This window comes from Variovorax sp. dw_308 (assembly GCF_019207085.1).
Classification (GTDB): Bacteria; Pseudomonadota; Gammaproteobacteria; order Burkholderiales; family Burkholderiaceae_C; genus Variovorax.
Genome location: NZ_JAATOM010000033.1, coordinates 1 through 51,476, shown reverse-complemented (window position 1 = coordinate 51,476; position 51,476 = coordinate 1). Strand labels below are relative to the sequence as shown.

The 51,476-nt window shown below is 61.1% G+C and carries 43 protein-coding genes; 19 read left to right on the top strand and 24 right to left on the bottom strand.

Annotation, left to right across the window (positions count from 1 at the left end; genetic code table 11):
• Positions 1–246 precede the first annotated feature (246 nt).
• Positions 247–1,662, top strand: coding sequence for a DUF1254 domain-containing protein (locus HCU76_RS33290; RefSeq protein ID WP_218511682.1), 1,416 nt, complete (start codon positions 247–249; stop codon positions 1,660–1,662).
• A gap of 294 nt (positions 1,663–1,956) precedes the next feature.
• Here HCU76_RS33290 and HCU76_RS33285 read toward each other — a convergent pair whose 3' ends face one another.
• A complete protein-coding gene (locus HCU76_RS33285) occupies positions 1,957–2,367 on the bottom strand; it encodes a DUF4440 domain-containing protein (RefSeq protein WP_218511681.1) in 411 nt (136 codons plus the stop codon).
• 58 nt (positions 2,368–2,425) lie between these two features.
• Positions 2,426–2,839 carry a DUF2541 family protein gene (locus HCU76_RS33280; protein WP_218511680.1) on the bottom strand — a complete coding sequence of 138 codons (414 nt, stop codon included), beginning with the start codon at positions 2,837–2,839 and terminating at the stop codon, positions 2,426–2,428.
• Positions 2,840–3,277: 438 nt separating this feature from the next.
• Between HCU76_RS33280 and HCU76_RS33275 the strand changes: the two genes are divergently transcribed.
• Complete coding sequence (locus HCU76_RS33275; protein WP_218511679.1) at positions 3,278–3,793, top strand: TIGR02281 family clan AA aspartic protease; 516 nt, start codon at positions 3,278–3,280, stop codon at positions 3,791–3,793.
• A gap of 403 nt (positions 3,794–4,196) precedes the next feature.
• Positions 4,197–4,628 carry a hypothetical protein gene (locus HCU76_RS33270; RefSeq protein WP_218511678.1) on the top strand — a complete coding sequence of 144 codons (432 nt, stop codon included), beginning with the start codon at positions 4,197–4,199 and terminating at the stop codon, positions 4,626–4,628.
• Positions 4,629–5,073: 445 nt separating this feature from the next.
• Here the strand turns inward: HCU76_RS33270 and HCU76_RS33265 are convergent, their stop codons facing one another.
• Genes HCU76_RS33265 through HCU76_RS33250 form a run of 4 tightly spaced genes read right to left on the bottom strand, consistent with a single transcriptional unit; the run spans position 5,074 to position 9,343 of the window.
• On the bottom strand, positions 5,074–5,523 hold the full coding sequence (locus HCU76_RS33265; RefSeq protein WP_218511677.1) for a MarR family transcriptional regulator: 450 nt from the start codon (positions 5,521–5,523) through the stop codon (positions 5,074–5,076).
• Positions 5,524–5,576: 53 nt separating this feature from the next.
• Positions 5,577–6,377 (bottom strand): SDR family NAD(P)-dependent oxidoreductase, encoded by an 801-nt coding sequence (locus HCU76_RS33260; RefSeq protein ID WP_218511676.1) that lies wholly within the window; start codon positions 6,375–6,377, stop codon positions 5,577–5,579.
• A gap of 36 nt (positions 6,378–6,413) precedes the next feature.
• A complete protein-coding gene (locus HCU76_RS33255) occupies positions 6,414–8,306 on the bottom strand; it encodes a TRAP transporter large permease subunit (protein WP_218511675.1) in 1,893 nt (630 codons plus the stop codon).
• A gap of 2 nt (positions 8,307–8,308) precedes the next feature.
• Complete coding sequence (locus tag HCU76_RS33250; RefSeq protein ID WP_218511674.1) at positions 8,309–9,343, bottom strand: TRAP transporter substrate-binding protein; 1,035 nt, start codon at positions 9,341–9,343, stop codon at positions 8,309–8,311.
• A 111-nt stretch (positions 9,344–9,454) separates the two neighbouring features.
• Between HCU76_RS33250 and HCU76_RS33245 the strand changes: the two genes are divergently transcribed.
• Positions 9,455–10,252 (top strand): cupin domain-containing protein, encoded by a 798-nt coding sequence (locus tag HCU76_RS33245; protein WP_218511673.1) that lies wholly within the window; start codon positions 9,455–9,457, stop codon positions 10,250–10,252.
• 677 nt (positions 10,253–10,929) lie between these two features.
• Here HCU76_RS33245 and HCU76_RS33240 read toward each other — a convergent pair.
• The 6 genes from HCU76_RS33240 to HCU76_RS33215 form a co-directional block, all read right to left on the bottom strand.
• A complete protein-coding gene (locus HCU76_RS33240; protein WP_218511672.1) occupies positions 10,930–11,382 on the bottom strand; it encodes a Zn-ribbon domain-containing OB-fold protein in 453 nt (150 codons plus the stop codon).
• Positions 11,376–12,416, bottom strand: a complete 1,041-nt coding sequence (locus HCU76_RS33235; protein WP_218511671.1) for a phosphotransferase — start codon at positions 12,414–12,416, stop codon at positions 11,376–11,378. Before HCU76_RS33235 ends, HCU76_RS33240 begins: the two co-directional genes overlap by 7 nt.
• 106 nt (positions 12,417–12,522) lie before the next feature.
• Complete coding sequence (locus HCU76_RS33230; RefSeq protein WP_218511670.1) at positions 12,523–13,689, bottom strand: acyl-CoA dehydrogenase family protein; 1,167 nt, start codon at positions 13,687–13,689, stop codon at positions 12,523–12,525.
• Between the two features lie 58 nt (positions 13,690–13,747).
• Positions 13,748–14,626 carry a MaoC/PaaZ C-terminal domain-containing protein gene (locus HCU76_RS33225; protein WP_218511669.1) on the bottom strand — a complete coding sequence of 293 codons (879 nt, stop codon included), beginning with the start codon at positions 14,624–14,626 and terminating at the stop codon, positions 13,748–13,750.
• A gap of 49 nt (positions 14,627–14,675) precedes the next feature.
• The gene (locus HCU76_RS33220) at positions 14,676–15,818 is read right to left on the bottom strand and encodes a thiolase family protein (RefSeq protein ID WP_218511668.1); all 1,143 of its coding nucleotides are present in this window, start codon (positions 15,816–15,818) and stop codon (positions 14,676–14,678) included.
• Between the two features lie 34 nt (positions 15,819–15,852).
• Positions 15,853–17,214, bottom strand: a complete 1,362-nt coding sequence (locus HCU76_RS33215; RefSeq protein ID WP_218511667.1) for an acetyl/propionyl/methylcrotonyl-CoA carboxylase subunit alpha — start codon at positions 17,212–17,214, stop codon at positions 15,853–15,855.
• Positions 17,215–17,344: 130 nt separating this feature from the next.
• On the opposite strand from HCU76_RS33215, the gene HCU76_RS33210 reads away from it, so the two are divergent.
• Genes HCU76_RS33210 through HCU76_RS33195 form a run of 4 tightly spaced genes read left to right on the top strand, consistent with a single transcriptional unit; the run spans position 17,345 to position 21,534 of the window.
• Positions 17,345–17,569 (top strand): acetyl-CoA carboxylase biotin carboxyl carrier protein subunit, encoded by a 225-nt coding sequence (locus HCU76_RS33210; protein ID WP_218511666.1) that lies wholly within the window; start codon positions 17,345–17,347, stop codon positions 17,567–17,569.
• Between the two features lie 37 nt (positions 17,570–17,606).
• Positions 17,607–18,698, top strand: a complete 1,092-nt coding sequence (locus HCU76_RS33205; protein WP_256354656.1) for an alcohol dehydrogenase — start codon at positions 17,607–17,609, stop codon at positions 18,696–18,698.
• Positions 18,695–20,254: a 3,4-dehydroadipyl-CoA semialdehyde dehydrogenase gene (locus HCU76_RS33200; RefSeq protein ID WP_218511665.1), complete on the top strand. Its 1,560-nt coding sequence runs from the start codon at positions 18,695–18,697 to the stop codon at positions 20,252–20,254. Before HCU76_RS33205 ends, HCU76_RS33200 begins: the two co-directional genes overlap by 4 nt.
• Before the next feature lie 44 nt (positions 20,255–20,298).
• Positions 20,299–21,534, top strand: coding sequence for an ABC transporter substrate-binding protein (locus HCU76_RS33195; protein WP_218511664.1), 1,236 nt, complete (start codon positions 20,299–20,301; stop codon positions 21,532–21,534).
• A 28-nt stretch (positions 21,535–21,562) separates the two neighbouring features.
• Here the strand turns inward: HCU76_RS33195 and HCU76_RS33190 are convergent, their stop codons facing one another.
• Positions 21,563–22,198, bottom strand: a complete 636-nt coding sequence (locus HCU76_RS33190) for a TetR/AcrR family transcriptional regulator (protein WP_218511663.1) — start codon at positions 22,196–22,198, stop codon at positions 21,563–21,565.
• A 152-nt stretch (positions 22,199–22,350) separates the two neighbouring features.
• On the opposite strand from HCU76_RS33190, the gene HCU76_RS33185 reads away from it, so the two are divergent.
• From HCU76_RS33185 to HCU76_RS33160, 6 genes are all read left to right on the top strand, one after another.
• The gene (locus HCU76_RS33185) at positions 22,351–23,952 is read left to right on the top strand and encodes an acyl-CoA carboxylase subunit beta (protein ID WP_218511662.1); all 1,602 of its coding nucleotides are present in this window, start codon (positions 22,351–22,353) and stop codon (positions 23,950–23,952) included.
• A 61-nt stretch (positions 23,953–24,013) separates the two neighbouring features.
• Entirely contained in the window at positions 24,014–25,648 is a 1,635-nt protein-coding gene (locus tag HCU76_RS33180) for an AMP-binding protein (RefSeq protein WP_218511661.1), read from the top strand.
• 4 nt (positions 25,649–25,652) lie between these two features.
• Positions 25,653–26,435, top strand: coding sequence for an ABC transporter ATP-binding protein (locus tag HCU76_RS33175; protein WP_218511660.1), 783 nt, complete (start codon positions 25,653–25,655; stop codon positions 26,433–26,435).
• Positions 26,428–27,147, top strand: coding sequence for an ABC transporter ATP-binding protein (locus tag HCU76_RS33170; RefSeq protein ID WP_256354655.1), 720 nt, complete (start codon positions 26,428–26,430; stop codon positions 27,145–27,147). Before HCU76_RS33175 ends, HCU76_RS33170 begins: the two co-directional genes overlap by 8 nt.
• A 44-nt stretch (positions 27,148–27,191) precedes the next feature.
• Entirely contained in the window at positions 27,192–28,079 is an 888-nt protein-coding gene (locus HCU76_RS33165) for a branched-chain amino acid ABC transporter permease (RefSeq protein ID WP_218511659.1), read from the top strand.
• A gap of 2 nt (positions 28,080–28,081) precedes the next feature.
• Positions 28,082–29,095 carry a branched-chain amino acid ABC transporter permease gene (locus HCU76_RS33160; RefSeq protein WP_218511658.1) on the top strand — a complete coding sequence of 338 codons (1,014 nt, stop codon included), beginning with the start codon at positions 28,082–28,084 and terminating at the stop codon, positions 29,093–29,095.
• Between the two features lie 121 nt (positions 29,096–29,216).
• On the opposite strand, the gene HCU76_RS33155 is transcribed toward HCU76_RS33160, so the two are convergent.
• Complete coding sequence (locus HCU76_RS33155; protein ID WP_256354654.1) at positions 29,217–29,825, bottom strand: AraC family transcriptional regulator; 609 nt, start codon at positions 29,823–29,825, stop codon at positions 29,217–29,219.
• A gap of 127 nt (positions 29,826–29,952) precedes the next feature.
• Between HCU76_RS33155 and HCU76_RS33150 the strand changes: the two genes are divergently transcribed.
• Positions 29,953–31,068 carry an IS5 family transposase gene (locus tag HCU76_RS33150; RefSeq protein ID WP_218511657.1) on the top strand — a complete coding sequence of 372 codons (1,116 nt, stop codon included), beginning with the start codon at positions 29,953–29,955 and terminating at the stop codon, positions 31,066–31,068.
• Positions 31,069–31,613: 545 nt separating this feature from the next.
• Complete coding sequence (locus tag HCU76_RS33145; RefSeq protein WP_218511656.1) at positions 31,614–33,641, top strand: alpha/beta hydrolase domain-containing protein; 2,028 nt, start codon at positions 31,614–31,616, stop codon at positions 33,639–33,641.
• A gap of 561 nt (positions 33,642–34,202) precedes the next feature.
• On the opposite strand, the gene HCU76_RS33140 is transcribed toward HCU76_RS33145, so the two are convergent.
• Positions 34,203–34,472, bottom strand: coding sequence for a high-potential iron-sulfur protein (locus HCU76_RS33140; RefSeq protein WP_371319944.1), 270 nt, complete (start codon positions 34,470–34,472; stop codon positions 34,203–34,205).
• A gap of 479 nt (positions 34,473–34,951) precedes the next feature.
• Between HCU76_RS33140 and HCU76_RS33135 the strand changes: the two genes are divergently transcribed.
• Together HCU76_RS33135 and HCU76_RS33130 are read left to right on the top strand one after the other, a co-directional pair.
• Positions 34,952–35,608, top strand: a complete 657-nt coding sequence (locus tag HCU76_RS33135) for an antitoxin Xre/MbcA/ParS toxin-binding domain-containing protein (protein WP_218511654.1) — start codon at positions 34,952–34,954, stop codon at positions 35,606–35,608.
• On the top strand, positions 35,605–36,120 hold the full coding sequence (locus tag HCU76_RS33130; protein ID WP_218511653.1) for an RES family NAD+ phosphorylase: 516 nt from the start codon (positions 35,605–35,607) through the stop codon (positions 36,118–36,120). Before HCU76_RS33135 ends, HCU76_RS33130 begins: the two co-directional genes overlap by 4 nt.
• Before the next feature lie 447 nt (positions 36,121–36,567).
• Here HCU76_RS33130 and HCU76_RS33125 read toward each other — a convergent pair whose 3' ends face one another.
• The 9 genes from HCU76_RS33125 to HCU76_RS33085 all read right to left on the bottom strand — a co-directional run bounded on the left by HCU76_RS33125 (position 36,568) and on the right by HCU76_RS33085 (position 46,663).
• Complete coding sequence (locus HCU76_RS33125; protein WP_218511652.1) at positions 36,568–37,272, bottom strand: SOS response-associated peptidase; 705 nt, start codon at positions 37,270–37,272, stop codon at positions 36,568–36,570.
• A gap of 604 nt (positions 37,273–37,876) precedes the next feature.
• Positions 37,877–41,008: a type I restriction endonuclease subunit R gene (locus tag HCU76_RS33120; protein WP_218511651.1), complete on the bottom strand. Its 3,132-nt coding sequence runs from the start codon at positions 41,006–41,008 to the stop codon at positions 37,877–37,879.
• Positions 41,009–41,032: 24 nt separating this feature from the next.
• Positions 41,033–41,176 (bottom strand): hypothetical protein, encoded by a 144-nt coding sequence (locus HCU76_RS33115; protein WP_218511650.1) that lies wholly within the window; start codon positions 41,174–41,176, stop codon positions 41,033–41,035.
• Entirely contained in the window at positions 41,176–41,364 is a 189-nt protein-coding gene (locus HCU76_RS37390) for a hypothetical protein (RefSeq protein ID WP_218511649.1), read from the bottom strand. Before HCU76_RS37390 ends, HCU76_RS33115 begins: the two co-directional genes overlap by 1 nt.
• Positions 41,328–41,552, bottom strand: coding sequence for a hypothetical protein (locus HCU76_RS33105; RefSeq protein ID WP_218511648.1), 225 nt, complete (start codon positions 41,550–41,552; stop codon positions 41,328–41,330). Before HCU76_RS33105 ends, HCU76_RS37390 begins: the two co-directional genes overlap by 37 nt.
• Positions 41,553–41,556: 4 nt before the next feature.
• Positions 41,557–42,762, bottom strand: a complete 1,206-nt coding sequence (locus tag HCU76_RS33100) for an AAA family ATPase (protein WP_218511647.1) — start codon at positions 42,760–42,762, stop codon at positions 41,557–41,559.
• Between the two features lies 1 nt (position 42,763).
• On the bottom strand, positions 42,764–43,993 hold the full coding sequence (locus HCU76_RS33095; protein WP_218511646.1) for a restriction endonuclease subunit S: 1,230 nt from the start codon (positions 43,991–43,993) through the stop codon (positions 42,764–42,766).
• The gene (locus HCU76_RS33090) at positions 43,990–45,546 is read right to left on the bottom strand and encodes a type I restriction-modification system subunit M (protein ID WP_218511645.1); all 1,557 of its coding nucleotides are present in this window, start codon (positions 45,544–45,546) and stop codon (positions 43,990–43,992) included. Before HCU76_RS33090 ends, HCU76_RS33095 begins: the two co-directional genes overlap by 4 nt.
• A gap of 493 nt (positions 45,547–46,039) precedes the next feature.
• Entirely contained in the window at positions 46,040–46,663 is a 624-nt protein-coding gene (locus tag HCU76_RS33085; protein ID WP_218511644.1) for a tyrosine-type recombinase/integrase, read from the bottom strand.
• Positions 46,664–47,320: 657 nt separating this feature from the next.
• On the opposite strand from HCU76_RS33085, the gene HCU76_RS33080 reads away from it, so the two are divergent.
• Positions 47,321–51,322 carry an AAA family ATPase gene (locus tag HCU76_RS33080; protein ID WP_218511643.1) on the top strand — a complete coding sequence of 1,334 codons (4,002 nt, stop codon included), beginning with the start codon at positions 47,321–47,323 and terminating at the stop codon, positions 51,320–51,322.
• The last annotated feature ends 154 nt before the right edge of the window (positions 51,323–51,476 follow it).

Below are 51,476 nucleotides of genomic sequence, written 5' to 3'. Positions count from 1 at the left end.
ACCCAATCCCCTCGTTCAGGAAGACTGCGGAACTCCACCCGGCGCGCAAGTACGGGCTGAGCGAGGACACGAGGCGACCAGACAACCGCCCCGAGCGACCGCAACTGGGATCCCTGACGAACTCACAGTCGCGGCCAGAAGCCGACCTACGCGCCCCTAGATGTTGCAGCGCACATTCGCCATACTGTTTGCCATCCTCTCCAGTGATCAGTGGTCGCCTTTCATCTTTTTGGAGCGCCTATGGCAATGCGAAAGAACCTTATCGTCGCTGCACTCTTTTCAGCCGGGCTGCTGGTCGGTTGGAACGCGATGGCCGCGAGCAAGCTCACGCCCGCTGAAGCCAAAGAGATCGCTCGGGCCGGCTACATATTTGGCCTGCCCCTGGTTTACATAGGCGTGCAGGCTGACTTGCAGACCAACGTCTCTGCGCCGAAGGGTGTGCAGGCCCCGTACAACCAGTTCGTCAACTATCGTGAGTTTCCCGACGCCAAGAACAACAAGATCGTCGGCATGAACCTGGACACGCTGTACTCGCTGGCCAACCTTGATCTCAGCGCCGAACCGGTCGTCCTGGTGGTGCCGCCGATGGAAGGCAAGCGTTGGTGGCTCATGCAGGTCATCGACGCATGGAACGATGTGCCCGCCGCTCCCGGATGGCGCACGCACGGTGACAAGGGCGGCAATTTCGCGCTCGTCGGGCCCAATTTCAAAGGCACGTTGCCTGCCGGATTGGAGCGGGTCCCCGTTGACACGAGCCTCGCCCTGATCGGTGGGCGCACGTACACCGGAGGGAAAGCGGACCTCAGTGCAGTGCATGCCATCCAGGATCAATATCGACTGATTCCGCTCTCTCAGTGGAAGGGTGCTGCAACGACCTACACGCCGCCGGCCAGCGTGCCCGTCAAGCCGGGCGTGGACGCCGCGACGCCTGTGACGACACAGGTTACCGGCATGTCGGCAGATCAGTTCTTCGGACGACTTTCCGAACTGCTCGTCAACAATCCTGCACGCGAGGCCGACGCGCCGATCATGCGGCGGCTTGCCAAGATCGGCGTGATGCCTGGCGCGAAGTTCACCGCGGCCGGCTTCGATGATGAGACGCGCAAGGCGATCGACCAAGGCATGGCCGCCGCCCGCGATGACGTCCGCGCCGAGGAAGCGAAGATGGGCGAGATCGTCAACGGCTGGCAGATTGCCCGCGATCTCGGCCGCTACAAAACGAAGTACCTTTATCGCGCGGCTTGGACCTACTTCGGCGTGGGTGGCAACCGCGTCGAGGATGCCATCTACCCGTTGGCGCTCGTGGACAGCGAGAAGAAGCCGCTGAACGGCGCGAACAGGTACGTGCTGCATTTCGCCAAGGATCAGATTCCGCCCGCGGACGCCTTCTGGTCACTCACCATGTACGACAAGGACTCCTACCTTGTGGACAACCCCATCGGCCGCTATGCGTTGGGCGACCGCAGCAACTTGAAGCTGGGCGACGACGGCTCGCTCACGATCTACATTCAGAATGACTCGCCCGGACCGGAAAAGGAAAGAAACTGGTTGCCGAGTCCAAAGGATGCGGGCTTCAAGATGGCGCTCCGTTTGTACGTGCCGAAGAAGCAGGTGGCGGATGGCAAGTGGGCGCCCCCAGCTGTGCAAAAAGCTGGAACGTAAACTGCGGCGTTGGCGAGCAAGGCGATCGGCTGCTTTGGGCCCTAGGGCGACGATTGGTCGCGCGACCTTGCGCGAAGTTTCAGGCCGAGGCCGATCGTTCGCATGGCGGTGGTTCCGCAGCTCCGTTCGCGCCGAATCCGCAATCACCGAACGCGCCAAGTTGACGCAGCCGCCGCTCAGGTATTTCAGGTAATCGCACCACGGGGCTGTATCCGGTCGCTGCTCGACAGCGGCCCCTGTCACCATCGAAACACCTCAAATTTGCTGCGGCCGCTCGGCTGCCAAATGCGATGGCTATGCGGTGGCTGCGCGTGGCACATGGAACGTAGAAACCAGAATCTGCCAGCCGGAATCCACGCGGACAAGGTTATAAGACTGGCGCCACTTGCGAATGAAACTGCCGTCGTGGCGCAACATCACCCAGTCCAACGTCGCCAGGGCACAGCGCCCGCCGATTGGGCTGACCTGAAGCTCCTCAAATCGCCCGCCAGCGTAGCCGTCCTTTTGATAGTTGTCGGCCACACCCTGGAAGAAACTGGCAAGCTCCTGACGGGATTGAAGGGCGTGAATCGAACCGTCGCCGCGCATCGTGACAGCCGGTATGTGGAACAGTGCAGCGATCCGCTGACCGTCTATCGCGTCGAAGGCATCTTGATACCTTACAAGGAACGCGCGAACGTCCGACATCAGTTCCGGGTCTGTCATTGGGCTGGGATTCGCCGACGGGAGCGTCTTTGGTCCTCTGGTCGGCGTCACGGCCCGATCAGTCCAATCCCCAGACCTTGAGGTTGGCCGTTGGCTTGTCACCCAGGATCTTGTAGGTGACTGTCACACCGGTAAGACGTCCCTTGCGTCCCGGCGCATCCGCCGCAGCAGTTTGTCCGCCTGCCTTCATGACCCCAACATCCTTCAACGTATCATCTTTTCGGTTGTCCCAGTTGAGGACGATCTGCGAGATCTGCACATCAGCGCCTTCGGCAGAAAGCTTCACCTGCTTGACGTCCTTGTCCCATCGACCTCCTGCGCTCTTGATGTTCACGCTGGGATCGGCGGACTTGATCGTCTGCTCGCCCAACACGAACCATTGATCGGCCGCTGCTGCGGTGCCGATGGCGCCCATGAGGGTGGCGGAGGCGAGAACAATAGAGGCGGTCAATGTGTGGATCTTCGTCTTCATGGAGCATCCCTTCTGATCCCGGCAGTGCAGGATCCGGTGTTACATCCCCTGCTGACACTCAAGCATCTGGCTTCCGGGAAGCGGGAAGCGGGAAGCGGCGAGCCACATCTGACACGCCGGACGGGGAAAGAGCCAGCGTGAAAAAATTCTCTGCCCATCGCGATTGCGAGTATTGACGTTTGTCAGTTCACCCGCGAAACGGGGTGAAACATCGGCCAGCTTGACGGGGTTAGGTGAGATGCCTCTTCCTTGTCTGAGCGCGACTGGAATAACCATGGATCACACGTCTGTAATTGCCAGGATTGCACTATTGATCTCTCAGGTCTCACCAGCTGCAATCAGTCTGGACGCGCATACGCTGGTGATGCCCAATTCAGCGCACTTCAGCAGTCTGATGCCGGCCCGGGCAAACACATCGGACCGGCCCGACAACGCGGTATGAAGTACTTGCTGTTTGCCGTCACGCTGCTGAGCGCCGCGTCAGCCTGCGCGCAAAGTCGGGTCTGGAAGTGCGATCGCGAATACACCCGCACCGCGCCGATTGCCCGGCAGAGAGGGTGCATGTTGCAGGAGACTGGGGCGTCCTCTGCCATGCCGTCGGTGATGACCATTCCAGACGGTCACTTTCGCCTGAGAGGCTTCATCAACAACCAGCCGGCAATGTTCCTGGTCGACACCGGTGCGACCTATATCTCCGTCTCCGACGATTTTGCGCGCCGTGCCAATCTGAAAGGCGGGAGCCTCGTGAAATTCAATACGGCAAACGGGCCCCGTGCCGGCCGCTTGGTCAAAGGTGTCACCGTAATTGTGGGATCGTTTTCTGTCGCGTCTGCAACCGTAGCGGTAGGCACTGCCGGACAGGGCAGCGAAGTTCTGCTGGGGCAGAACTTTTTGCGGAACTTCGACGTCACGATGAACGATCGGCAGGTAGTGATTCGGACCAGAACGCAGTAGTCGATGCGGCTGCCAAACGTGCCCCGATGTTGCACCGTGATCACTGCTCACGGCAGGTGCAGTCGCCTGAAAGCAGCCGATCCGACCTGCTGCTGTACTGCAGCGCAGTCGGTTGTCTTGCCCGGGCCGGTCTTGACAGCGGTGGGCGACCCCGGCACGCGCAAGCAGGGCCCCTTCTCGAACTGTTAGCCGGGTCGCTTGAACCTGGCCATGCACGCGCACCGGCGTGCCCCACCAAAGCATGCCGGCTCGCTTGGGCTTGGCGCGACGATGATGTCGAAGTGCTCGTGCATAAGGTCGAAGCCGCTACCTCCGAGGATTTCGTCTGCTCGGTGTCGAGGGCCCTCGGTCTGGGGGACTGGCTGGGCCGCCGATGCCTCCACAATGCCGGCGCCGCAGAGCCTTGGAGGATTACGATGGCAGCATGCAAAGTGGAAGTTTCAAGCACAACTCTGCTTTCAACGCGCCGAGCCTCGCAACGAGGCTGGCGTTCGCGACTCTGGTTCCTCTGGCTTGTGCCGGAGCGCAAACCATTGCGCCTCTGGACAGCTTGCAGCAGGAAGCCGACTACCGCGTGATCGCCGCGCGCTGCGGCACGCCCGCGTTCGAGAAGGCGTTTGGCCGTCAATCGAAGGCTGCTGTGGTCGCCGGATTGGTATCGCCCAATCGAGATGCTGCCGCCGTCGAGAAGTCAATCACCGCGCTCCGGCGAAGTCCCCTTACGCTGGTGGCGAGCTCATCCGATTGTCCCGCGCAGCTCGCGCAACTGGAGGTCGTCAGAAAGCAGCGCAACGGTCTTGTGCAGCGCTCGCCAAGGTCTGTGCCGAGGCCATAGCACGGATAGAAAGCAATTTTGATCAGATGCCCATGAGTAGGGCGCCTTGTTGAGACTTCGCTCCGAGGCCGTTCGTTTAGCAGCGACCACTGCCTGGCAGGTCTGCAGCGGTTGCGGTCTTTGCAGGTCGCTCGACGAACTCACGCTATGAGGCCGAATCCTGTCGTTCCTCGGCGAAGAATTCCCCAGTCTCAACGACCGGTCCGAAGGTATTGCAGTCGTAGCCCGGCTGCATCCCTCGGCCACCCCGGTACCGAAGTGTCGGACGACTGCTTTCATAGATGGCGCGGCGCATAAATTCCCGTAACACTTGCACGACCGTCTGCCGTATCCGGCACTACCTTTTGTCCGGACCTCGAGGCCGCGTAAGCCCTCGCGTGCTCAGCGGCGAACAGGATACGCATTTTACCCGCCTCGCCTCACGGTCAAACGCGATTGCAACGGGCTAAGCTGGGTTTCGCAGCTGAGCAAGGATTCGATCCAGGGTCGATCCAAGGCTTTGCAACTCGCTGGCTGTCAAGTCTCCTGCCATGTCCTGCTGCCGCTCGCGTGCTTGCTTGAGCACGGCCCGGTAGGTGGACCGGCCAGTGCTCGTCATTCGATTGATCCAGTGACGCTTGTCGAGTGGATCGCGAATGCGGTCCACTCGTCCATTTCGATGCAGGCGATCGAGCGCGCGGCTTACCGTCATCGTGTCAAGGCCGGTCAACTCCGCAACGGCGATATTCGACAGGGCGCCTTTGGCGTCGAGCACGACCAGCGCGCGCCATTCGGGAAGCGACAGGGCGTGGGTGGGGCCGATGGTCTCCATGAAGGGTCTGGCGAGCAGGCTGGCTGCCACCAGCAGCTTGAAGGTGGGCGAGTCGATGAAGGCGTCCTCGGGGACTTGTGCCACGGATGGCTTGCTCGAGCGAGGATTCATGATTCGCGGACGTGTGGCACTCGTGTTTACTGCGGCATCCCGAGGCTGCAACTCTGCCCGCCGTCGACCGGAAGGCACACCCCGTTGATGAACGAGGCCTCGTCGGAGGCCAGGAAGACCGCAGCATAGGCGATGTCCCAGGCCGTGCCCATCCTGCCCGTCGGGATGGCACGGTTGCGCGCCTCGCGCATTTCCTCGACCGACTTGTATTGCGCTGCAATCTGCTTGTAGATCAGCGGCGTGTCAATGGCGCCCGGCAGGATGGCGTTCGCGCGGATGCCGTCGCGTGCGTACTGCAGGGCAATCGCCACCGTGGCCTGGTTGACTGCCGCCTTGGACGCGTAGTACGCAAAATATGGGTAGCCCGACCAGCGGATCGAAGCGAGCGACGAGATGTTGATGATGACGCCACTGCCTTGTGCCTGCATCTGCGGGATGATCGCGCGCGTGGTCCGGTAGACGCTGCCCACATTGATGTCGAGCGAGCGCTGCCATGCTGCTTCGTCGAGGTCGGGCGGGCCGCCCATCGTCGTCACGCCAACGTTGTTGTGCAGGACGTCTATCCGACCGTGCGTGGCCAGCGTCTTGTCGACCGTCGCGACAACCGATGCCGAATCGGTGACGTCGGCGGTCACCGCGAGCGCCTGGAAGCCCTCGAATGCGATCGCTGCGACCGTTTCGGCTACCGCAGCGGCGTCGAGATCGATTGCCACGACGCGCGCGCCTTCACGTGCGTACGCGACCGCCGCGGCCTTGCCGTTGCCCCAGCCCGGCCCCGACGAGCCCGCTCCGAACACCATCACTACCTTGCCTTCAAGACGCTGCATCGTCGATGCTCCAAAGTTGTTTTGCGGCGCCCGTGGCTAGCGCGTCGGCAGGAAGCCGATCGAGAACCACGGGAATATCGCGATGACCAGCAATCCGAAGAGCAGCGCGATCAGGTACGCGAGGATCGGACGAACGCCTTCTTCCGGGTTGACGCTGCCGATCGCGCAAGCCGTGTAATAGCCGATCCCGAGGGGCGGCGCGAACAGGCCGATGCCCATCGCCAGGATCGCCACCATCGCGTAGTGCACGTCGTGAATGCCGAGCGTGCGGGCGATCGGAAAGAGAAGCGGCCCGAACAGGACGATGGCCGGTATGCCTTCGAGAACGCTCCCCAGGACAATGAAGAGGAAGATCGAGACGACCATGAAGCCGGTCGCGCCGCCGGGCAGGTGGCTCATGAACTGCGTCAGGTCGCGGGCGAAGCCGGATTGCGTCAGCGCCCAGGCCATCGCCGTGGCCATGCCGATGATTAGGATGATCGCCCCGGTGAGCGAGGCGGTGTCGACAAGCAGCCCTGGCAGGCGACGCCACTCGAACTTGCGGTAGACGACGAGGCCGACGATCGCCGTGTAGAGGATGCCGATCGTCGACACCTCGGTCGCCGTGGCGACGCCCTCGACGACGGCAGCGCGAATGATGAAGGGGAGGGCGATTGCCGGCGCGGCGATCACGATGCCCCAGGCGATTGCCTTCACGCCGTGGCGCTTGACGTCGCTGGTGTCTTCGCCGCGGGCACGCCACCAGACGACGACACCGAGCGCCAGCCCCATGACGATTGCCGGCACGATGCCGCCTGCGAACAGTGCCGAGATCGAAACGCTGGCGGTCGCGCCGACAGTGATCAGCACGAGGCTGGGCGGGATCGTCTCTGACATCGCGCCCGATGCCGAGAGCAATGCCGCGAGTTCACCTGGTTTTGCGCCGCGTCGCTTCATCTCGGGAAAGAGCGAGGGGGCAATGGCCGCCATGTCGGCGGCCTTCGATCCGGAGATTCCCGAGACCAGAAACATCGCGCCGAGCAGTACATACGACATGCCACCGCGCGCCCGGCCGAGGAGCCCCGCGAGGGCGTTGAGCATCGCCACCGCCATGCCGGTCAACTCGAGTAACAGGCCAAGGAAGATGAACAGCGGCGCTGAAAGCAAGATCAGGTGCGACATGCCTTCGTCCATGCGACCGACGATGATGCTGATCGGTGTGCGCGTGCTGAATGCGACGTAGGCGAGCGTCGCCAGGCCGAACGAGAACGCGATCGGTACGCCACACAGGATCAGAACCCCAAGCACCAGACCGAAATAGAGAAGGAGGTTCCAGTTGCCAATGCTCTTCAACAGCGGGCCGGCGGCGTAGAAGCAACCGGCCGCCAGCACGCACGCCATGACGATCCACACGACGCCCTTGAGGTCGCGCAGGCGGCTGAGCTGCATCAGCACAACAATCATCAGCAGGCCCAGGCCGACCGGGATGGCCGCAGCGCGCCACGCCGACGAGATGCCGAGGGCTGGCGTGGTGACCATCGCCTCATCGGCCGCGTAATCCCACCCGGCGTGCAGCAGCACGGCCGCGAGGGCCATGCAGGCGACCGCCGCCAGGATATTGAGCCGATCGCGAACGCGACCCGACGCATGCGTGATCAACGAGGTCATCCGCATGTGCGCGCCGCGGCGCGTTGCAATTACCGCGCCGAGCATCGACAGCCACAGGAACAGGATCGATGCGAGTTCGTCGTTCCAGGTGATCGGCGAGTGGAAGAGGTAGCGCGCGATCACGCCCGCGCTGAGAAGGACGATCTCGAGCGCTACCAGCAGGGCGGCGGCGCCTTCGATTGCCGTGCCGAGCAGTTGGTCGAGCCAGCGAATCGCTGCAGGGCCGGTACCAGCGGGCGCTTGCTCCGGCCCGGCGTCGCTGACGGCGTGCGCGCCGTGCATGGTCAGCCCATCTTCCCGACCGAGGCCTCGAGCGTGTCCCAGGCCTCCTTGCCGAGCTTGGTCTTCCACTCCTGATAGAAGCCGTTGGCGCGCAGCTTGTCGCGAAACGCCGCCTGGTCGACCGTATTGAACTTCATGCCGGCCTTCTCGAGGTCGGCACGCGCGGTCACCGTGAGCCGCTCGACGTCGGCGCGCTGCGCAACCGCCGACAGATCGAAGTTGCGCGAGACGATCTGCTGGATGTCCGCCGGCAACTTCTCGAACGATCGCTTGTTGGCGAGCAGCCAGTAGCCGTCCCACATGTGGCTGGTGAGGGCGCAGAACTTCTGCACCTCGTACAGCTTGGTGAACTGGATCGCGACCAGGCCGTTCTCCTGGCCGTCGACGATGCCGGTCTGAAGCGCCGAGTACATCTCCGGTGGCGCGATCCCGGTGGGCGACGCGTCGAGTGCCTTGAACATCGAGGTCCACAGCGGGCTGACCGGAACGCGCATCTTCAGCCCCTTCAAGTCATCGACCGACTTGATCGGCTGCTTTGAGGTGGTCATGTGGCGAAAGCCGTTGTCCCAGATCTTTGGCATCGCCAGCAGGTTGGCCTTGGCCAGCTCACCGCGCACGTAGGCGCCGAGCTTGCCGTCGAGCGCCTGCCAGACGGAAGGGTAGTCCTTGAACGCGAAACCCATCCCGGTGATCGCTGCCGTCGGCACGAGCGTTGAAGCGACCAGGCCGGAGACGGTGAGGAAATCGATGCCACCGGCACGCAGTTGACTGATCAAGTCGGAGTCGGCGCCGAGCTGGTTGGCCGGGAATATCTGCAGCTCGACCTTGCCGGCGCTTTCCTTGGCGATGCGATCGGCGGCCTCGTTGGCGCGAACGTTCAGCGGGTGCGTCGCTGGCAGGTTGCTTGCGAACTTGAACTGGAATTCGGCCGCGGCGAAAGCTGGGGCGCAGAAGCCGGCAGCACCGAGGCCAGCGGCGCCGGCGCCCTTGAGAAGAGCGCGGCGACTGATCGGGTGATGGATCGGATCGAGGGGCATTTTTGGTCTCCGTCAGGTGGTATTTCTAGTTGACGGAATGCTAACGATCGTTATCATTCGGGTCAATGCGGTTGCGCATCGACCGCTCGTAAACACCTAGGAGACATCGCCATGCAGACTTTCGCCCAGCCGGTCATCCAACGCCAAGGCAACGTGTTCGTGACGAACAAGGAAGAGTTACGCTGGGTCGACGCGTCGCGTCCCGGCCTGCGCCTCGCCGCCGCGCACGAGAACCGCGACACGGGTCGCTTTCTCGGCCTTCTTGGTTTCGACCCCTTGTCGTCGTCGGGCTTGCATCAGCATGTCGACGTCGCCTTCAGCTACGTCCTCAGCGGCGGCCTCACCGACTACGCCGGGACCACCGTCGCGGGGCAGATGGGCATCAACATGCCGGGCTCGACACACGACGCGATCGCCTACATGCCCTCGTTGCTGGCGTCCCGGCTGGACGGCCCCGTCCTTTACTGGCCCGATCCCACGCGAGAAGACGCCCCGCATCTGCACGCCGGCGGACGCGACGCCAGATTCACCAACCCGAAGCCCGAGGAAAGCCCCGACGTCAGCATCACCGTGATGGGCATCCAGCCGTTTCCGTGCTCCGTCGGGGGGGTCATGCGGCGATTGATCTGCGACTACAGCGGAACCCGGCACGACTATCGGAACAGCGCCCTCACGATGATTCCCGGCACCCGTGTGCCGGCGTTCTGCACCGTAGCCCCGATCGAGATCTTCATGATCGGCGGCGGCGCGAAGATCAACGGGCAACTCGTACTTGGCGGGGGCTTCTGTGTGATCGAGGCGGGAACCCAGGTGGAGCTCTCGAGCGACTTCGGCGCCTATGTGATTGCGTGGTCGGAAGCACCAGTCGAGTGGCTCGATGCGAAGCACACGGACCTGTTCGGGTTCTGAACGACGGTTAAGGTGGCTGCCGTTTCCTTTGCGGCGCTGCGCTTCTCAGGCGCGCTGCCGCCCGAAGGCTGCCGCTCTACGTCGTCGGAGACGTGGGAGCTCCCTGCGGCACTTGGCGGTGTGGGTCCACTAGCAACGCAACCACTGGCTTGGAGCGCGTGCTGGCGCCTTGATCGGCGTGCACGGACAGGGTGCCCGGCTGCGATGGCGGGGTGGCGTTGCAACAATTCTTCGACCGCTCCCGCTGTGCCGGAACCATCCACAACGAGGACCGATCTATACGACCAAGCTTGATTCGGACTGGCTGATGCCATCGATCGTGCCTTTCGCACGCGAACACAGCTGTCGTGAGCGCCGATAGTGCTCAGCTCTGCGGATGAAGGTTGCCGCCAAGGCCATGAGCTTGTGGCACTCCAGGCTGTGGCGAGCACGCAGCGGCAGGTCGCCTGCCTCCTGCCTCCGCTGTCTGGTGTGTCTTGTCCACGTGGTCTAACAAAGCGGCCAGGTCGGCAGTGTTCTAGCGCTCGCACGCAAGGCATACCACCCTCCGTCCGATCACGATTTGGGCTTCGATGAGGTCAACGTATGGCGGCGGATTCCGTTCCTCGATCCCGGTCAGCTGCTGGTTATGTAGCCGCCGGGCTGGGATGGCAAGGCGACGGTGATTGACGCCTGCTTCATGGCACGCCGCTCTGACAGGCGTCGCCAAGCGTATCTCCGGTCTCGCCACGCCGTTCGGAGGTCCGGCAAAAGAGCACCAGGCCCTTGGACTTCAATTCGGCGAAGCTCGCAATCACCGCGTCACCGATCATGAGGCCCGGCTCGCCGTGTCCCATGACTCTCGAACCTTCTCTCAGGTCGACGAGAACCAGCGTATACGGCACCAGCGCGCGAAACTCGTCCGACGGCGCGCGAGTGACCGTCGTTACGGCATAGACCGTTCCCGTTGAGTCCGAATCGAGCCAGTCGAGTTGAGTGCTTCCGCATCGTCCACACGCATAACGCGCCAGCGTTTGCGCGCTTTCGCAGTCCCGGCACTTCATGTATCGCAACAGGCCCTGGGCGACTCCCTCGCGGTACATTACGCCAGGATTTGTGACGAAGGCGCCCAAGTTTGGTTGCGTCAACATGCATTGGCCTCCGCACGCTCAGCGAACTGCCAGGCAAGCTCTGCCAAGGGTTCGGCCTTGCGCCCTACCTCTGCAGCGTCCGCGGAGGCGGCGATTCCCATCTCGGCGCGCCGCGCTATGCCGTGCAGGATTGCGGCCATGCGAAAGAGGTTGTAGGCAAGGTAGAAACTCCATTGCCCATCCACTGCGTTGCCGGTAGTTGCGAGGTAACGATTCACGTAATGGGATTCGTCCGGAATGCCCAGCGCCTCCAGATTCAAGCCTCCAATGCCGCGCCACACGGTGGGAGGAATGTGCCAGCTCATGCAGTGATATGCGAAATCGGCCAGTGGATCGCCGAGCGTCGAGAGTTCCCAATCCAGAATGCCGATCACCCGTGGCTGGACGGGGTGAAACACGAGGTTGTCGACCCGGAAGTCGCCATGCACCAGGGAAGTCCGGTCTGACTGCGGCACATGTCCGGGAAGCCATTCGATCAGCCGATCCATCGCAGGAATCGGCGCGGCATTGGAGTCCTGATACTGGCGTGTCCATCGAGCAATCTGGCGACCCAGATAGTTGCCGACTCGGCCGTAGTCGGCGAGGCCTATCGACTCCGGCTGTACCTTGTGCAACTCGGCGATCACGCGATTCATTTCCAGGTACAGATCCCTTCGTTCTTCCATCGCTAGTCCGGGCAGCGATTGATCGACAAAGATTCGGCCGTCCAGAAACTCCATGAGATAGAAGGGCGTGCCAACGATGGATTCGTCTTTGCAATAGAAATACATCTCCGGCACCGGGATAGCGGTCTGCCGCAAGGCGGACATGACTCTGAACTCGCGGTCGATCGCGTGGGCCGAGGCAAGGACATCACCTGTGGGCCGCTTGCGTAGCACGTAGGTACGATCGGCCGTCGTTAAGCGGAATGTCGGATTTGACTGGCCGCCAGTCAGCGGCGATAACTGCAGCGAACCCGTGACGGGCAGGCCGTTGGCATTCATGACGTCGGCCAGCGCACTTAAGTCAAAGCCGGATGCGAAGATGGATTTCATGGTGAACCTGTGAGTTGCACTTCGACCGCTGCCGCAAGTACGTGGATGCCTTGTGCCGGAACGGAGTTGCCGTTTCGCCTGGAGTGCGGCAGCGTGCGTGCCCCTCTCATGCGCGATTTCCTTGCAGGAGCTTGCGCGCCATGCTCCAGCGATGGACTTCACTCGGGCCGTCGTAGATCCGGAAGGCTCGCATATCCATGAAGATGCGCATGGCGACCGACTCGCCCGTGACACCGCGACCCCCCAGCACCTGGACGCTACGGTCCACGATGTTCCACAGTGCCTCCGAGCAGACAACTTTGGCGCGGCTCGATTCGAAATTGCATCGCTCGCCCTGATCCAGCATCCATGCCGTTTGCCAGATGTGCAATCGTGAGGTCTGCAGATCAATGTCGTTATCGGCAAGCATGAAGCCGACTCCCTCGTGCTCGCCCAGTGCCTTTCCGAAGGCCTGGCGTTGCCGTGCATGCTGCAGCGCCGCGTCGTGCGCACGTCGTGCCTGCCCCAGCCATCGCATGCAGTGGGTCAACCTAGCTGGTGCAAGCCGAATCTGTGCGTAGCGAAAGCCCTTGCCGACTTCACCGAGGACATCCGCCGCCGGAATCCGCACGTCGTTGAATTCAACGACGGCATGGCCGCCGGTGAAGCAACTGTCCATTGCATGCATCAGCCTTGCAACGCGAATGCCGGGGCGGTCCATGTCGGTGAGGAACATGGTCGCCGAGCCATCGTCCATCCGCGCCATCACGATCCCGTATGCGGCTCCCTGTGCTCCGGTGATGAACCATTTGTTGCCATTCAGGATGTAGTCATTGCCATCCTTCACCGCAGTGGTTTGCAACATGGAAGGATCCGCGCCCGCCCCGGGCGCGGGTTCGGTCATGGCGAAGCAGGAGCGTGTCTTGCCGGCCACCTGTGGCACCAGCCACCGCTGCTTCTGGGCGTCCGTGGCAACCGCCTCCATCAGATGGATGTTCCCTTCGTCAGGCGCATGTACATTCAAGGCGACGGGGCCCAGGTGCGAGTACCCGGCCTCCTCGAAGACCACTGCCTTCTCGACGTGGTTCAGGCCCAAACCACCGAACTGCTTGCCTGCGTGCGGGGTCAGAAGCCCGGCGACCCGGGCCAACGCGACCAGTTCGTGTCTGAGTTCTTCACTGGGTCCATGTGGCGTCAGCCGGGCGTCACTTTCAAACGGGATCACTTGTTCCGCGATGAAGCGCCGGGTCCGTTCACGCAACTCGATCAGATATGGGGGTAGCGAAAAGTTCATGCTGGATGTTGGTTGCGGTCGGTCCGAGGCGGTCGAGCCCACGACCCCGATAGGAACGTCATTCCGACAACTCGGCGGCTCCGAAGTCGAGCACCACCCGGTCTCGTTCCTTGACACGTGCGCGGAACAGGACGGTGCTGCCTTCCCGGTACATTTCGACCCGGATCGTCTCTCCGGGATACACCGGCGCAGTGAAGCGCGCGAACAGGCGTTTCAGCCTTCGCGGATCGCTGCCGCAATACGTCTCCAGCAAGGCGCGGCTCGCGATTCCGTAGGTGCACAGTCCGTGGAGGATCGGGCGCTCGAACCCGGCGGCATGCGCCACCTCCGGCGTGGAATGCAATGGGTTGCGATCGGCGCTCATCCTGTACATCAGGGCCTGCTGTGGCAGGGTGGCGAGTTCGATCGCAGCATGCGGTTCCCCGTCAGGCGTTCGTTGAGGTGCCGCAGTCGCTTCATCGGTCAGGCCGCTCGCCGCCGAGAAGCCGCCATCTCCGCGCGCAAAAGTGGTGTGGGTGACGGTGGCGTACAGGAGCCCTGTTTGTTGGTCGATCACATCCTTGTCGTACGTGACGGTGGCGCCGCGCGTGGGACCCTTGTCGACGATGCGAACGATGCGGTGGCGCGCGACGATGGTTGCGCTTGCAGGCAGGGGGTGATGGATGACCAGCAATTCCTCTCCATGCACGATCTTGCTGAAGTCGATCCCTGTTTCGGGCGCCTGCATCCAGGATCCCGGAAACCCGAGGATGACGGCCATGGTGGGCATGGCAAACGGCGTCCCCTCGACGACGTCGTTGACGAATTTCAGCTGCCCTTCGTCGGTTGGATTCGAGCCGACGCCGAGGGCCAGCGCATAGCGGATCGTGTCGTCACATGTGTAGCGATGCTCCACGTCGGGAAACGCCCAATTCCTGAGCTTTGGATAGTCGATCATTGAAGGTCTGCGTTGAATTTGTGAACCGGCGGAGACTTGTGACGGCGCATCAGACCGTCCGGGACAGCACCAAGCTGACATGCGAGGACATGACGCCGCCGTCTGCATGGAGAAGCGCATGAGATTTCGGACTGATTTGGCGTTCGCCAGCGCGTCCTGCCAGCTGTCTGAACGTCTCGACGATATGGGCCATTCCGCCGGCAACCCCGCAATGTCCGAACGAAAGGAGCCCCCCGTGGGTATTCAGCGGAAGCGGCCCGTCACTTGAAAAATCGCCATTGCGAACGCGCGCTCCGGCCCCGCCCCGCGGCGCAAGACCAATCTCCTCGAGCAGCATGGCCAGCGTGATCGTGAAGGAATCGTAGATGGCGAGGTAATCGATGTCTGCGATGCCCAGACGTGCTTCGCGCAGCGCCGCGGTGGCCGAGAAGGCCGCGCCACACGCCATGACGTTCTCCATGGCGGTGAGGTGCTGATGCCGGTGCGCTTGCCCCGCGCCGCGAACGAGGACCCTCGGTCCGGCTCCCGGGTTGCATGACACCACGAGCGCCATCGCCCCATCGGAGATCGGACAGCAATCCAGCATCTTGAGGGGAGCGCAAATCGACCTCGATGCGAGTACGTCGTCGATCGTGATCGGCGCTTGCAGATGGGCGCCGGGATGTCGTGCCGCGTTCTGTCGCATCAGGACGGCCAGCGCCGCCAGGTCCGTCTCGGTGATGCCGCTCTCGTGCATGTAGCGCGAGGCCATCAGCGCATAGTAGGCGGGCACGGTGGCGCCGTTCGGGACTTCGTAGTCCTGGTCGCCGACCTGGGCGAGCGTCTGGATGGAACTGTCGCGCGACTGACCACTCAAGCGGTTCTCTCCGGCAACGATCAAGACATTCCGGCATCGTCCAGCGCGCACCAAGTCCGATGCCAGCATCAGCATCGCTGCCCCCGTGGCCCCTCCCAGTTGCACCGCATTTGCATACGAGGGCTGCAGGCTGAACCGTTCGCAGAAAAGGGTGGAGAGCATCAGATGCGGCAGCGTCGTTGCATAGCCGCACAGCACGCCATCAATATCGCCACGACTCAAAGACGAATCCGCAAGCGCGCCCTCGGCTGCCAATGCCATGAGGTCGAGCGCCGATTGCCCTTCGTGCCGCCCGAACGTCGTTCCGCCGGCGCCGATGATGTACGCGGACTCCATCAAGAGAGTTCCAGCGCCGATTCACGGGGACGGCTCATGCTGGCAACAGCGCTTTCGCGTGCTCTTGCAGGAAGCCGGTGTGAATGCGACCAGCCACGAAGGCTTCGTTGGTGAGCAGGGCACGCAGCAACTCGATGTTGCTTTTCAGTCCAGCGACCTCAACCTGGGCCAAGCCGCTCGCCAACGCATCGATTGCATCCGAACGCGTGCGACCGCGCCCGATGATCTTGGCGATCATCGGATCGTAGAACGGCGACACGGTATCGCCCTGGCGCACCCCGGTGTCAACGCGTACCGAGTCCGACTGGGTCGGCAAGACCAACGCCGTGAGCGTTCCCGGGCTGGGCATGTAGGAGCGCCTGGGGTCTTCGGCATAGAGCCGGGCCTCGATTGCATGCCCCGCCCGCTCGGGAGGTCCCGCGCGCAAGTCGCTCAGGGCATCGCCATCGGCCAACCGGATCTGCTGCTCGATCAGGTCAATGCCGGTCACCATCTCTGTGACCGGGTGCTCCACCTGGATACGGGTGTTCATTTCGAGGAAGTAAAAGGCGCCCGTCTCGTCGTCGTACAGGAACTCGACCGTCCCTGGCCCGGTATAGCGCTCTCGCCGCGCCAGTGCTACTGCCGCGTCGCGCATTTTTTCCAGCTGTCCAGCATCCAGGTTAGGGCCCGAACTCTCTTCCATCACCTTCTGATACCTGCGCTGGATGGAGCATTCGCGCTCGTACAGGTGGATCGCCTCGCCATCGCCAAAGCCGAAGACCTGGATTTCGACATGGCGGGCGCGTGCGACCAGCTTTTCGATGAAGACGGATGCGTCACCGTAGAGGCGCGCAGCATGGCTCTGCACGTTTTCCACGGCCGCCGCCAGCGCCGACGGAACGTCGACGCGCTTCATTCCGATGCCTCCACCGCCGGCAGCGGCTTTCACCAGTACCGGGTAGCCGATGGCTCCCGCCCGTGCATGGAAGGAGGCGTCCCCTGCCTGGATCGGTGCGGATCCAGGCAGTACAGGCAAGCCGGCTGCTTCGGCCAGATCGCGGGCGCGATTCTTGTTGCCCATGTCATCGATGGTGTCGGGGCGAGGTCCGATCCAGAGCATTCGGGCAGCCTCCACGGCTCTGGCGAACGCCGAGTTCTCGGAAAGAAAGCCGTAGCCGGGGTGCACCGCATCCGCACCCGCCTTTCGCGCGGCCTCGATGACCACGGCGGCGTTTGCATAGCCCTCTCGTGGCGCATCCGCAGGCAAGGCAATGGATGAGGTTGCCAACGCAACGTGGAGCGCGCTGGCGTCCGCAGGCGAGTAGATCGCCACGGTTTCTATCCCCAGGCGCTCGCATGTGCGCATGACACGGCAGGCGATTTCGCCGCGATTTGCAATCAGGATTCTTCGCATGTCTGGTTTGTCCCTATGGTCTGGATGTTGAAGTCTCTCGGCAACGTTATTATACTAGCGAGTATGCGATTCTTACGCAACGCCTGTTTGGCGCCGTAGGGACCGTCAACCACCAGAAAGAGGTCTTTCCGTGAGCCACACAGAACTGCGCGCCGGTATTTCCGGCACCGTCATCGAGGTCGTCTGCGAAAAAGGGACGAGGGTTGAAGAGGGCGATCCCGTCGTTTTCATCGAGGCAATGAAGATGGAGATGCCGGAGGTCGCGCCCTGCTCGGGGGAGGTAGTCGAACTCTTTGCGACCAAAGGGCAAGTGGTCCCCCAGGACTTTGTGATCGCGCTGATCCGTCCTGATTGACGCCACGCCCCCATCGAATTCCATCCAAAGGAGACCTATGCAATCCGCCTGCACGCACCGTTTTGACATGATGAAGAGCTACAAGGTGACCCGCTTCGGGGAGCCCCTCGAGGAAATGGACGAGCCCGCTCCCGTGCCCAAGGCGACGGAGGTGCTGCTTCGCGTCGTAGCCTGCGGGGTCTGCCACAGTGACCTGCATATCTGGGACGGGCACTTCGATCTCGGCGGTGGCAAGCAAATGGACCTGAGCCGCGGCATCTTGCTGCCTCGGACGCTTGGGCACGAGATCGTGGGCGAAGTCGTGGCAAAGGGCGCCGACGTTGGCGACCTGGCCATCGGCTCCCGGTGGGTGATCTACCCGTGGATCGGATGCGGACAGTGTTCCCTCTGCAAGTCGGGCCAGGAACAACTCTGTGCCCAGCCCCGCTCCCTCGGGACGTCCGTGGATGGCGGTTTCAGCGACTTCGTGGTGGTTCCGGACCCCCGTTACCTGGTGGACTTCGGGAACGTACCGGTCGAGGTCGCCTGTACCTACGCCTGCTCCGGCTTGACCGCTTTCAGCGCCCTGCAGAAGGCGGGATCTGTGACTCCGGCCGATCAGATCCTCATCATCGGTGCAGGCGGCGTGGGCCAATCGGCGATAAGGCTTTGCACTGCCATGCACGGCGTCGGTCCGATCGTGGCCGACATCGATCCAGCCAAGCGCGAGTCCGCACTGGCGGCCGGCGCAGTGCGCGCGGTGGACCCCAAGGACCCCGAGGTCAAGCGGGCGCTCCTCAAGGCCACGGGAGGCGGCTTTGCGGCTGTCATCGATTTCGTCGGTGCGGCGAGCACCGCAGAGTTCGCAATGGCGCTGCTTCGCAAGGGCGGCACGATGATCGTCGTGGGCCTGTTTGGCGGCTCTGTCGAGTTGTCGCTGCCTTTGCTGCCTCTGCGCTCGATCAACATCCGTGGCTCGTATGTCGGCACGCTGGAGGAACTGCGCGAACTGGCCGCCCTCGGGCGCGAAGGAAAAGTTCCGGGCATTGCGGTGGACCCGCGTCCCATGGCGCAGGTGCGCGAAGCGCTCGATGACCTGCGGGGTGGCAAGGTTGCCGGCCGGGTGGTCCTTCGCACCGAGGAGGCATGACCATGCTGCTTCCAAGTTATCTCGGAGGTCGCTGGGTCGCTGGCGAAGGATCGGGCACCGCGTTGAACGACCCGTGCACGGGCCTGGAGATCGCGCGCGTGAGCGCCGATGGCCTCGACTTCGGTGCCGCGCTGACCTATGCCCGCGACGTCGGCGGTCCCGCGCTGCGAGACATGAGCTTTGCGGCCCGTGGACGCCTTCTCGGCGCCATCGCCTCGCGTCTTGGCGCCGCACGCGATGTCTGGTATCGCTCGGCACTGTCGAATTCCGGGAGCACGAGAGCCGACGCCGCCATGGACATCGAGGGGGCCGTGCAGACGCTGCGCTATTACGCCGCGCTGGGCGAGAAACTCGGCGAATCGAAATTCATGGTCGAAGCCGGCGGTGACCAATTGACCCGTGACCCCGGTTTCCAGTCGGTTCATTTCTGGACGCCGGTCAACGGCGCTGCGATCCACATCAACGCCTTCAACTTTCCTGCGTGGGGCATGTGGGGCAAGGCTGCGGTAGCGCTGCTTTCCGGGGTGCCGGTGGTCACAAAGCCGGCAGTCTCGACGAGCTTGCTGGCGTGGGAGATGTTGCGCGATGTGACGGGGATCCTCCCCGCGGGCGCTGTCTCCTTGTTGATGGGCAGCGGGCAAGGCCTGTTGGCTGCGGTCGGTCGGGAGGATGTCGTCGCCTTCACCGGATCGGCGCAGACTGCGCGCAGCCTTCGCTCGCAGGACCGGATCCAGGACCAGAACCCGCGCTTCAATGTGGAAGCGGACAGCCTCAACGCAAGCATTCTTGGCCCCGACATCGGCGTTGACTCGGCGCTCTTCAAGGTGTTCGTGGACGAGATGTCTCGCGAAATCCTGCTGAAGGCCGGGCAGAAGTGCACCACCGCCCGCCGGCTTCTTGTCCCAAGGCCCGTTGCCGATTCGCTGGTGCAGGCTATCAAGGCCAAGCTCGAGGCTGCCGTCATGGGCAATCCGCGTCGTGCCGACGTCACCCTCGGGCCGGTGGTGACGAAACAGCAGCAGCGAGCGGTGCAGGAGTCCATCGACAAACTCTGCACCGTCGCGAGGATCGTCCACCGCGGCGACGCGACGCCAGTGGATGCCGATTCGGACGTGTCCAGCTTCGTACCTGCGCACCTGCTTCATTGCGACGCGGCGGATGCGGGCGTCGTCCACGAGTTGGAGGCCTTCGGTCCGTGCTCGACCATCCTTCCCTACGATCGCGGCGACGACGCCATCTCACTGGCCAGACTTGGAGGCGGATCGCTCGTCTGTTCGATGTTCACCAACGATGCGGCATTGACCGTGAAGGCCGCGCAGGCGCTTGGCAGCCTGCATGGCAGGGTGATGCTCGTCGATGACTCGATCGCGAAGAGCCACACGGATCACAGCATCGTGATGCCGCAGAGCCTGCACGGCGGTCCGGGCCGGGCCGGCGGAGGCGAAGAACTTGGCGGATCGCGCGGAATGCGCCTCTATCACCAGCGCACGGCCTTGCAGTCATCGGTGGCAACCATCGCAGCAGTGCGCAGCTCCGCACTCGAATACAGCCTCTAGACGTTCGCCCGATTGATCGAAATTTCCATACCCAGGAGAGAGACATGAAGAAAAGTGCATTCATTCAATTGATGGCCTGCATCGGCCTGTGCGGATCGGGCCTTGGCTTGAGCCATGCGCAAACGCCGCCCGCCAAGATTTCGGACGGCAAGGTAAAGATCGGCGTCTTGAATGACGCGTCGGGCCCCTACATCGACCTCGCAGGCCCGGGATCCGTGCTGGCTGCGCAAATGGCGGCAGAAGACTTCGGTGGCAAGGTGGGCGGGGCCGCGATCGAGATCGTCTCGGGCGATCACCAGAACAAGCCGGACGTCGGTTCAGCCATTGTCCGCAAGTGGTTCGACGAACAGATGGTCGACGCTGTTGTCGACGTTCCGACGTCGTCCGTCGCCATGGCTGTTCAGGAGCTTGCACGCAACCAGAAAAAGATCTTCCTGATTTCCGGGGCTGCGACAGCTGCTCTTTCGGGGAAGAACTGCTCCCCGTACAGCATCCAGACCGCCGACGACACGACCGCGCTGTCCGTCGGCACCGTCAAGGCCGTGACCAAGGCCGGTGCCGATACCTGGTTCTTCCTGACAGCCGATTATGTGTTCGGTCACGCGATGGAAGCCGAGAGCACCAAGGTCATCCAGGCAAACGGAGGCAAGGTTCTTGGGTCGGTCCGCATTCCGCAGAACAACGCCGATTTCTCATCGTTCCTGTTGCGCGCCAAGGCATCGAAGGCAAAAGCCATCGGCCTGGCAAATGCCGGAAACGACACTGTCAACTCGATCCGGCAAGCCGTTGAGTTCGGGCTGACCAAGAGTGGAGACCAGAAGCTCGTCGGCCTCATCCTCTTCATCTCTGACATCCATGCGCTGGGTCTGCCGAACGCGCATGGCTTGCAGCTGACCGAAGGGTTCTATTGGGACATGAATGACGAGAGCCGGAAGTTCTCCAAGCGATTCTTCGACAAGTTCAAGAAGATGCCCACACGCGAGCAGGCCACCACGTACGCCACCGTCACGCATTACCTGCGCTCCATCGAGATTGCCAAGACAGACAACTCCGACGAGGTGATGAAGACGATGAAGGCGACGCCGATGAAGTATTTCGGCCAGCAAGGAGTGATTCGTGCCGACGGCCGCTTCGTTCACGACCTTGCCCTGTACGAAGTCAAGGACCCATCAGAATCTAAGTACCCTTGGGACTACTACAAGAAGGTGGCCACCATCAAGGGCGAGGACGCCTTCACGCCGCTTGCCCAAAGCGAGTGCGCGCTCGTCGACAAGAAGTAGCACGAAGGGGTCCGCAGCGACCCCTCCGTCAGGTGGACCGGCCTGACACCATGGACAGCGTCAGCTGCGCCATGTTCTCGGCGATGTCTTCGGCGCTCAGGCGTCGATCCGGCCGGTACCAGTTGAACACCCAGGTGGTCATGCCGGTGATGGCCTGCTCGGCCACGGCGATGTGGCCCAGCTTGAACTCCTTGGCATCGACGCCCTGCTGAAGCAACGCCCGCATCGCTTGATCAAACCTGCGGCGGTAGCCGGCCAGCGCGATCTGTGCCTCTTCGGGAAGATGCTTCTCCTCCCGGAAATAGACGGCCAAGTAGACGCGGCCTTCGATGATCCGCAGCGTCATGTTGCGCACCAGATCCCCAAGTCGTTGACGTGGCGACCCTTTCGAGTTCGCCGCCTCTTCTGCGAGTTCCGCGACGAACGCAGTGGTCCGGCCGCACACGCCAGCAAGAATGTCCGCCTTGCTGTCGAAGTGGTAATAGATGAACGGCTTGGTGACGTGCAACTGGTCGGCGATCGCGTCGATGCTCGTTTTGCTGTAGCCCGCTTCGTAGAACAGCTGACTCGCCACGTCGAGAACCCGATTGCGCTTGAAGTCGTGCAGCTGGTCCCGCATCGACTTGACGTCAGGGGCGGCCGCTTCGTTTGTCTGATCTGGCATCACTCGTTACTCCGCTATTCCTTTGACATTGCGCCGGGGCAAGGTTGCGAGGCTGAAGTGCAGGCCCGTCCGACGACCAAGGGATAGTACCTCATTGACATTGGATTGTACTCGTCAGTATATTCACATGCATCAGAGATCTTTTATCTGCCTTGCGGCATGTCGGAGTGATCTCAAACCAGGGACTCGCTCCCAAGAACAGGACGGACAAATTGAAACTGGCAGCAGGCCTCGACAAACTGGAAGAGCGGCGCGCCCGCGGCGTCGCAATGGGCGGCGAAGTTCGCATCAAGCGGCAGCACGACCTGGGCAAATTGACGGTACGCGACCGGGTCACCAAATTGATGGATCCAGCGTCGTTCCAGGAGTACGGACAGTTGTGTTCGCACGTCTCTCATGACGCCCAGCAGACGAGCGAAGTCACGCCGGCGGACGGCGTCGTTGCGGGCTTCGGCAAGATCGACGGCCGATTCGCCGCCGTGATCGGCGACGACTTCACGGTCAAGGGTGGTTCTCACGGCGTGATCAACGCACGCAAGAAACTTCATCTCGTGCAGATGGCGCGCCGCGAACGCGTGCCGCTGATCTGGATGGTGGATGGCGCGGGCGCACGCGGACAGGAGTTGCTTAACGACGGCCTGCCGGACGTCACGCACTTTCTGGAAATCGCGCGCATGTCGGGCACCGCGCCGCAGGTCTCGCTGGTGCTGGGCCCCTGCGCGGGCGACTCCGCGCTCGTTGGGGCTGCCACGGAATTCATTGTCATGCGCCAGGGCACCGGGATGATGGCGGCGGGTGGCCCTCCGGTCGTCAAGGCTGCGACCGGCCTGGATGTAAGCAAGGAGGATCTGGGCGGGTCTGAGATTCACGCAAAGCTGTCCGGCATCGTCGACCGGGTCGCCAAGACCGACGAGGAAGCGCTGGAACTGGCGCGCACCTTTCTTTCCTACCTTCCGACCAACGCGTGGACCTGGCCGCCACGGGCCGAACCCAAGCCTCCCGAATCCATCGATCTCGAAACGGTCATGCCCGACGAGCCGAAGCGACCCTTCGATGTCAAGAAGGTCATCCGCGGAATCGTCGACGCCGGCAGCTTCTTCGAGATCAAGCCGGATTGGGGACGCACGCTGGTGGCCGGGCTTGCCCGGATCGATGGCCATCCCGTCGGCGTCGTGGCCAACCAGTCGATGGTGGGCGCAGGCGCCATCACCGCAGCAGGAGCGCGCAAGGCCCGGCGATTCATCGACCTGTGCTCGTCCTATCACATCCCCATGCTCTTTCTCCAGGACGTGCCCGGTGTCATGACCGGACCGCAAGCCGAGAAAGAGGGAACGCTGCGCGAAGGGCTTGCCGTTGTCTACGCAATGGCGTGGGCTGACGTGCCGAAGGTCACGATCGTGATGCGCAAGGCCTTCGGCTTCGGCGCATGCGCGATGGGTGGGTGGGGCGGCGAGCAGACGCTGGTCGCCGCATGGCCGACGGCCGACTTCGCGTCGATGCCGGTCGCGGGAGGCGTTGCCGCCGCGTTCAAGGATGAGATAGAACGCGCAGAAGATCCGGAAGCCAAGCGGATCGAGATCGAAGAGCGTTTCAAGGATGGCACCGATCCTTTCAACGCCGCCGCGCGATTCACGGTGCATGACGTCATCCGCCCGCGCGAAACGCGCGCACGGGTCTTGCAGGCGTTCGAGCTTGCACGCAGTCGCAGGACATCGGCGCCGGTGCCGGTAGCGCGCTACGGCGTGATGCCCTAACCCGTTTGCTTTCGTCACGCCGAGAAAAACACAGCCCCGAACGGGCTTCAGGAGACCCAATATGAGCGACCGCGCAATCGAACGTGTGCCAGCCGCGGACCACTGCGTCCTGCGTTCCACGTTGGAGAAATGGGCAGCCACGCAACCCGACAAGGTCTTCGCGAAGCTGTCGAAAACTGAAGCGGTCACGTACGCGGGCATGCGTGACCTGGCTGAATCCACGGCTGCGGGGTTGCAGGCACTGGGTGTCAAGCAAGGAGACACCGTGGTTGTCTGGTTGCCCAACAGCCTGGACTGTTTGCGGGTCTGGTTCGGCATCAACTGGCTCGGCGCCACCTACGTGCCGATTAATACCGCATACAGGGGTCAGTTGCTTCAGCATGTGCTGCACAACGCCGGCGCGGAAGTCATCATTGCCCACGCGGAGCTTGTCGGGAGACTGGCAGACGTGCATATCGCCAACCTGAAGACTGTGGTCGTGGTCGGGTGCGTCACGCCCGAGCTGCCGCGAATCGCCGGCCGCGAGGGCTTCACACTCAAGGTTCATGGCGCAGACGCGCTCCACGGCAGCCGCACTGATCTGGCGCCATTGCAGCAGCCGATAGAACCATGGGATCTGCAATCCATCGTCTACACCTCGGGGACCACAGGCCCGTCGAAGGGGGTGATGTCGTCCTATGCGCATCTGCATGCGATGTCGGGCGCGGAGGGCTTCTACATGCTGTCCGCTGACGATCGCTACCTTTGCAATCTGCCCCTCTTTCATGTTGCGGGCACCATTCCCGTGATGGGCATGCTCAGTCGCGGCGGGTCGATAGCACTCGTCCCGTCGTTCTCGACAGAGACGTTCTGGCCGAGCGTGGTAGAGACCGAATCCACTGTCGTCCTGCTGCTCGGCGTCATGGCGACCTTCATAGCCAAGCGTGCACCATCGCCTGATGACCGGTCACATCCGCTTCGCAAGGTGATCATCGTGCCGCTTTCCGAGGATGGCCCGACATTCAGCGATCGTTTCGGCGTGGAGGTCTACACGCTCTACAACATGACCGAAATCTCCACTCCTCTGGTGTCGGAACTGAATCCGACCAAAGTCGGTTCCTGCGGTCAGCCACGCAAAGGGGTCGAAGTCAGGCTTGTTGATGCCAACGACTGCGACGTCCCACCCGGCACGGTCGGCGAATTGCTCGTTCGCACCGATGCGCCCTGGGCGATGAACAGCGGCTACTTCAAGAATCCTGAAGCGACCGCGAGCGCGTGGCGCAACGGTTGGTTCCACACCGGCGATGGCTTCTGGGTGGACGGGGAGGGCACCTACTTTTTCTCCGACCGGATGAAGGACTCGATCCGCCGTCGCGGCGAGAACATTTCTTCGTTTGAGGTGGAGGCGGAGATCGCGTTGCATCCACTTGTGCGCGAGGTGGCCGTGATACCGGTGCCCAGCGCGCTGTCGGAGGATGACGTGCTGTGCGTGGTCGCACCCGTGCCCGGTGAGTCGATCGACCCGACCGAACTGCTCGAATATCTCCGCCCGCGCATGCCGCACTTCATGCTGCCTCGCTACGTCCGGATCGTCGATGAATTGCCGAAGACTGCGACTCAGAAAGTGCTGAAACACATCCTCCGAAAGGATGGCGTGACCACGGACACATGGGACCGCGACGTCGCAGGCGTGGTCGTACGTCGAGAGAAGTTCTGACGCCATGACGAAGGCAAAGGACATTGGCGATAAGAGTCCCGAGTTCATCCTCGAAGCGCGGGGACTGACCAAGGAATTCAAGGGATTTGTCGCGATCAAGAACCTCGACCTGAAGATCCGCCGCGGCACCATCCATGCATTGATCGGGCCCAACGGCGCTGGGAAGAGCACGGTCTTCAATCTGCTTACGAAGTTCCTGTCGCCGACGAAGGGCCACATCTACTACGAGGGTCGCGACATCACGGCCGCCAAGCCAGCCGACGTCGCGCGGATGGGCATGGTGCGGTCCTTCCAGATCTCCGCGGTCTTTCCGGACCTCACCGTGCTGGAGAACGTCCGGGTCGCTCTTCAGCGTCGCGTTGGGTCGAGCTTCAAGTTCTGGCGCTCGGACAACACCCTGAAGCAGCTGGACGCTCGGGGCTTCGAACTTCTCGAGGCCGTCAATCTGGTCGATCTGTCGATGCATCGCGCCGCTGATCTTCCTTACGGGAGAAAGCGAGCCCTTGAAATTGCAACGACCCTGGCACTTGACCCCTCAATGCTCCTGCTCGATGAACCCCTGGCCGGCATGGGACATGAGGACATCGAACGGACCGCGCAGCTGATCAGGCAGGTAGCCACCACCCGTACTGTGCTCATGGTTGAGCACAACCTCTCGGTCGTCGCAGATCTTTCCGACACGATCACGGTGCTCCGCCGCGGTGAACTCCTGGCCGAGGGCGATTACGCGACCGTGTCCAGCAACGCCGAGGTCATGGAAGCCTACATGGGAAGCGTAAATGCCTGAACCGACTCATCAAAAGCCGATGCTTGAGGTTCGCGACCTTCATGCGCACTACGGTGAATCGCACGTCCTTCACGGGGTCTCCTTCCAGGTCGAACAGGGTCAGGTTGTCACGTTGCTCGGGCGCAATGGCGCGGGCAAGACAACGACGATGCGCTCGATCATGGGGGTGGTCACCAAGCGCAGTGGCTCGGTGATCTCCAGCGGTCAGGAGCTCATCAACATGCCCCGACATCAGATTCCCCGGCTGGGCATCGGCTACGTTCCGGAAGAGCGAGGGATATTCTCTTCGCTCAGCGTCAACGAAAACCTGCTGCTCCCGCCAGTGGTCAAGCCAGGTGGCATGACGATCGCGCAAATCCACGATCTGTTTCCGAACCTGAAGGGACGGGGCTCGACCCAAGGCACCAGGCTGTCCGGCGGGGAGCAACAGATGCTGGCAATCGCTCGCATCCTTCGCACAGGTGCAAACCTCATCCTGCTGGACGAACCCACCGAAGGCCTCGCGCCTGCACTCATCCAGCAGATCGGCACCGCCATCGTCGCGCTGAAGAAACTGGGCTTCACGATCCTGCTGGTCGAACAGAACTTCCGCTTTGCCTCAACGATTGCCGATTGCCACTACGTGATGGAGGAGGGGCGAATCATCGACCGAATTCCAAACGCTGAACTCCACCAGAACATGGACAAGCTCCATGGCTACCTGGGGGTCTGAGACCGCCATGCTTGCGATATTCGTAACTGAGACAGGGAGCCGCGATGCTTGAATCACTGGGAATCACGCCTCAAGAATTGTTCGGACAGGTTCTTGTCGGGCTCATCAATGGATCCTTCTACGCGATCCTCAGCCTGGGCCTGGCCATCATCTTCGGCTTGTTGAACGTGATCAACTTTGCACATGGGGCGCTCTACATGCTCGGCGCATTTGTCGCGTGGATGTTGCTTCAGTGGATGGGAGTGGGGTACTGGTGGGCTCTGGTGTTGTCCCCACTCGCGGTCGGCCTGCTGGGTGCCTTGCTCGAGAGAACGCTGCTGCGCAGGCTGTACCAGGTGGATCACCTGTATGGGTTGCTGCTGACACTGGGTGTCGCGCTGATCCTTGAAGGCGCATTCCGCTACAAGTTCGGGTCAAGCGGCAATCCTTACCCGGTCCCTGAACTCCTTCGGGGCGGGCAGGACCTCGGGTTCATGTACCTGCCGAACTATCGCGCCTGGGTCGTGGTTGCATCGCTGACCCTGTGCGCTGGAACATGGCTTGCCATCGAGCGTACACGGATGGGCGCTTACCTCAGGGCTGCAACTGAAAACCCGACGCTCGTCGAGAACTTCGGCATCAATGTTCCAGTCATGATCACTTCGACGTTTGCGCTTGGGGTGGCGCTGGCGGGCCTGGCGGGCGTACTGGCCGCTCCCATCTACCAGGTCAACGCCACGATGGGATCAAACCTGATCATCACCGTCTTTGCGGTCGTCGTGATTGGCGGCATGGGTTCGATCCTCGGCTCTGTCGTCACCGGCCTGGGGCTCGGTCTGCTGGAAGGCGTGACCAAGGTCTTCTATCCGGAAGCCTCCAACATCGTCATCTTCATTGTCATGGCCGTTGTACTTCTCATCAAACCAGCAGGCCTCTTCGGGCAGGAGCGTTGAACATGGTCGCTATCCAGAATTCGACGATTGCAAGCTCGAACTTGACACAGTATGCGGTCTCGCCCAGACGGGCGCTTCTGATACCGGTGCTGGTAGTGGTCAGCCTCGCTCTTGCTGTGGCAGCGCCGTTCTTCCTCTATCCCATCTTTCTGATGAAGCTTCTTTGCTTCGCCTTGTTTGCCTGCGCGTTCAATCTCCTGATCGGCTATGCCGGATTGCTGAGCTTCGGTCACGCCGCGTTCTTTGGGGGGGCGGCGTACATCACTGCGCACGCGGGCAAGGTCTGGGGGTGGCCCCCGGAACTCGCGCTCGTTGCGGGGACGGTCTTTGCCGCGGTACTCGGGTTCCTGATGGGCGCGCTCGCAATTCGCCGGCAAGGCATCTACTTCGCCATGATCACGCTGGCGTTGGCCCAGATGATTGCATTCCTCGCGATCCAGATGCGCTTCACTGGAGGAGAGGATGGCATCCAGGCTGTCCCCCGCGGAATGCTCCTCGGTCTGGTCGACCTCAATAAGCCGCTGGCAATGTACTTCTTTGTCCTGGCCGTCTTCCTGTTCGGCTTTCTCGTGATCTGGCGCACGGTTCACTCTCCGTTCGGACAGGTCCTGAAGGCGATCCGCGAGAACGAGCCACGCGCCATTTCCCTGGGCTACCGCACGGCGCAATACAAACTGCTGGCGTTCGTGATCTCGGCGGCGCTGGCCGGTCTGGCGGGTGGCGCCAAGGCGCTTGTCTTCCAGCTTGCCAGCTTGACCGACGTGGCGTGGCAGATGTCGGGCGAGGTGGTATTGATGACGTTGCTGGGCGGGCTCGGCACACTGCTGGGCCCTGTGGTGGGGGCCGGGATGGTCGTTGCGCTCGAGCACTTTCTTGCCGAGACGGACTTCCCCATCACCGTGGCAAGCGGGATCCTGTTTGTCGTTTGCGTCCTGCTGTTTCGTCGTGGGGTCGCTGGCGAAATCCGCCACTACCTTTTGGCGAGACGAGCACTGAAATCGGCCAGGAATGTTTAGCGGGCTCGCGCGCGCATCTGGATCGACGTTGACTCCGTTTTTGCCTACGCCCTGGGGCCTATTGCGCGCTGTCGGGGCAGCCAAGCATGCGCCCCAGCGCACACCTGGGGTTTGATAGCTTCTAGGAATGCTCCCGCGGAATCCCGGTGACTGTCACAGGCGATGGCATTCGGGTGGCGCGCTTGAAGATCGAAGGCGAGATGCCCGTGTGCTTCTTGAAGAAGCGCGAAAAGTTCCCCGGTGCGGAGAAGCCGAGGTCCAGCGCGACATCGGTGAGTTCACTGCCTTCGCTCACCCTTCGCATCGCTTCCTCGACGCGAACGCCGCTCCAGAAGACCTGCGGCGTGGTGTTGAGCTGATCACGAAAAAGCGCGAAGAATCGCGCGCGAGACAGGCCCACCTTGGCGGCAATCTCGTCGATAGACGCTTTCTCGGACACGTTCTCCCGCATGTGCGCGATGGCGCTGCGCAAGCGGTGGTCCAGCGTCACGCCGACGCTGCCGGCCGGCGTCGCGACACCACCCGCGGTCGATGCCGCAACGGCCGCTTCGAGCAATCGCTCGACCTCGTTGTCGATTTCGCTGCGCGCCGGATCGGCCGAGATGATCAGGTCCAGCACGCGCCAGCATGAGCGGCGCATCGCGGCGCTGATGGGCACGCCCATCGCGAATCCGATGACCAAGGCGACGAGCCCGACGAACCCAACGAGAACAATGTTGGAGGTATTCATGCTCCAGCTGAAGCGCCGACCGACTGCTTAGCAGGGTGCTGAAATACCTCTGCAATTGGTCGACGCGTGACAGCCCTCGAACGTTAGAAGTTGATCCCCCGACAGTTGCAATCCAAGACCCCAGACGATGCGCGGAGCCGATACCTTCACCGAGAGCTTGTTCACGATGCGCCGCCTGGAGGACTTCGTACCCGCCAATCACCCGCTGCGTCCTATCCGCGCGATGGTCAATGAAGCGCTGCTCAAGATGGACGACTTGTTCGCCGGCATGTACGAGGCCGACATCAAGGGCGGGCGCCCCAGCATCGCTCCAGAGAAGCTGCTGCGCGCGATGCTGCTGCAGATCTTCTTCAGCGTTCGCTCGGAGCGCCAACTCATGGAGCAGACTCAATACAACCTCCTGTTTCGCTGGTTCATCGGCCTGGCCATGGACGATGCGGTCTGGGTTCCCAGCGTCTTCACCAAGAACCGCGAACGCCTGATCGAGCATGACGCCATCATCGAACTGTTCAACCACATCGTCGAGACAGCTGGTCGCAAAGGCTGGCTGTCGGGAGAACATTTCAGCGTCGATGGCACCCTTATCCAGGCGTGGGCCAGCCACAGGAGCTTCGTGCGCAAGGACGGCAGCGGCGACGATGACGCGGGCAACAACAAGGCTGATAGCACCAGCTTCAAAGGTCAGACCCGCAGCAACGAAACCCACGCCTCGCGCACCGATGGCGATGCGCGGCTGTACCGCAAGGGCAAGACCGCCAGCGAGTTGCGCTACATGGGCCATACCCTCTCTGACAATCGCCACGGCCTGATCGCTAACGCGATGGTCACACAAGCCGATGGCTTTGCCGAACGCGAAGCGGCCAAGGTCATGATCAGGGACGCCCGTCAGGCCACCGCGAGTCCGGATACGGAGGTCACGCTCGGTGCGGACAAGGGGTACGACGCGCAGGAGTTCGTCCAGGCGTGCCAGGACATGGGCGTAATACCGCACGTCGCCCAGAACACTTCCGGGCGGCGCTCCGCAGTGCCCGATGCCATCGCTGCGAGCGAGGGCTATGCCCTGTCGCAGCGCAAGCGCAAGCTGATCGAGCAGGGCTTTGGCTGGGCCAAGACGGTGGGCGGAATTCGTCAGGTGATGGTGCGTGGACTCAAGCGCGTGGACCACCTGTTCGTGCTGACGATGACGGCGTACAACTTGACGCGCATGCGCTCGTTGGGGCAAATCCGTCCGCAGGGGCTCTGAGGCCATCAGAGGCTTGCAAAACACCCTCAAATCAGCGGAAACGGCTCCCAAAATCGCCGCTCACTGCACCATGTGAAAAGCGGACCTTCGCCGAAGAAGATGCCTCGCTTTGGAGGGGAGTATTTCCGCATCCTGTTAGGGCCCCGAACGCCATATGGCGACTTGTCAAACTTGCCGTTCAACGCGAAGTTCGGTTGGCCGTCCCAGTGGAACGCCATTGGAAGTCAGGTTTTGGGGTACAGCTGTCGAGCATGGGGCAGGGTTGCCTATGTCAGCTTTTAGTCGCTGCTGCCGCTCGGATTGAAACCTCGAACAGCCGCAACCAGTCTTGAGCACGCGTTCGAGCTTGCACCAATAACCAATCTACCGGCCATTTCCGACTCTTCATCAACGGCTGCGAAGACCTGCCCGATGACTCAAGCCGGGTCACAAGGCAAGTGTTGTAGACCCGATCGCCGTTGATGCGCAACGCGCGGTCGTCATGAGAAAATCCTTCGAGCACGTTCTGCACTTGAAATCGACGGATTGCTAGCGAGGAGCACGCAATGAGGATCAACCACATGCGGGGATGGGCACGTGTCGCGCTCTTGGCCTCGGCATTGTTCGTCGGCTGTGCAATTCACTCGCCGATGCCAGGCAGTGGCCCTCCAGCGACGACCATCGAGCGGATCGAAGTCGTTAGCAGAAAGCCAGCGTTTGGCGGCGCCCGCTTCGGCGATGTGGGTGAATACGAGATGGTCGTCGCGGTCGCACATGTGAAGGTGCATCCAGGACATCCGGCCAACCGGCGCATCGTCGATCTCGCCGCGGCGGCCGACGCCGATGGCATGGTGCGGTATCAAACGGATGTCGTGCTGCTTCGGCCGAGTGAAGCGAACAAGGCGTCGCGCGTCCTCGTCTTCGATGTGGCCAACCGCGGCCGCAAGCTGATGCTGCCGCTGGTCGACGATGGCGACTTGCAAGCCGATACCGCAGCGCAGGCTGGCAACGGATGGCTGATGCGTCAGGGGCACACGATGCTCTGGGTCGGTTGGCAGGGCGACCTGCCGCTGAACAGGTCAGGGCGCAGCCTGGGCATGGCGCTTCCGGTCGCCACCAATCATGGTGCCCCAATCACTGGCAGCAGCCTGGAGGAAGTGGTCTTCGATGCGCCCGGCACGGCGGGGACCATGCCGCTGTCCTACCCCGCCGCAACGCAAGACCCGACGCGCGCAGAGTTGACCGTGCGTGCCAGGCCGGAGGCCCCGGCAACCGTGCTGTCGGCAAGCGCCTGGCGCTTCAAGAGCGCCCGCGAGATTGAAATCGAGCGCCCACCGAGCTTCGACGCCGGGGCAATCTACCAGTTCAAGTACGAGGCGCGCGATCCGCGGGTGATGGGCCTGGGCATGGCCGCGGTTCGCGATGTCGTTAGCTTTCTGAAGACCGCGCAGGTCGATGCTGAAGGGCAGCCCCAGCCATTGGCAGACATCCGGCCCAATGTCACCGTGGCACTCGGCATCTCGCAATCCGGGCGTTTCCTGCGGGACTTCATCTGGCAGGGGTTCAACACGGCGCCAACCGGTGGGCGCGTATTCGACGCAGCGATGCCGACGATCGCCGGATCCCGCAAGAGCTTCACCAATGTGCGTTGGGCCCAGCCGGGCCGGTTCTCGCGCGAGCACGAGGACCATTGGGTCTACGGCGACCAGTTTCCGTTTGGCTACGGCACCATCACGGATCCGCTCACCGGGCGCACCGACGGGATCCTGGCAAGCTGTCGCACCGACGACACCTGCCCGAAGCTGATGCATGTCGACAGCAACCTCGAGTTCTGGCAAGGGCGCGCCTCACTTGTGGTGACCGACGGCGCGGGGCGCGATGTGCCGGTGCCCGCCAGCGTGCGTCTGTACCTGATGTCGTCGACACAACATGTGTCGGCGGCCACGCCCGCGGCCGGCATCTGCCAGATGCCGAACAACCCGGCCAGGCAGTCGTCCACGTACCGGGCGCTGATGGCGCGCCTGATCACGTGGGCGCGTGACGGGCAAGAGCCGCCGCCGAGTCGCTACCCCTCCGCCGCGGCCGGAACGTTGGCCAGGCCCCAGAGGGCCGAGATGGGCTTCCCCGAACTGGACGCCCTCGGGCTGAAGCTGCCGACGGCACTGAATGACCTGAACCCGGTCGACTACTCTGCGACGCCGGCACGCGCCGACACCCGTCTGCGCTACCTCGTGCTTGTGCCTCGCACCGACGCCGACGGGAATGACGTTGCTGGCGTTCGTGTGCCTGACATCGATGTGCCGCTCGCGACGTACACCGGCTTTGGTCTTCGCAAGTCCGGCTTTGCCGAAGGACAGTTGTGCGGATTGGATGGCAGCTATCTGCCGTTGTCCAGGGACGCGCAGGAGCGCAGCGTCAGGCACGACCCGAGGCCGTCGATCGCAGAGCGCTATCCGACCCGCGGGACGTATATCGAACGAGTGCGCGCTTCCGCCGAGCATTTGAGGTCCGACGGCTTGATGCTCGATGAGGACGTCGCCCGCGTGATCGACTCGGCGTCCAAAGACGCCCGCGTCCAGGCGCTGGCGCAGTAACGAGTGCGGCGGGCGAGGTCGGTCCGCCTTGCGCCGTTCAAGTTTTACAGCCAAAGTCCGTCCAGGGCGCTGCCCGGCCCTTCAGCATCGTCTGGTATGCGGCAACTGTGCAGCGATTGCAGTTTTTCCCGGACGCGGGTCGAATTCACGCTGTACGGCTGAGACCGGTCTTCCCAGCGTGAAGCCGACTGTGCCATCTACAGCCGGTCACAAGGTAATGCTGTCGTAGCTCGAGTGCATACCTCTTGGGCGACTGGCCCTTGCAGGATCGAAGACCGCTATCTTGGCCGTCCAAAGGGAGGTCGGGGCCCGTTGCTGTCGGTCGCCAACGCTCGGTCCATGGGAGGTGTACCAGCGAGAGCGGTCAGTGGTCCGACCGCGATAGCAACATAGCAACTGCAGATCCGGAGATCCGGCAGAAGTGAAGACCAGGGGCTTCAATTCGCGTCAACCGCGGATCAGAAGAACGCACCAATTGGAGCGCCACCGAGTACGTCTTGCCAATGGCCTAGCTGTGCGTTGCCAGAGCCGTCATTCATAGAGGTGCCGGCCCGCGGGCCCTCATGCCTTGATGACCCAACCACTGCACCAACCTTTAGCCGCTACCAGCTTGCCGCCGAACAGTGGGCAGCCGCCGGACCGATCGGTTGCCTTTCCCTCAAAGTGTCGGCAATTGCTGCATCGCTGGGATGCGGTATGTGTTGGATACTTAGCAGTGTCGACCTTCGCCGAGTCCTCGCGGTAGCCCAACGCCACGGCTGGCGGATCAGCCTCGTCGACGTCGGCAATGGCTTCGGTATGCACTAACCCTAGTAGCGAACTCGCCGCCATACATCGGAAAACAAATAAGCGTCGATCGGACCTCATGGCATTCCTTTGCGGCTGACCTGTCGCCTACACGAAAGGTTTGCTGCGGCGAATTTTGACCCCGCGGAATCCGACCGGAGCAAAGTCCAATTTGCCAGCAACACAAGATCGTTCGCCTGGCCTTCGAACCCGCCTTCGGTCATCCGGGCACCGTCAAAGTCTTAGTATTTAGAGTGACTGTCGCGACTGTACTGGCAGATAGTGTGTATGACTGCTCCTGCTCGGGACCGCCAGATTGCAACCGCGCCGGGCAGCTAACTTTGGTCGGCTGCGCCGACACCTCGGAGGTCAGCTCCCCGGCGCGACCCCGTGCTCACACTACCGGCCACAAGCGGTCGAGGGCAATGGGCGGCTTTGGCCCTTGGCGCCCGGAAGGCTCATGGACAAGTTGATGCAATTGCGCTAAACTGATGTTGCAAATGAACGCAACATCGGAGCTCCTCATGTCCTCGACCGCCGCTTCCCCGCTGCACAACCTCTGGTCGATTGTCCTGTCCAAGGTCGGCGGCGCCCACATCGAGCTCGGCGACAACATCATCACCACGAACAACGAGGTGGGCCCGGCGCCGCGGGCGGGTGGCAAGGCTGCCGCCAAGGGTGACGCGAAGGGTGACCTGAATTACGTCAAGGGCGTCGGTAGGGCGTTCAAGATCGACTCCAAGCTTGGTCGGCACGCGCGCGTGCACCGCAAGTCTGCTGTCGAGCTCCTCACGATCCCTGACCACCTGTCGGCCAAGCAAGCCTACGTCATCGTCAAGTTGGGCATCCCTAGCCGCAGCCTGGAGCCGCTGAGCGACCACTTGGGCATCGGCAAGGGCGCGGCCGCGGGTGTCCTGGGAATGGACCGCGCCACGGCCAACCGCAAGGTGGCCAAGGACGACGTGCTTCCGACCTACGCGGCCGAGAGCATGCTGCGCCTGCTCGAACTCGACGCGATGGCACGCGACACCTTCGAGACTGATGAAGAAGCGGCTGCGTGGCTGCGCCAGCCACACCCGATGCTCGACGGAGAGACGCCGCTGGACTGCGCCAAGTCCGGCTTTGGCGCCGAACGCGTCAAGGACATCCTCAACGCCGTCAAGTACGGTGGCGTCGTTTGACCACGGTCTACCGCATCGGCTACTGCGACACGCCGGCACCAGCGCTCAACGTCCTGCTCATGAGTCTGGGCTATGGCTCGACGCAGGGCAACGGCCGCTGGCACACCAAGGGGCCCAACCAGGTCGTTTACTGCGGCTCGAGCCGGGCCCTGTGCCAGCTCGAAAAGCGCGTGCACGCCAACGGCGCCAACCCCAAGAACCAGGCGCTCATGCGGTTGGAGATTCCCGCGGCCGCCTCCCTGATTGAGGTCGAGACGCTGGGCCTGCCTGCGGACTGGCGCGACGACGAGACGGCCACCCAGACCATCGGCAACACCTGGGTTGCCTCGGGCGCGAGCCTGGGGCTATGGGTGCCGTCCTTCATCGAGCCCGGCGAACGGAACCTGCTGCTCAACCCCGCGCACCCGGCGTACGCCACCGTCACCCTCCACATCGAGCGCCACCCGTTCAAGTTCGACCCGCGGCTGTTCATCGCGCCGGCGCCCGCAGCGCTTGGCGGCATTTCGCCCTGAAGCGCCAACTTCCAGACCCCAAGAGAGTTCTTTGGCTGTCTTGCTGAGGCAAGCGTCGAAAGGGCTTTGAACGTCCGCTTCGCGGCGCCGAGATCAGCCGACTCGAAGACCGCAAAGGGTCGAGAGCGGCGTCGAGCGGCTGCTCTCTGGCATCCACATTGAATGACTGGTGATGGCCGGCAGCGTGAGCACGAGGCCACGCCAGGGAACTGACTTTCGAGTGTGTGGGCGCTTCCGACCCAAGGTCAGCTTCCCGGCATGGCTGCATACTGGCGGTCCCGGCCACAATCGGACCTACGGCCTGACCTGGGTGGTTGCGAACCCACGTAACGGGAAGCGCTCTTCGCCATCAACGAAGCCGAGCGCCGCGTGCTGGCCACGTCATGGAAAGGTGCACCGCAGAGCATCGAGCATGGCATCGAGACGGCACCGGTCACGCTGTGCTGATCAAGTGGCCGAGCGCTTCTTCTCGATGGGGTTGGCGGTGAGCCCCTCGGCCGGATACGCCCGCATGAATTCGCGCGCCTTCTCCGGCTGGGCCGCGTTCAGCCAAGCGCCATACGAACCTTCGTTCAAAATCGCCAACATGCGCTTTTCGCTGCCCGGTTGCCCGTAACGGTGCATCAACGCGTGGCTGTTGGCGTTCACCGTGAGCAGGCAGAAGCTGACGATCACCCCGCCCTGCGCACCGGTCCAGGACTCCCACAGACCGGCCACGCCCATGGGTTTGCCGTCCAGCCGCGCGACACGCGTGGACACGGCTTTGCCGCTGCGCAAGTCGTCTTCGTGAAACGCCATCATCGGCACGATGCAGCGCTGCGCACCCAGCCAGGCGCCGCGAAAGTTGTTGGAGGTGGTCGCGGTCTCCGAGCGTGCGTTGATCAGCTTGGTCGAACGCAGTTTTGCGTCAGAAGCGGATTTCACCCAGAGCGGGACCAAGCCGAACTGGCCCACGACGAGCTCGCGTTCGATCGCGCCTGGGTACGGGTGTTCGGCGCCTTCGACCGAAGGCGGTGCCGGTTGGTTGCGGATGAAAATGCCTGGGCGGCAAGGCCAAACCTGGCGACCCACCGCGGTGTCGCTGGGCGCGTCGACGTCAAAAATATCCCGGTACAGGTGGTCGGGACGCAGGCATTCGTATTGGGAGCTCATGGCGGAGGATGGTAGACCGCGCGCTTCGGCTTTTTTTCGGTGTGCGCGGGTGATGAGGCCCCGCTGCCTATCCAAGACCCACACAAGCGGCTGACAGCCGCCACATCATCCCGCAAGAGAGGCCTAAGCACTGGTTCCAGCGGACGGTTTCGCCGCCCGCTGAGATTCAACGTTGAACGACCGTCGGGCCCGGGCGGCTTCGGCTCCGTCAGGAGCCGTTCAATGATGATGGTGCGTTCCTCCCCATACAAGGAATCGCGCATGGCCTTATACCGAGGTTCGCGTAGAACTGCTCGGCGGTCACAGAAGAGGGAACGGCCAAGACATCGATGCCTGCCCTTGTGGTCATTTGCATTTTTCGAAGTTGCTTTCAGCGGCTTTGGGCGCAAACTGAGATCTGAACAAGCCGGGAGACTGCTTCCGAGCAGGGCTGCGGAAGCACAGTCCCGGCCATGAGCGGGTATTCGGGTAGCCCCCGCGAACTGGCGTTCAAGACTGATATCAGCCAGTCAGCGCAGACCTATTAGGTGACCGATGTCGGCGATAGCAGACGTTGGCGGGATGTCGCGGTTGCCGTCGCCACAGCTACTCACGGTGCTCGGGATCAGATCTGTCCACCCACACCCTTGAACTTCTCCACGAAGAGGGCGATCTTCTGAAACACGCTCTGCTTCTTGGTCAAGAACTGGGGATTCAGTGGACTCATCTTGGGCAAAACTGCATTGAGCTCAGTACCGCTATCACTGGCGAACTCCCGCTTCAGCGAAGTGGTGATATAGCGTCTTGCTGCATCCGTATTCAAATTTTCGGACCAGATCAACTCCTGCGCCTCACGCTGTTGTTCAGCTTGGGCAAAGGTGAAGAAGGCGTCAATTACGCTGGCCTTGTCACCGATCTGGTCCAAGTCGGTCTGGTTGATGAAGTCGACCAACAAGCTCTCTTTGGCGCGGTTGCCCAAGCTGGCGCGAATCACTCGGCGCACATCCTCAACCAATGCTGCTTTGTCCTTGACCTTCTTGCTATTCTCAAAAATCAATTCAAGGATGTAGTCCAGGTTGATTTCCTGTGACTTGAGTAGGTCAACCTCAAATACCACATCGTCCCAGTCGATGGTGGACCTTTCCGTTTCGGCAGATGACTTCTCTCGGCGCAGCCAGTCGCGAACATCGTTGTAGGTTGATCGATAGTCCTGAATCTTGCGCTCAGAGGGAATGTGGATCGCTTTCAGTGCATCCAATGTGGCGTCGTCCAGGTAATGACGGGCCTTGAACGCCTCAACCGCCGCCGGGTCGGTCAGATCGACGCCCTGCAGGACCTTCAGGCTCGCGAACTCGTCGTAATTCTGCAGCACGTTCTCTACACGCAGGTACTCACCAAACAGCTTCGCGAAGGCCTTCTTGTCGGCTTCTTTTTCAATACCGGCCGGGTCAGGAAAGCGCTGCTCCAACTCTCGCACCACGTCCACAAAGCCTCGTCGGGCTTCGCCGGTCACCAGGTCGGTGAAGCCGTCCATGTATTCCTTGTAGCTCTTCTCCAGCACCACGTTCTTGGTGTTCTTGTCGCCAAACAAGGTGATGGCGTCGACGGTCGCCTGCTCCAAGTCGCGGAAGGTGACGATGTTGCCGAAGGTTTTGGTAGCGTCGAAGATCCGATTCGTGCGCGAGTAGGCCTGCAACAAGCCGTGGTAGCGTAGGTTTTTATCCACGAACAGGGTATTAAGCGTGGGGGCGTCAAAGCCAGTCAGGAACATGCCCACCACGATCAGCAAATCCACCTGCTCGTCAGCGGGCAGTCTCTTGCCGCTGTCGTCTGCGCCCTTGACGCGTTTAGCCAGATCACGGTAGTAGTTCTGAAAGCCGTTGCTGTCCACGCTGAAGTTGGCCTTGTACAGCGCGTTGTAGTCGGCGATGGCGGCGCTCAGCGATTCCTTGGCGCTGCTGTCCATGGCCGACACCTCAAAACCCTCGTCCTGGATGTCACCCATGGCGTCCTGCTCTTCGTTGGCGGCAAACGAGAAGATGGTCGCCACCTTCAGCGGCTTGGCGCTGCTCTTCTGCAGATCCCTGAATGCTTCGTAGTACAGCTTGGCGGCATCCACGCTGCTGACCGCGAACATGGCATTGAATCCCTTATTGCCAGCTTGCAGGCGATGGGTCTTCTGCCGGAAGTTGTTCAGGATGTACTGCGTGACTTCGCGGATGCGGTCGGGGTGCAACAGCGCCTGCTTGTTTTCGGCGGCGCTGAGCTTCTGCTCGTCTTGCTCGATTTCGATGGCCTTGAACTGTGGCCGCACATCGTTGTAATCCACCTTGAACTTCAGCACCTTCTCGTCGCGGATCGCATCGATGATCACGTATGAGTGGAGCTCCCGGCCGAACACACTGGCGGTGGTGTCCGCCCCTCGGGCGTTTTGCGGAAAGATCGGCGTGCCAGTGAAGCCGAATTGGTAGAACCTCTTGAACCTCTTCTTCAAGTTCTTCTGAGCTTCACCAAACTGGCTGCGGTGGCACTCGTCAAATATGAAAACCACCTGCCTGCCGTAGATGGGCAGGGTGTCTTCGTTCTTCATCAGGTTGTTCAGCTTCTGGATGGTGGTGACGACGATCTTGTTGTCGTCCTTGTCCAGGTTGCGCTTCAGGCCCGCCGTGCTGTCAGAGCCGTTCACGCTGTCCGGTGAAAAGCGCTGGTACTCCTTCATGGTCTGGTAGTCCAGATCCTTGCGGTCCACGACAAAGATCACCTTGTCGACGAAATCCACCTCGGTGGCCAGGCGGGCCGCTTTGAAGCTGGTCAGCGTCTTGCCGGAGCCCGTGGTGTGCCAGATGTACCCGCCACCCTCCAGCGCGCTCCAGTTCTTGGACTGCCAGGCGCTATTGATCTTCCACAAGATGCGTTCAGTGGCGGCGATCTGGTACGGACGCATCACCAGCAGCGTGTTGCTGGTGTCGAACACCGAATAGCGCAGCAAAACTTTCAGCAGCGTGTCTTTCTGGAAGAACGTGGCGGTGAAGTCCTTCAAGTCTTTGATCAGGCTGTTGTCCGCCTGCGCCCAGTTCATGGTGAAGTCGAAGCTGTTCTTGTTGCGCTGCGTGGTGTTGGCGAAGTAACGGCTGTCGGTGCCATTGGAGATCACGAACAGCTGCAGGTACTTGAACAAAGACTGTGCACTGTTGAGGCTCTCCTTGCTGTAGCGGCGCACTTGGTTGAACGCCTCGCGAATGGCCACGCCACGCTTCTTCAATTCCACCTGCACCAGCGGCAAGCCATTGACCAGTATGCTCACGTCGTAGCGGTTGGCGTGCGTGCCGGCCTGCTCGAATTGTTTGATGACCTGCACCTTGTTGCGCGCGATGTTCTTCTTATCCAGCAGGTAGAGGTTCTGGATACGCCCATCGTCGAACACGAAGTCATGGACATAGTCGTCGTGCACCTTGCGGGTTTTCTCGGTGATGCCGTCGCTGGGCTTGTCCAGCCAGGTTTCCACGAAGCGCTGCCACTCGGCATCTGAAAACTGCGCGTTGTTAAGGATTTGCAGCTGCGCACGTACATTGGCCAACAGGGCGTCGGGCGTGTTCAGGCCCAGCGGTGCCTCATAGCCCTGCTTGACTAAATCCTGAATGAACTCACGCTCCAGATCGCCTTCGCTCTGGTAGCCCTCAGTGATCTGCCATTGTTTGGTGTACTTGTCCAGAACAATGAAGTTTCTGGATTCGGCAATGGTTTTGTAGTCAGTCATTCGGCTTGTCTTCTTCGTAGCGCATCAGCGCAGCTCCGATTTGGGCACCGGCAATGTCTGGGCGAAGTTGCCCACCGCGTGGCCCCCACGCTTATGAAAGCGCTGCTCGATCTGCCACTCCAGCACCGTGCGGCTCCAACCGTGCTCGATGCGGGCCTGCGCGTACATCACACCAGCTCCACCGACTTCACCTTACCCAGCAGGGTGCGCAGGGTGCACCCTGGGCATTTGTCCACGGGTTGTGGGACAACTTCAAACTGGGGGCTGAAAAAGGCAAAGAACTTCCGCATGGCGAACAGGCTGGACCGAGAAACCCCCTTCATGCGCGGGTGGCTGGCCTGCAGGTCGTGCGCCATCTGCTCAACCACCGCCGAACCCCAGGCGCGCTCGCGTTGCCATGCTTCCAGTAGCGGCTAATGTCCCAGTACAGGCCCAGCAGCTTGGCGGTCACGGCCAGCACCGCGCGGGCCTGCGAGGTTCGAATGCGCAGCTTGATGGCGGCGATGGCCTGCCAGTAGTCGGTGTGCCGGGTGATGTCCCTCATGGCGTCAGGCTCCCTGCTGCTGCCAGAAGGCGTGGCGCTCGACGATGCGCCTAAGCAACCGCACCAAAATCTGCTTCTCTTCAGGCTTCAGCGGCGCTACTTCCTCGGCAGCGTGCTTTGAATGACTTGATAAGTTCACTATCCGTTTTGCAAGCGGATCGGGCAGACCGTCGGTTGTTTCTGGCAGAAGAAGCTCCCACCTTTTATAGCCGAGAAATGTTGCCGTCTTTTCTAGGATGTTTCGCAATAGGTTGAAATGATACTTTTCAATCTGCCCGCTCTTTATCGCCTCCTCGAGCTGCGATATCAAGTGCAGGTGATAGGCAAATGGCGAATCGTTTGGCTGCTGTACTAGATCAACGCTGCCATCGTTAAATTTCTCCAAGCGTGACTTGCCAAACCATTTTGACTTCCAGCTGTAGCGCTCAGTTTTTTCATCGCTACCGAATTCATTGCAAAGGACATTAAAGAAAAGTGGGTTGTGCGTCGTGATGATGAACTTGATATTCGATTCGTTCGATTTGACTAGCTGCGCCAAGTCGACGGCCAAATGGATCAAGTGGTTGTCATCCAGGGAACTGACAGGATCGTCTACGATCACATACTCCAGCTTGTCAAATGGTGTTTGCTCAGGGTAGTCAGGCTGAGCCTCACTTAGTGTGAGAATCGCCTGCTCAAGCAGTGTGTAGAAAATACTCCAGATGAAGTTGCTCTCTTCGCCCTTGGAGATTTTCAGATTTGGAATACGCTCATCATTGCCGCCCTCCAGGGAGAAAGTCACCTCCGAAAACGCTTTAACCGTGACGTCATTGCCCTCTCGGTCCTTGAATATGTATTCTTCGTTGAATCGTGGCGTAAGTTTGTCGTTTGTGTAAAGCTGGAAGTTCGTAACGATGTTCTGGTCTTGGCCTTGCTCTTCGAGCACCCATCGAGTGAAGGAATTGGGCTGGATAATCAACCTGTGCTCAGTGTCCTGCTTCAAGTCGTTATCCCAATAGAAGAGATCTTCCGTGAACGCGCTGTAATAGAGAACCTTCTTCTCTGCCAACTCAGATGCCTGAGCTTCCCCGCCCTCCGCCTTGGGTGAAATCAACTCCTTGAACTCTCGTGACAGGCGCGTCTTGCCGGAGCCGTTGAAGGCATAGATCAGCTGCACCTTTTTGCCAGCATCTTTTAGCTGCTGGGCGATGTCGGTCAGCGTGGCACTCATCTCAGGCCGCCACCTGGTGCTGCTTTGGGAAATTCAATAGCAAATCTCGGTAGTGCTCGTATTGCTTCTGTCGAAGCTCGATTTCTCTAGGCAGATCTTCGGTAATGGACTGGGTCAGAGCGTCGAACTTGTCCAGGATAGTAACGACGCGCTCCTGCTCTGCAAGCGACTTCCCGACATCGTTCGGATAGGGGATCGGTATTCTGACCTTCGCAAGGCCATCGACCAGCAGGCGATTGACCTTTCCGCGAGACACATGCTTTGCCTTCTCATCGATGAACGCAGCAGTTTGCATTGCGTAGGATATGTATCTCGGATTCATCGAGTGACGGAAGGCATAGCTGTCATCATGAAAAGCCACTTCGCCATCGCCGATCCACGCAACTGCCTTTCCAACATCTTCAACCGTTTCACCAACGCCGGTTATCACGACATCATTAGGTTTCGCGTAGCGCAATGAGCTTTCCATGTCAGACCGCACCTTGGACACGGCATGATCTGTCCAAACACGGTATCGCGTGTAAATCTCGCCATAATGAATCGCGCTGATTCCGTCGTCCACAAAGTCAGCCTTCGTGAAGCGCCTGCCGCGAATGAATTTCCCGATCTCACCCAGCGCCTTCCATTCAACCTCTTCATCTTCAAAACGCAACAGCTGATCTCGATAGTGGCTGTACTGCTTCTTGCGGGCGGTAAGCTCAGCTGTAAGCTCGGCAATAAGTTCGGCAGTAAGCTCGGTAAAAGTGTCCAGTAAACGAACGATTTCGACCTGGATCTCAAGCGATTTTTTAGGTTTGTCTGGGCAGGGGATCGGGACGGGAAATCCTTCAATCATCGGCTTTCTAATTGAGATAGCAGTAGCGCCGACACTCCTCGTCAAAATGAATTTTTTAAAGCTAGAACGCATGAAGTAGTACAAGAATTTCGTACTCACGACATCTGACGTGATGCGAACCCTGTAAGCCCTCTGATGCAGGGCATACTTCCCTTCTGCATAGTGAAATATCTCGCCAATCCCGCCTTCGCCAGGAATGATTATTGCCACCTCATCGAATTCAAAAGTGTCTGACCTCAGAATACTTTTCGATCGAACATAGAACGGGTAGATTCCACTTTCACCCTGATCTTGACGATTCGAGGTCCCGGTGCCGATGTCTGCAACAGACCCCAGCGGCTTCCACTCGACCGCAACGCCATCCAGCAGCTTTTCCAAGAAGCCCAAGCTGCTCATGCCTCCAACTCCTCGCCTTCAATCTCGGCGACGATGGCATCAATGTCTTTGCGCAACTGGTCAATCCTGCCCACAGTTGTTTTCAGCTCGACATTGAGTTGGGTAATGTCAACCGCCTCGCGGTTGTCCTTGGCTTCGACGTAACTGCTCACCGACAGGTTGTATTGGTGGGCCGCGACCTTCTCGAACGACACGGACCGTGCGAAGTGCTCCACATCCGCCTTGCTGTCGAATACCGCCATGATCTGGTCAATGTCTGTGTCTTGCAGCAGGTTGTTATTGGTCTCCTTCTTAAACAGTCCGCTGGCATCGATGAACTGAGTGGTGGTGTCAGTTTTGTGCTTGGACAGCACCAGAATGTTCACGGCGATGGTGGTGCCGTAGAACAGGTTGGACGCCAGCGAGATCACCGATTCCACATAGTTGTTATCCACTAGGTATTGGCGGATCTTCTGCTCGGCGCCGCTGCGGTAGAAGATGCCGGGGAAGCAGACGATGGCCGCGCGGCCTCGTGCAGAGAGGTAGCTGAGCGCGTGCAGCACAAAGGCAAAGTCGGCTTTGGACTTGGGCGGGAGCACGCCGGCCGGGGCGAAGCGGTCGTCGTTGATCAGCGTGGGGTCGTCCGAGCCTTTCCACTTCACCGAGTACGGCGGGTTGGAGACGATGGCGTCGAAAGGCTTCTCGTCGCCGAAATGGGGTTCGATGAGGGTGTCGCCGAGCTGGATGTTGAACTTGTCGTAGTTGACGTTGTGGAGAAACATGTTCATCCGCGCCAGGTTGTACGTGGTGTGGTTAAGTTCCTGCCCGAAAAAGCCTTCTTCGATGATGTGTTGGTCGAAGTGCTTCTTGGCTTGCAGCAGCAGCGAACCGGAGCCGCAGGCCGGGTCGTAGATCTTGTTGATGCTGGTCTGCTTGTACATGGCCAGCTGGGCGATCAGCTTGGAGACTTGCTGCGGCGTGAAGAACTCGCCGCCCGATTTGCCCGCGTTGGCAGCGTAGTTGGAGATGAGAAATTCGTAGGCGTCGCCGAACAGGTCAATGTGGCTGTCGTCAAAGGTGCCGAAGTCCAGATCGGCCACGCCCTTAAGCACTGCGGCGAGGCGGGCGTTCTTGTCTTTGACCGTGTTGCCTAGGCGGTTGCTGGTGGTGTCGAAGTCGGCAAACAGGCCGCGGATGTCGCGCTCTGATGGGTAGCCCAGGGCGGAGCCTTCAATAGCCGAGAAGATGGCGGCCAGATCCGTGTTCAGGCTCTCGTTGTCTTTGGCGCGGGCGGCCACGTTGGCAAACAGCTGGCTGGGGTAGATGAAGTAGCCTTTGGTCTTGACGGCGTCATCTTTGATCTCCGGCGTGATGACCCCGTCGGACAGGAAGGCGTAGTCAACGCTCTCGTCCCCGCCTTCAATGTAGGCCGCGAAGTTTTCACTGATGAAGCGGTAGAACAGGGCGCCAAGCACGTATTGCTTGAAGTCCCAGCCGTCGACGGCCCCACGGACATCATTGGCGATCTGCCAGATGCGTCGCTGAAGTTCGGCGCGTTGTTGGGTGCTGGTCATGTCCTTGCTGCTTTGAAGTTCCGTATTGTGGGTTGGAGTGACGGGTGTTGAGCACCATCCGGAATGGCTCCGGATCTTTCAGACAGCCTCAAGGTCCTGTCTCCGTGTGTCAGTTTACTGGGCTCTACGCGCTAGATCGGTAGGGCACGATTGAAGGTCAGAACGGCCGCCGTGGCGGCTCGGCGGCCAAGCGCCCAGGACTTGCTCCTGAGTAGGTCGTTCCAGGCCAATTGCCGAACGATCGGAGTGTGGGGCCCACCGTCACTCAGCCCAGAGCGCCGAGTGACTCAGTTCGGTCTTGCAGCGGACCTCCAGCGCAACCCTCGGAAGGTCGGCAACCGCTGCGGACCAGCCGGACGACGGTTGATGCTGACCGACTGCGTTGGGTCGAGAGCGGCGTCGAACGGGTGCTTTCTGGCATCCACATCGAATGGCTGGTGATGGCCGGGACTGTGCTTCCGCAGCCCTGCTCGGAAGCAGTCTCCCGGCTTGTTCAGATCTCAGTTTGCTCGGAGATCTCCAATGCGTCGTCGACCTCGATGCCGAGGTAGCGCACCGTTGATTCAAGTTTGACGTGGCCAAGCAGCAACTGAACCGCTCGCAGGTTTTTGGTACGCCGATAGATCAAAGTTGCCTTCGTTCGCCTCATCGAGTGCGTGCCGTAGTCCGAGCGATCAAGGCCGAGTTCCTCGACCCATCCCTCCAGGATTCGAGCGTATTGCCGAGTCCCCAAGTGCGGCGAGTCGTGGACACGGCTCGGGAACAGAAAACTATCTGACTTCAATCCTGCTTGCTTGATCCACTTTTGCAGGGCGTCGCGAGTTACCTGCGTCAACTCGAACTGCACTGGACGCTGTGTCTTGCGTTGCATCACGACGGCGCGAGCGGCAACCTGGTCGCCATGGCAAATGTCCCGGACTTTGAGGCTGACGAGGTCGCAGCCGCGCAGCTTGCTGTCAATCCCCAGGTTGAAGAGCGCAAGCTCGCGCACCCGGTTTTCCATTTGAAGGCGAACTCGAAGTGCCCAGATGTCCTTGACCTTGAACGGTGCCTTCTGCCCGACGATCTTGCCCTTGTTCCATGGCTCGTGGTGAGCAGCGTTGGAGACGGTTTCCATGATGGACTCCCATCAAGTTGAGGGAGTCCAACGATGCACCACGCGCCATCCAAGCGTTTGATGCTGGTCAGATGAAAGACCCTGCCAACGGGTTGCATGCTCGTGCCGGGGGGGCAGCTTTCTGGAGTTGAGGCCTAGCCCCGGTCTCGGCCAGGAGCGGAAGATGACGTGCGTCGGCTTTTCGGCCGCCTCGGTGCGTAGTCTGAAATCGTGAGCGCCGTCCGATAACCGTCGGTAATCAGGTGCAAAGCGGAGGTCGCCGTCAGAGGCAGCGCGGACTGCGGTCCGGCTCGGCCTTCGGCGGCTGTTCACAGTCTTTTCATCGCGGTCAGGCGTGCAGTGGCGGTCACCAAAGGAAAGCTGTTTCAGCAGCGGCAGCGTCCGGAGCTCAAAACAGAAGCTATGGATGATGGCCGTCAGCGCCGTGTATTCAAGCCGGCCGCCTGCTAACGCTATACCTGTTTGAAACGAAGAGTAGCTCCGCTTGGAATAGTCCTTCGCGGCTGCTATCTGGCCGCGAAACCAGCGTCGACGTCAAGTCCGGCATGTCGCTTGATAGACTGGCATCGAGAAAAGCATGTTGTGTGGGCACCGGATCGATCCGAATGCCCACGCTTTCCAAAGAAGCTGCGTGATTGGCCACTCGAGGGAGATTTGATGTTCACCAAAGACGAAGCGCTTGGGCTGGTCAAGGCTGCCTTCCTTCAAGCGCAGCGCAAGGGAGGCCCAGGCGCCAGCTCGATGACGATGGCGGTACTGAAAAACCGGCTTCTGCAGATCACGGACCGTCGTTTCGACACAACCGACTTTGGAGCGGCCGACATCCGCGCGTTTGTCGCGCTTCTCGCGCCGAACTTTGAATTGGTGAAGCAAGACGGCAAAGATTGCGTCTGCCCAGCAACGTCTGGCTTTGACAACGACGCTCCGAAGGCTGTGCTCGCGAGGCACATTCCCGCAAAGGCGTTGGCCGAGAGCGTACAGGAAGCGACTGCGAAACCCAGGGAAGACGTGCCACGACGCGGACGGATCCGTGAGGATTTGTGGGCCGCGCTCATGGACTACACCAGCGGGCATGTCTATGTATGGGACTCCCGCGACGGGCTGGCGCGACCCAAGCGACCTGGCGAGCGCGACCTTCCTATCGTGCCAACGCTCACCCCGGTCGAGCTTGCCGAGTGGCGCCGCACCTTCCTCGAGGAACAACGCGATCACCTGCACGGCAGCGAGTTGGCGAGTGCTCAGCGTTGGCAAGAGCAGGGTTTAGCGACGGCCTACCTGCCTTGGTCGATGCAGCAAGTATGGAATCGCGAGTTGGCTGCGCGAGTAAGGCAAAGGTCTGCGGCCTTTTTCGCCGGAGTGACCGAGACGTCGCTCGGCAGCGCAGTCACTACGTCCGTCCCGACCGAGACGGAGACAGCCAAAGATGCCCTTGCCGACTCCTTAACTGCCGCCAGGAACCGTGGCGACGGGTTTACTGTTGGCGAACTGCTCGCCCAGCAACTCCCAGGCGCGGCGGGCGACCAGGTCTCGTCCCTCTTGGCGCGCGTCGTCAGCGCTTGGGCTTCGCCGCGGGGACTGCACCTTGAGCCGGACTCTCTCGCGTCGCTCCAGGAGAGCGCCGATTCGTTTTCCGGAGCCAGTTTGGCCGTCGCGTTTGTAAACGCCATTCATCGGATCGATGCTACGGACCCAGAATTGTCGGAGGAAGCGCGTGACTTTGCGTTCAAGCTGAAGGATGAGATCGCGACCGCGTATGTCGTTCAACGCAATTCACCCGTCGAAATGTGCAGGTCTGCGCTCGTTCGTCTGGAAGAACATTGGGCTGCGACTGCCGCCTCTGTTACACGGTTCCTACGGACAACGCCAGCAACCGTAAAAATTGCCTCTATCGATCTGCTCAAGGTCGCGCACCGCCTCCAGCCGATGTTGATTCCAGCAGAGAAGGAGTTCTTGAGCGACCTGGATGTTCTGCTCGGTCCCGCATTCCGCAAGATTTGCGAGGCCCATGAGCGGAACGAAGACACGGACGTGATCCGAAGAGCCCCAGAGCTTCTCGAAAATATCAAGATCCAGAGTCCGACTTCGGGCGACCCTCGTCTCGGCAGCCAAGCTTGGCAATCTTTCGTGAAGCCCGTCCTCGATCATCTAACCTCAATCATCGAGGACGCGTCTTCCCGTGGTGAAACTGCACTGGCGCCCATCCTAGCTCTTAGGAATCCCAGCACCAAGGCGGATCTCCGGGCTATCGGCGCCGAGGTTTCCCTTTCATTCACGCTGCGAAATATCGGTAAGGGCCATGCGCGCGACGTATCGCTGCAGCGGGAGACGACCCAAGAGCAGATGTTCGATCTCGCCATTGTGGAACCAACAGGACCATTTGACGTACCCGCCAACGGTGAGAAGTTGGTCCGTATTCGTTTGGTACTCTCAAAGCCACAGACTGAGATCGAAATACCGATCCAGTGGACATGCGTCACTGGCGCGGAAAAACTGTCCGTTCAGGCGGACCGCCTGCTGATATTCCAACAAGTCATTGAACCCAACTGGGAGTCGATGCTTGCGGAGCCGCCCTATTCCCTCAACCCGATCAAGAAGCCAGAGCGGCTCCATGGCCGGGATTCGTTGCTTCGTAAGCTGAATCTAGCTGCGATGGCAGGCACATCCACGTTCGTATGGGGACAGAAGCGTATCGGCAAGACGTCACTGCTCCAGGTCTTGGCGGCCAAACTTGCAGAGCGCGAAGACACTACCTGTATTCTTCTCAGAATGGGTGAACTCGCGTCATTGCATGAGGGTCAGCTTGCGCATCGAATCGCGCGACGACTTATGCAGAAGGCCTCGAGTTCTATCCAAGTGCCCGCGGAATCCGAGTTCGGTGCCGGCATTAGCCTGTTGGTGCCGTTCGTGGAGCAACTTTCGGCAACGCACCCCAAGCAGAAGTTCGTGGTCATCATTGACGAATTCGACGATCTGGACGCCGCGTTTTACACGGGTGAGCGAGGCCGTCAATTCATAAAGGGTCTGCGATCCGCTTCGGAGGCGGGGTTGACGTTCTTCTTCATTGGCAGCGAGCGAATGGACGCGATCTTCAGCCGACATCAAGCTGACCTCAACAAATGGACAAACGTCCGCCTTGACCGCATCGACAGTGCGGCGGACTGCCGAAACCTGATTGAAGCGCCCGTCGGGGGCGCGATCGAGTTCGATCCTGAAGCGATCGAGTTCATCACAGGCTACACCTCTGGGAACCCGTTCTTCATCAACAACTTCTGCTACCAGATCTTCGATCGCTGCCTCCAGGAGCATAGGACCTTCGTGGACGCGAATGACACCTCTGCGATCCGGCAGCAACTGCTGCGCTCGCTTGGCGCAACCAACTTCTCTCACTTCTGGGAGGACAATCCGGTGCTTGACGCAGCAGAGAAGCGCCGGGACGCTGCGGAAAACTGCATCGCACTCTCTTGCATCTCAGCTCTCGGCGGTCGCTACGAAGGGATCGACGAACTCCTTGAGGCTCAAGAGAGCCTTCCGATCGACGCCCAGGATCGCGCGCAGGGATCGGTGTTGCGGCGCGCGTGCGCACGCTTGCTTCAGCGCGGCGTTCTCGAGCAGCGAAAGGACGGTGAAGGGCTCGTCGTGGCCTTGCAGATCTTTCGAGAGTGGCTTGGGGAGAACGCTCGAGCTCAGCTTCTTCCCATCTGGTGCAGTCTTCTCGAGGCTCAGCGTGCGGCCCGAACCGGTGAAGACGAACTGCCAGCGCCTGTGGATACCGCTGACACCGCGTTTCCGATCAGTGAGGACGACATGCTCATTGTGGCGCAGCGCCTAATCTACTGCGGTAGGCAGAAAGATGTCGCTGAAATCAAGAGTTGGCTCCGGCAATTCGATGACGACAGCCGGATCGAGGTCGCTTTCCTCCTTCTTCAAAGGATGGCTGACAAGGGCTTCATTAACGAAGGCATGCGCGGCGTTCAATTGGAGAAGGTCGAGCAAATGATCCTGGCAAGACGCAACGGTGTCGGCCGCGGCATCTGGAAAATCGTGAAGGGCCGCCGCGACAACTTGGCCATCGGGTACCTTGATGCCGAGCATAAGAGTGGCGCGACGATGGCACGAGAATTGAAAAGCCGAGTTCTTCCGGGCAAGTGCGTCCCAGCAGCGGAACTAGGTCAGTGGATGCGAACGCATCTCGAGGCTGACGCGATGGTGGCCATCGTCGACGACTTCGCGGGTACCGGTGAGTCGATGCTCAAGGGGCTGAGAAAGTTCAAGGCGGCGGTTGGTGCCGAGGCTTGGGGGAAGTATGTAGACGAGCGTCGGATCGCCGTCTTCATTATGTTTGCTTTCCCTGAGGCGCTCGGAGCCATACGCGGCGAGTTTCCGGAGATCGACATTCACTCAGCCACGGTGTTCGGAGACGAACTTCGCGCCTGCAATGATCAGGCCGGCATCTTCCCGACCGACGACGAGCGCGTGTTCGCCCAAGACGTGGTACAGCAAATCGGTCGCGAGTTGGTGCCGAGCACTCCTTTAGGGCACGGCGCGATGGGTGTGCTCGTGATCTTCCACAATACAGCGCCTAACAACACGCTGCCAATTTTCTGGAGCGGTGGATCAGTACAGGAGCGCCCCTGGAAGCCGCTGTTTCCCCGACCTTGATCGAGCGGCTACTCGCGCGAGCTGTGGGCTGGGCCGTGGGCTGTGAGGTAGCGGTACCCGGCGGCAGCATGAGCCCGCGCCGACCGTCAGGTCTTAGACTGGCCGATTCGAAACTCGACTGACTCCTATGGGCCCCGACCTCCCTTTGGAGGGC

Coding starts and splice junctions, on each gene's coding strand:
- HCU76_RS33290 (WP_218511682.1), top strand. CDS start 247: ATGCGAAAGAACCTTATCGTCGCTGCACTCTTTTCAGCCGGGCTGCTG.
- HCU76_RS33285 (WP_218511681.1), bottom strand. CDS start 2,367: ATGACAGACCCGGAACTGATGTCGGACGTTCGCGCGTTCCTTGTAAGG.
- HCU76_RS33280 (WP_218511680.1), bottom strand. CDS start 2,839: ATGAAGACGAAGATCCACACATTGACCGCCTCTATTGTTCTCGCCTCC.
- HCU76_RS33275 (WP_218511679.1), top strand. CDS start 3,278: ATGAAGTACTTGCTGTTTGCCGTCACGCTGCTGAGCGCCGCGTCAGCC.
- HCU76_RS33260 (WP_218511676.1), bottom strand. CDS start 6,377: ATGCAGCGTCTTGAAGGCAAGGTAGTGATGGTGTTCGGAGCGGGCTCG.
- HCU76_RS33255 (WP_218511675.1), bottom strand. CDS start 8,306: ATGCACGGCGCGCACGCCGTCAGCGACGCCGGGCCGGAGCAAGCGCCC.
- HCU76_RS33250 (WP_218511674.1), bottom strand. CDS start 9,343: ATGCCCCTCGATCCGATCCATCACCCGATCAGTCGCCGCGCTCTTCTC.
- HCU76_RS33245 (WP_218511673.1), top strand. CDS start 9,455: ATGCAGACTTTCGCCCAGCCGGTCATCCAACGCCAAGGCAACGTGTTC.
- HCU76_RS33240 (WP_218511672.1), bottom strand. CDS start 11,382: ATGTTGACGCAACCAAACTTGGGCGCCTTCGTCACAAATCCTGGCGTA.
- HCU76_RS33235 (WP_218511671.1), bottom strand. CDS start 12,416: ATGAAATCCATCTTCGCATCCGGCTTTGACTTAAGTGCGCTGGCCGAC.
- HCU76_RS33230 (WP_218511670.1), bottom strand. CDS start 13,689: ATGAACTTTTCGCTACCCCCATATCTGATCGAGTTGCGTGAACGGACC.
- HCU76_RS33225 (WP_218511669.1), bottom strand. CDS start 14,626: ATGATCGACTATCCAAAGCTCAGGAATTGGGCGTTTCCCGACGTGGAG.
- HCU76_RS33220 (WP_218511668.1), bottom strand. CDS start 15,818: ATGGAGTCCGCGTACATCATCGGCGCCGGCGGAACGACGTTCGGGCGG.
- HCU76_RS33215 (WP_218511667.1), bottom strand. CDS start 17,214: ATGCGAAGAATCCTGATTGCAAATCGCGGCGAAATCGCCTGCCGTGTC.
- HCU76_RS33205 (WP_256354656.1), top strand. CDS start 17,607: ATGCAATCCGCCTGCACGCACCGTTTTGACATGATGAAGAGCTACAAG.
- HCU76_RS33200 (WP_218511665.1), top strand. CDS start 18,695: ATGACCATGCTGCTTCCAAGTTATCTCGGAGGTCGCTGGGTCGCTGGC.
- HCU76_RS33195 (WP_218511664.1), top strand. CDS start 20,299: ATGAAGAAAAGTGCATTCATTCAATTGATGGCCTGCATCGGCCTGTGC.
- HCU76_RS33190 (WP_218511663.1), bottom strand. CDS start 22,198: ATGCCAGATCAGACAAACGAAGCGGCCGCCCCTGACGTCAAGTCGATG.
- HCU76_RS33180 (WP_218511661.1), top strand. CDS start 24,014: ATGAGCGACCGCGCAATCGAACGTGTGCCAGCCGCGGACCACTGCGTC.
- HCU76_RS33175 (WP_218511660.1), top strand. CDS start 25,653: ATGACGAAGGCAAAGGACATTGGCGATAAGAGTCCCGAGTTCATCCTC.
- HCU76_RS33170 (WP_256354655.1), top strand. CDS start 26,428: ATGCCTGAACCGACTCATCAAAAGCCGATGCTTGAGGTTCGCGACCTT.
- HCU76_RS33165 (WP_218511659.1), top strand. CDS start 27,192: ATGCTTGAATCACTGGGAATCACGCCTCAAGAATTGTTCGGACAGGTT.
- HCU76_RS33160 (WP_218511658.1), top strand. CDS start 28,082: ATGGTCGCTATCCAGAATTCGACGATTGCAAGCTCGAACTTGACACAG.
- HCU76_RS33155 (WP_256354654.1), bottom strand. CDS start 29,825: ATGAATACCTCCAACATTGTTCTCGTTGGGTTCGTCGGGCTCGTCGCC.
- HCU76_RS33150 (WP_218511657.1), top strand. CDS start 29,953: ATGCGCGGAGCCGATACCTTCACCGAGAGCTTGTTCACGATGCGCCGC.
- HCU76_RS33145 (WP_218511656.1), top strand. CDS start 31,614: ATGAGGATCAACCACATGCGGGGATGGGCACGTGTCGCGCTCTTGGCC.
- HCU76_RS33140 (WP_371319944.1), bottom strand. CDS start 34,472: ATGGCGGCGAGTTCGCTACTAGGGTTAGTGCATACCGAAGCCATTGCC.
- HCU76_RS33135 (WP_218511654.1), top strand. CDS start 34,952: ATGTCCTCGACCGCCGCTTCCCCGCTGCACAACCTCTGGTCGATTGTC.
- HCU76_RS33125 (WP_218511652.1), bottom strand. CDS start 37,272: ATGAGCTCCCAATACGAATGCCTGCGTCCCGACCACCTGTACCGGGAT.
- HCU76_RS33120 (WP_218511651.1), bottom strand. CDS start 41,008: ATGACTGACTACAAAACCATTGCCGAATCCAGAAACTTCATTGTTCTG.
- HCU76_RS33115 (WP_218511650.1), bottom strand. CDS start 41,176: ATGTACGCGCAGGCCCGCATCGAGCACGGTTGGAGCCGCACGGTGCTG.
- HCU76_RS37390 (WP_218511649.1), bottom strand. CDS start 41,364: ATGGCGCACGACCTGCAGGCCAGCCACCCGCGCATGAAGGGGGTTTCT.
- HCU76_RS33105 (WP_218511648.1), bottom strand. CDS start 41,552: ATGAGGGACATCACCCGGCACACCGACTACTGGCAGGCCATCGCCGCC.
- HCU76_RS33100 (WP_218511647.1), bottom strand. CDS start 42,762: ATGAGTGCCACGCTGACCGACATCGCCCAGCAGCTAAAAGATGCTGGC.
- HCU76_RS33095 (WP_218511646.1), bottom strand. CDS start 43,993: ATGAGCAGCTTGGGCTTCTTGGAAAAGCTGCTGGATGGCGTTGCGGTC.
- HCU76_RS33090 (WP_218511645.1), bottom strand. CDS start 45,546: ATGACCAGCACCCAACAACGCGCCGAACTTCAGCGACGCATCTGGCAG.
- HCU76_RS33085 (WP_218511644.1), bottom strand. CDS start 46,663: ATGGAAACCGTCTCCAACGCTGCTCACCACGAGCCATGGAACAAGGGC.
- HCU76_RS33080 (WP_218511643.1), top strand. CDS start 47,321: ATGTTCACCAAAGACGAAGCGCTTGGGCTGGTCAAGGCTGCCTTCCTT.